This is a genomic window from Nostoc sp. CMAA1605 (assembly GCF_021596505.1).
Taxonomy (GTDB): Bacteria; Cyanobacteriota; Cyanobacteriia; order Cyanobacteriales; family Nostocaceae; genus Trichormus.
In genome coordinates, this window is record NZ_PJIZ01000042.1 from 1 (window position 1) to 50,898 (window position 50,898).

The window sequence follows — 50,898 nt, forward strand, 5'->3', positions numbered from 1 at the left end:
TTTCGCCTAACCAAGAACTCTTCCCGCTAACTGCCAAAGTTAATAGTGCAGGTTGCTTGGCTATCGGTGGGTGTGATGTCACAACCCTAGTACAGCAGTTTGGCTCACCTTTGTATATTTTAGATGAAGAAACTCTCAGAACCGCCTGCCAACAATATCGAGATAGCTTTAAAAAATATTATCAAGGCGAATCTCAGGTACTCTATGCTTCTAAAGCCTGGAATTGTCTGGCTGTAGATGCAATTATCGCCTCTGAAGGTTTAGGAATTGACGTAGTTTCTGGCGGTGAATTGTATACTGCCCTAACTGCTGGGATTAGTCCTGAGAAAATTTACCTCCACGGTAATAATAAATCTCGCGAAGAACTCAACTTAGCCATTGAATCTGGGGTAACAATCGTTGTCGATAACTGGTACGAGTTACATACCCTCGTGGATATCTTGTCCAGCACTTCTCTACCACCAGTGCGGATTATGCTGCGCTTGACACCAGGGATTGAATGTCATACCCATGAGTACATTCGTACCGGACACCTAGATAGCAAGTTTGGTTTTGATCCCAACGATTTAGACGAGGTGTTTAAATTTGTCAGTCAGCAATCAAATTTAAACTGTGTGGTGTACACGCTCATATTGGTTCGCAAATCTTGAACGGCAACCCCATCAAGACTTAGCGGCTGTCATGGTGCAATGGTTGAGGGATGCAGCTAAATACGGTTTGAATGTCACCGAATTAAACGTGGGTGGCGGTTTAGGTATTAAATATGTAGAATCGGATGATCCACCAAGCATTGAAGAATGGGTGAAGGCGATTTGTGATGTCGTACAAGCAGCCTGTGCGGTGGAAAATCTACCTTTACCAAAATTATTATCTGAACCAGGGCGATCGCTAATTGCTAGTGCCTGTGTGACAGCTTACACCATCGGTTCATCTAAAACCATACCGGAAATTCGTACTTATCTTGCCATAGATGGCGGTATGTCCGACAATCCGCGTCCCATTACCTACCAGTCAGTTTATCGTACAGTCGTTGCCAACAAAATGTCTGCGCCTCTCACAGAAACAGTTACCATTGCTGGTAAACACTGTGAATCAGGAGATATCTTAATTAAAAATGCCCAACTGCCCAAAACCGAACCAGGGGATACACTGGTAGTTATGGCAACTGGTGCTTACAATTACAGTATGGCATCCAACTATAACCGCTTACCCAGACCGGCAGCAGTTCTAGTGGCAAATGGCGAAGCAAACTTAATTTTGCAACGCGAAACTTATCAAGATTTAATTCGACAAGATCGTTTACCGGAAAGATTGAAGAATTAGTCACTAGTCCAAAGTCAATAGTCCAAAGTCCAAAGTTGACTATTGACTATTGACTATTGACTATTGACTAAGAACTAAACGTATAAGAGTTCCAGATGTCATGAAAGATTGGTGGAAGCAATGGCTGGCAAACCTGGGATGGTCTCAGTCCTTGCTGTTGGGGACTCTGGATATTGTATTGGTGCTGGCACTGACTTACATGATCCTCGTAATCATTAGTGAGCGTCGGACACTTTGGATGGTGCGGGGTTTTATCGTTTTAATGCTAGCCTCAGCACTAAGCGGCAGATTTGGTCTACCACTGTTAAATTTTGTGCTAGAAAAATTGGTGATTGGCTGTGCTGTAGCAATGGCAGTTGCTCTCCAGTCAGAATTTCGCCGCTTTCTAGAACAATTAGGACGCGGTGAATTTCGGCAATTGTTCCAACCATCCAATCTGACCATTCCTAAGTCTGATAGTGTAATAGATGAAATTGTGGAAGCGGTCAAAGAACTCTCGAAAAACCGAATCGGAGCTTTACTAATTTTGGAAACAACTGGCCCCATTGATGAAAGGGATTTTTCTGTCCCTGGAGTTAAATTGAACGCCGATGTTTCCAAGGAACTGATACAGACAATTTTTCAACCCAAAACTCTACTGCACGATGGCGCAACATTAATCCGTGGTTCACGGATTGTATCATCGGGTATAATCTTACCGCTTTCGGGACGCACAGCATCGCGCCAGTTGGGTACACGCCACCGGGCAGCAATGGGAATTACTGAGCGAGTCGAAAATTGTATCTGTGTCGTTGTCTCAGAAGAAACGGGTTCTATTTCCCTTGCAGAACGGGGAATTCTAAATAGGCCGCTAACAATTAGGAAGCTCAAAGAGTCTTTAGAGGCTCGATTGTCTCCAACTGTAGATCGGGAAGCAGTCGCTCCTGGTTTGTTCAGCTTGGGTCGTCAGATTGGGAGTAAAGCATTGAAACTGGGTTCACGCTTACTTGGATTACCTTCGACCGCTTCTCAAGATAAAAAATGACAATACAACAACAAACTGAACTATACGAATTACCCCTAGATTTAAAACCAGAACTATTGCCTAAACACGTTGCGGTGATTATGGATGGCAATGGTCGTTGGGCTAAACGTCAAGGTTTACCACGGATTATGGGTCATAAGCGTGGAGTCGATGCCCTGAAGGATTTACTACGCTGTTGTAAAGATTGGGGAATTCAGGCTTTAACAGCCTATGCTTTTTCCACAGAAAACTGGAAAAGACCCCAAGAAGAAGTAGATTTTTTGATGACGCTATTCCAAGGAGTTTTGCGTCAAGAGTTGCGGGAAATGGTCGAGGAAAATGTGCAGATTCAGTTTGTCGGCAACTTAGAGGCTTTACCGCGATCGCTACAAGCAGAAATTTCCCGTTCAATGGAAGAAACCAAAAATAATCGCGGTATCCGCTTTTCTGTAGCGACTAACTACGGTGGACGACAGGAGATTTTACAAGCTTGTCGCGCGATCGCCCAAAAAGTCCAGCAAGGTATCCTCAAGCCTGACGAAATCTCAGAAGAAGTATTTGAGGGTCATTTATATACAGCCGGAATTGCTGACCCCGATTTATTGATTCGCACCAGTGGCGAAATGCGTCTTTCTAATTTCCTCCTTTGGCAAATGGCCTATGGAGAAATTTATATTACTGACACACTCTGGCCAGATTTCGACCGAGCCGAATTTCATCGCGCCCTATGTGCCTATCAACAAAGGGAACGGCGATTTGGGAAAATTTAATTGCAACTTTTAACCCCTGAATCTAGGTGTTGATTCTGTACCTTTTCAGGTGTAAAAAATTTATGCACAATCCTTTCCTGTCCGAGTAAAATTTGCCTCAAAGTCTCTCTCCTCGTAGGAGAGAGATTTAGAGAGAGGTTTTCTATACCGTTTATTCTGTACTGTAGAGAAGCGGGACGAAGTCCATTGCGTTAGCAAAGCGGGGCGGGAGCATCGTTGCGAATTGCAAATTGCGAATTGCGAATTGCGAATTGCGAATTGGTAAAACTATTTTCTTTTAGCAATAACATTCCGTATCCCACTTTTTACCCCAACACTGTCACCTTGATAGCGAGGAATAATATGTATGCTGGCGTGCATAATGTTTTGCCCGGCAGCGCGATTGATATTCATACCCACATTAAAACCATCAGGGGAAAATTCCGCTTTGAGCATTTCTTGTACCTTATTCACCATTAACCAACAAGCAGATTGTTCTGAAAAAGGTAGCTCAAAATAATTACTAACATGACGTTTGGGAATCACTAAAACGTGACCTTTACTGATGGGATAGCCATCAAAAATTGCATAGGCTGTGGCTGATTCAGTTAAGAGAGTGAGATGTCTGCCAGGATTACAAAATATGCAGTAATTAGGAGAATTTCTTTGATAATTATAATGAATGTATTCATATATTTCTCGCATTTCATCTAAATGAATAGAATTAAATGGGAGTTTAACAATACATTGATATGTCGGTTTTTTATGAACATAATGTTCTCGAAAACCTTCTTTTTTGATATCTCTCCTCACTGCATAATAAGCTTTACCCCCTGGTTTTAATAAATGGGATATTTCCATGAGTACCTGAGTTTGTTCTTCAGGAGATAAAACATTTAAGACATAGAAGCAAATTATAGTGTTGAATTTATCGTGAGGATATTGGGGGTAATAATAAGGGTCGTAGCCAGTGATATCGCAGCCTTTTTGTTGTAATAACTTCACATCATTACCCAAGCCACAACCAAAGTCTAAGATTTTGCCATTGAGTAGATTTTGATTGTATAAAAACTGTGCCGGAAATGAGAGATAATTCCTATCAATGGCTGTGAGATGACTGTATTGATTCTTTTGCTGCTTCATGCAATTTGCGATCGCACAGTGATTCCATAACTTAATTATTCACTGATGACATTAGGCGATCGCATCAGGGTCAACACCTAGCTCACGCAACTTAGCAGCCAATTTCTCTGCACGTTGTTTTTCCTGTTCAGCACGTTGGCGTTCTTGTTCAGCTTTTTCACTGCTCCACAACAAGAGATTTCCTTCCCCATCCCACCACCGTAGCCAATTCATAGTTTGGCAAAGTCTCTCACCATACCAAATTCCCAGAAATAACTCCAACTCAGGAATCCAAAAACGTCCGTTAGTATCCGGTGGTTGTAAAACATATTTGCCATCCTGCAAACACCGGACTTCTAAAATTGGTTCGTAGGGGTCGTATGTGACGTAGGTAGGAACTTGCAGAATTCTTTCGTAAAAATAGAGCTTACCGTAAGGCGGAGTCGAACGAATTGATAACTCTCCATTTTCCGTATCTGAGAGAAATTCCATCACCACAGATACAGCTGCACCTTCTAAATTTTGTGTGTAACTTCGACGAATCATATCCGTAGCGACAGGTTGGACTTGTGGGACATAAAACCAATCAGGTGCTTTCACCACAATTTTTTTATTCACTGTCGCAACCAGCCCAAAATTCGAGCCAATGAGCATTTCGGGTTGAATACGTCCGCTAGCTCCTAAAGCGTCAGTGAGTGCGGCTGCAAGTGGTGGTTGCTGAATATTTTCCACAGGGTCATCAGGTAAAATGAAATCCCCAGGAAGTGCTTCCCAGGTGATATCTACTTCTTTTTGGGTAGGACTGATTTGTAAAACCATACATATATTCTCAATAAATGAGACAGGGGAGCAGCAGAAAATAGTAATTACTCACGACTATGGCGAATGGGGAAAGTAAGAGACAAAGAAAAGAGTAACTTATTGCCCAATGCCCAATGCCCAATGCCCCATTCCCCATTCCCATTTAATTATTATGGAAACTTTCTCTCACGCACTTCTGTAGCGTAATCTTTTACCGCTTGGGTGATTGTCTCCCGCAAATTTGTATAGACTTTGGCAAATGGCGGTTGTTTTTCTGATAATCCCAGTACATCTGAGGTAACTAAAACTTGACCATCACAGTGCGAACCTGCACCAATACCAATAGTGGGAATGCTCAATTTTTGTGTAATCTGCATTGCCAAATCGGCAGGTATATGCTCCAAAACGATCGCAAATACACCTGCTTGTTCGAGAGCGATCGCTTCGTTTAAAATTTTCTCGGCTGTCTCTTCAGTTTTCCCCTGTTGTCGCAAACCCAACTGATGCACAGACTGCGGTGTCAAACCCACATGACCCATCACCGGAATTCCCGCCTGTATTAACCTCGCTACAGTTTCCACCATTGCAGGATAACCACCTTCTAATTTAACGGCTTGCGCTCCTGTTTCCTTTAATACCCGTCCAGCAGAATGGATAGCTTGCTGAATACTTTCTTGATAAGTCAAAAACGGTAAATCTACCACCACCAAAGCCCGTTTGACACCGCGACGCACAGCTTTAGCATGGTGCAGCGTTTCCTCTAGAGTAATAGGCAGCGTATTTTTATACCCCAAAATCGCTGCCATCGAGTCCCCCACCAGGATTAAGTCTACACCAGCCGCATCAAGAATATGAGCGATCGCGCAATCCCATGCAGTCAACGCGACAATTGCGCGTCCCTGTTGTTTAAATTGAATTAATTGCTGGGTAGTAATTGCCATTTTCGTCAATCGGAAATTGGGAATTGGGAATCGGAAATTGGGAATCGGGAATCGGGAATCGGGAATCGGGAATCGGGAATTGAGATATAGGAGAATCATTTTACCCCAATGCCCAATGCCCAATGCCCCATGCCCCATGCCCAATTCCCAATTCCCATTTTTTCATTTCACAGCACGGCTGAAAGCTAGATGAGGTTTGGCACTTTCCATTTTGGGCATTAACCAAGCTAAACCTTCACTTGTACCAATCCATAATTTACTTGCAACGTCAGGGACAACTGTCAGAACTCGACTTGAAGGTAGTCCCGCAACTTCATCCAACACTGCGCCTGTATTTGGATTCAATCGTAACAAACCATCGTTAGTCCCTACCCACACACTACCATCTTTTGCAAAACGAACTGCGGTGACATTCTTGCCCCGCAAGCGCGCCACCGAACGCAATACTATTCCAGTTTTGGGATTAATCACTAATAAATTATTAGGCATTCCCGCCCAAATCAAACCTTCTGGACTAATAGCTAAAGTTTGTACTGTCGTCCCAGGTAAATCGTTGATGCGCTTCATAATCAACCCACTGGCGGTATTGACTCGCACGACACCATCCAGAGTCCCCACCCACAGTTGACCTTCAGCATCTAAAGTCAAAGCATTCGCACTCACACCAGGTAAATTTTTCACTGTGGTCATAATTAAGCCTTGGTCGGGACTAATTAACGCTAAACCATTGTCAGTTCCCGTCCACAGATAACCACGCTTATCAACCAGCAGTGATAACACCCGCTTAGAAGGCAACAATAAATTTTGGGTGCTAATTTCATTAGTGCGCGGTTCTACCCGTAAAAGTCCTTCATAAGTTCCTACCCATAACCTTCCGACTTTATCCTGTGCTAAAGCACCAATGGCAGTATTTGGGAGACTAACACGCCCCAAAATTTTACCGGTTTTGGGGTCAATGCGTGATAATCCTCGCCAAGAACCCACCCAAAGATTACCTGAAAAATCTGCGAGTAAATTATTCACACGATAATCAGTTTCCACTGCCCGTTCTTGCAAGTCTCGTTCATCAGGTAGAGGTGCTACTCGTGGCGGCGGTGCTGAAGGGGGATAAGTCGGGGCTAACTCCGAAGCATCAACTGGAGGAGTAGTTTGCGCCTTAGCTGAAATATTCGGCACAACCATCAACCCCAGCAATATAGAAGTCATCAGTAAACTAGTACGTTTGTGAAGTAATACCACGGTGAAATTTCCTTTGGAGACAATACCTGTAGCCATTACCTAGACTGGCTAACAATTGATCTCAGTTTCCCGCAGTTAGTAGTTTTTAAACATTAGGGGTGGGATTGGGGACTGGGGACTGGGGACTGGGGATTGGGGATTGGGGACTAGGGATTGGGAAACTAGGGAAGCAGGGGGAGAAAAGCGATAACTAATGACTATTCACTCATCACCAGCTAAACGCCGCACTACCGCTAACAGCACTCATTACTCAGCACTACCGCTAACAGCACTCATTACTCAGCACTCAATCACTTCGCCAAAGTGCTTATAACTAAAGAGTTATTTTGTAAAGGCTTTGAAACAAAATGTTTAAATATTTATTTAATAACAAATTTAAATATATAAGTTAAAAACTTTCAAAGATTAACTTATGCCATTTCTTGATATATTGTGAGACAAGTTACAAATTCGTGGTGTGCAACTTTTTGTCTCGCGCTCATCACTCCACTAGGTACTCCGTCAAGTCAGACTCTCTCCTGTTGATTATTTCTGGTAAATCAGGAAGACATCAGGAAAGTATGGGCGGAAACTTGTGAACAACAACCCGATTACCTAAATACACAGGGATTTTGGGAAATAACTCATACTTTCACCCTAGCGCGAAGGTAGCAATGAGATAAAGCACTGTAGTGGAGTGAGAAAAACAGATAAAAGAGAATTTTTAAATGTTGGCATGAGGGATAAAGCACAACCGTGAAGTTATGCAATCCCCACGAGGGAAGACGGGTGAAGAGATTTACCCGTTGTCACTAGCAGAAAATCGCTACCCTCAACCAAAGAAAACTCTAAAAAAAGTTATTCCTGTTTTTCTCCTTGCTGATGGAGAGATAGGGCGATCGCGAGAAAAAACTGCCCACAATGTGATTTGATAAGTAAAAAGAGTGACATCTTGGAAGGATAGATATGTCTTACGCTCAAACGAAGACTCAGTCAAAAGCTGGGTATAAAGCCGGGGTTCAAGATTACAGACTAACTTATTACACACCTGATTACACACCTAAAGATACGGATATCTTAGCGGCATTCCGTGTTACACCCCAGCCTGGAGTTCCCTTTGAAGAAGCAGCTGCGGCTGTAGCGGCTGAGTCTTCTACTGGTACTTGGACAACCGTATGGACAGACTTATTAACCGATCTAGATCGCTACAAAGGTCGTTGCTACGATATCGAACCAGTTCCTGGCGAAGACAACCAGTTTATTGCCTACATTGCCTATCCTTTGGATCTCTTTGAAGAAGGCTCCATCACCAACGTTTTAACCTCAATTGTAGGTAACGTATTTGGTTTTAAAGCTTTGCGGGCATTGCGTCTGGAAGACATTCGCTTCCCAGTTGCTTACATCAAGACATTCCAAGGCCCTCCCCACGGTATTCAAGTTGAGCGTGACAAATTAAACAAATATGGTCGTCCTTTGTTGGGTTGTACCATCAAACCAAAATTAGGTCTATCTGCTAAAAACTACGGTCGTGCAGTATACGAATGTTTACGCGGCGGTTTGGACTTCACCAAAGACGACGAAAACATCAACTCTGCACCTTTCCAAAGATGGCGCGATCGCTTCTTGTTCGTAGCTGATGCTATCCACAAGTCTCAAGCAGAAACCGGCGAAATCAAAGGTCACTACCTCAACGTTACCGCGCCTACCTGCGAAGAAATGTTGAAGCGGGCTGAGTACGCTAAAGAACTCAATATGCCCATCATCATGCACGACTACCTCACAGCAGGTTTCACAGCTAACACTACCTTGGCGCGTTGGTGTCGTGACAACGGTTTATTGCTGCACATCCACCGCGCGATGCACGCTGTAATCGACCGTCAAAAGAACCACGGTATTCACTTCCGTGTATTGGCTAAAGCTCTACGTTTATCTGGTGGTGATCACATCCACACCGGTACCGTAGTAGGTAAATTAGAAGGTGAACGTGGTATCACAATGGGCTTCGTTGACCTGTTGCGTGAAAACTACGTTGAGCAAGACAAATCTCGCGGTATCTACTTTACCCAAGATTGGGCTTCTCTACCTGGTGTAATGGCAGTAGCTTCTGGTGGTATCCACGTATGGCATATGCCCGCACTAGTAGAAATCTTCGGTGACGACTCCGTACTGCAATTCGGTGGTGGTACACTCGGACACCCCTGGGGTAATGCTCCTGGTGCAACCGCAAACCGCGTAGCTCTAGAAGCTTGTATCCAAGCTCGTAACGAAGGCCGTAACTTGGCACGCGAAGGTAACGACGTGATTCGTGAAGCTGCTAAGTGGTCTCCTGAATTGGCTGCTGCTTGCGAACTGTGGAAAGAAATCAAGTTCGAGTTTGAGGCAATGGATACCGTCTGATCATCAAGTAAAAGGTAAAAAGTTAAAAGGTAAGCCACTGCTGAGGTGAGAGTTTCCCACATCAGCAAGCGGCTCATACCAAAGGGTAAAAGAAAATTTTCATTCCTTCTTTTTACTTTTTACTTTTGACTTTTTACTTAAACTTGGGCTGGGTCAAGCATGAATCTCAAGCAAATTGCGAAGGACACAGCCAAGACTCTCCAAAGCTACCTGACTTATCAGGCACTAAGGACAGTTCTGGCACAGCTAGGCGAAACGAATCCTCCTTTAGCACATTGGTTACAAAACTTTTCTGCCGGAAAAGTTCAAGATGGAGAAAAATACATCGAAGAACTTTTACAAGCAAAGCCAGATTTGGCACTGCGAATTATGACAGTCAGAGAACATATAGCCGAAGAAGTTGCTGATTTTCTCCCCGAAATGATTCGTACCGGTATTCAGCAAGCCAATATGGAACAACGTCGCCAGCATTTAGAACGCATTACGCAGCTGAGTTTATCCAACCCCAGTCCCGAATCAGAACAGCCAAGATTTTCCGATCCTGACCGGGATAACTTAGCCAGTTAGGAAATCTCTCAGTCGTCACCAAATAGTAAACAGTTATTACTTAGCCATGCAAACCTTACCAAAAGAACGTCGTTACGAGACCCTTTCTTACTTACCTCCCCTCACCGACGCTCAAATTGAAAAGCAAGTTCAGTACATCCTGAACCAAGGTTACATCCCCGCAATTGAATTCAACGAGACTTCCGAACCTACAGAATTCTACTGGACAATGTGGAAGCTCCCCTTGTTCAACGCCCAAACCACCCGCGAAGTATTAGGCGAAGTTCAAGCTTGCCGTTCTCAGTATCCTAGTAACTACATCCGTGTTGTAGGTTTTGACAACATCAAGCAGTGCCAAATCCTCAGCTTCATCGTTCACAAACCCAGCAGATACTAAAAGCTGACTTGGTTTAAATAATTTATTCGAGAGGGGTAAATGACTTTACCTCTCTTTTGTTGTTTTATGAGTTTTTATGAGTGAAGCAAAAGTAATTCTCAATACATCATCACCCCGTAACCGTCAGAGTTTAGCCGCAGATTTATTCCATGCAGGACTTATCCCAGGAATGACGGTAATAGTTCATTCATCCTTAAGTTCACTAGGATGGGTTTGCGGCGGTTCAGTCGCAGTAGTTCAGGCCTTGATGGATGTCATCACACCAAACGGAAACTTAGTAATGCCTACCCATTCCGGTGATTTGTCTGACCCGGCTGCATGGCAAGAACCGCCAGTTCCTCCAGAGTGGTGGTCTATCATTCGTGACACTATGCCAGCTTTTGATCCTCAAATTACCCCAACACGAGGTATGGGTCAAATAGTGGAAACCTTCCGTACTTGTCAAAATGTGCTGCGAAGTTCTCACCCACAGGTTTCCTTTGCTGCCTGGGGAAAAGACGCTGAAAAGATCATTGCAAATCACTCTCTTGACTACTCCCTGGGAGAAAATTCACCCTTAGCTCATCTATATAATTTGAACGCTTGGGTACTTTTATTGGGAGTAGGATACGATAATTGCACAAGTTTTCATTTAGCTGAGTACCGAATTGGTCAATTAGAAAAAGTGACAAAAGGCGCGCCTATCATCGCCGCAGGAGAGCGAATTTGGCAATGGTTCACAGATATTGATATTGATAATAGTTGTTTTGCTGAAATAGGTGCAGCTTTTGAAAACACAGGTCAAGTGAAAAGCTCCACTGTTGGTTCGGCCACAACAAAATTTTTTAATGTGCGAAATGCAGTTGATTTTGCTGTTAATTGGTTTCAAGATCATCCTAGAGATTAATATTAATAATTAGAGGTTAGGTGAACGATAAATATAAATCACAAATCAGAATTTGCTTTCTAGGAGAATCTTTTGTCAACGGCACAGGCGACCCAGAATACCTGGGCTGGACAGGAAGAATCTGCGTAAATGCTCATAAAAAAGGTTATGACATCACTTACTATAATTTAGGTGTCAGGCGAGAAACGAGTACAGAATTAAGACAGAGATGGTTAAAAGAAGCCTCCTATCGTTTACCACAAGAATATGACGGTAGAGTTGTATTTTCTTTTGGTGTTAATGATACAAGCATGGAGAATGGTAAAACTCGTGTCGATATTACACAATCATTGGCAAATATCCATAGTATTTTAAGTGAAGCGAAAAATTTATATCCTGTTTTAATGGTTAGCCCTCCGCCGTGTGGAGATGATGAACAAAATCAGAGAATTGCTGATTTAGCTCAGGAATTTGCTTTAGTTTGCCATGAATTAAATGTTCCTTATCTCGATGTTTTTTCAAGATTAAAACAGTCGAAAGTTTGGCTAGAAGAAGCCAGAAATTATGATGGCGCACATCCGAGAAGCGCAGGTTATACAGAATTTGCCCAACTTGTTGATAATTGGGATGCTTGGCAAAATTGGCTGAGATAAAAATTGCCTATACTAGATGCAGCAACACTCCTGTGAGGAATCTGCTAATGACATCATCTGTAGAAAAAGGCTGTGAGCAAAGTGTAAAAATTCCTCTCCTAGAAAGCGGGGACAGACTCACACGTCATGAATTTGAGCATCGATACACGGCTAGTTTAAATTCTCCAGCACATCAAAATTTGATACAACAGCTATCACAATTGTCTTAATTGATTAAATTAGAAAATATTCATCCCAATTTCACTATAGGCAGAAATTATGACACAAATTACTTTAGCTGAAGCATCTCAGAATTTATCAGAGTTAATTGATGCAGCACTCGGTGGTGAAGAAATTATCATCGTTAAAGATAATCAACCTGTTGTAAAATTAACTCCTGTATTGCTGATAAAACGCCGTCTTGGATTCGGTAGTGCTAAGGGAATAGTCACAATATCTGATGATTTCGATGAACCATTAGAAGATTTTCGGGAGTATATGGAATGAGGCAGCTATTGGACACCCATACTTTGATTTGGTTTATTACGGGTGATCCGAGAATACGTGAGACTGTGCGATCGCAAATTGAAAACAATCAGAATTGTTTGAGTATTGTCAGTATTTGGGAAATAGCAATCAAACACAGCATCGGTAAACTTAACTTGAATTTAGTTAAATAAACATTAGATACCAAAAAAACTTAGCATTATTGTTATAAATATTAACCAGGGATGAACTTATGGCTTATTATATTGCTCCACGCTTTTTAGACAAATTGGCGGTTCACATCACCAAGAACTTCTTGAATATTCCTGGTATTAGAGTCCCTTTGATTTTAGGAATTCATGGACGCAAGGGTGAAGGTAAAACATTTCAATGTGAGTTATCGTTTGAAAAAATGGGCGTGGAAGTCACATTGATTTCTGGTGGGGAATTGGAAAGTCCCGACGCAGGAGATCCAGCAAGGTTAATTCGCCTACGCTATCGAGAAACAGCCGAACGCATTAAAGTACGTGGCAAAATGTGCGTACTGATGATTAATGATTTAGATGCAGGTGCAGGACGCTTTGATGAAGGGACGCAATACACTGTAAATACTCAGTTGGTAAACGCCACACTGATGAATATTGCTGATAATCCCACCGATGTGCAGTTACCTGGAAGCTATGACGCAAATCCAATTCGGCGTGTACCCATTATTGTGACAGGTAATGATTTTTCTACTCTCTACGCGCCATTAATTCGTGATGGACGGATGGAAAAGTTTTATTGGGAGCCTAACCGCGATGATAAGGTGGGAATTGTTGGTGGAATTTTTGCTGAAGATGGACTTTCACAGCGTGAAGTTGAACAGTTAGTTGATACTTTCCCTCATCAATCGATTGACTTTTTTAGTGCATTGCGATCGCGCATTTACGATGAACAAATCCGCGACTTTATCCATCAAATTGGATTTGAACATATCTCTTTACGAGTCGTCAATAGCGTCGAAGGCCCACCAGTCTTTAAAAAACCAGATTTTAGCCTCTCTCACTTAATTGAGTCTGGGAAATTTATGGTGACTGAACAAAAACGCGTAGAAACTTCCCAGTTGGTAGATGAATACAATCGTTTGAATCGAGGTAAAAGCTATCAACCCACACCCTCATCTGAGGTAACATCAAGCAATCCACCAAAACAGCAAAATTCTAGTACACATTTAAACCTAGAAACACAAGAACAAATCCGGCAAATCTTATCTCAAGGTCATCAAATTAATTTTGAACACGTAGACGAACGTCGCTTTCGCACCGGTTCTTGGCAAAGTTGCGGTAGTATTCATATTGATGCTGAATCTGACGCTATTTCTACTTTAGAATCTTGTTTAGCTGAGTATAGCGGTGAATACGTGCGCCTAGTCGGCATTGACCCCAAAGCTAAACGGCGGGTTGTGGAAACTATTATTCAGCGACCGAATGGGAAGAATTAGGAGTTAAATAATTGATAGCTAATACTGAGATTGGCTATCAATAGAATACTTTCCTTCTCTTTCTAACCACTTGGCCATTGCCCAAGCTTCCTCAAATCTGATATTTGCCATAGTCATGCCATACAACCTACACAAAATAGCAAATTCCTGATAAGTAGTAGGTTGTTTAGTAAATAGCAACCACATCAAAGCAGTTTCCGCCGTTAAGTCTGTTAAACCTCCTTTTTTATGAGAAGGCCGTCGAACTACATTACAGCGTCTACAACGCAAAGTCATATTCTCCAGCTTGTCAGCATCATCTCCTAGTTCTTGTTTTGGGATGATGTGATCAGCTTGGAGTTCTAACCTGGTTCCACAATCTACACATCTACCTATTTGCTCAAAATGCCATTGTCTAACCGCTTTCCAACATTGCCGAGAAGGAAAATGCTTTTGAAATGTTGGCTTACTAGCAATAGAAGTACCCACTTGTGATGGGTTTAGATGTCCTAAAACAAGAGAAGTGACTTCTTTATAAGAAACGATACCGTTCGCAATCAAATCATTAAGAAGTCCACACCAGTCTGCATCACTCCAGTCCTGGCTATTAACGGGATATTGACCAACATTCATGCTAAATTCCTAGTTCTTGCAAAATATCGTGAATGCTAATTTCTAAGACACGACAAATGTCAATAGTTTCAAAAATATCTAGTCTACGAACACCATTCTCATATTTGGAGACAAAAGTCTGGTCTTGACCAATTAACATTCCCAGTTCAGCTTGAGAAAGTCCCCTTTGCTCACGCAGACTCTTAAGTAAATGTAGTAACTGTGTATATTCATTACGGAAAATTGTTTTTTGATGTGATCTTTTTGCTCCAGAGGTTGTCTTGCGTTCCCCTGAATTATTCATGCGATTTTAGCATTGTAGTTAGGCTATACAAAAAGCTTGACATGAGCTAATATTTATGCGAAATTCGCATAAAATAAGTTATGTAATTCTTGAATTTGCCGTGAACACAGAAATAGTTGCCAAAGAATTAATCTCTAATTTTCAAATCTTGACTCATACTCACTGGAAACCGTCTGAGCATCTGGAGGGAGAACTCAACAAATATTTACAGCAGTTTTCTGATGAACATCTTCAGTCAGAAAACTTGATCAGAAATAAGTTGATATTCATTATTAATGACAGACTCGGTTTGAATAAGTCTATATATCGGCTATTTATCGACAAACTAGCAATTCATGGTATAACTTTTAATTATCATGAAAAAATTATAATTGAAGAAAAAATTAACTGTCCTGAGATTAATTTTATTGAATGGTATTTTAGTTATTTCAACCATATAGAGACTCAGATAACTTTATTAAGTTTAGTTGAGAAAGAAAGAAATAAAAAATTAATCAGATTAGATGATTTTTTAAATGAAGATAATAAATCAGATTTAGTAATTGAATCAATATTTTGTTCCTATATTTACTATTGCTTAGAAGAATCACAAATCCATAAAACGCTTAATAATCATTGCCGTGAACAATATATTTTTAACTACTGGGAACATTTACAAAATTTTCATAAAATTCAGCTTTCTAGAAATGAAGGTCTTGTAGTGCTTGACTTGGATAGTCTGATTAACCATAAGAATGTCAAATATGAAGAGCTACTGACTCAAGTAATTAATTTAATTAAGGAAGCATATTACAGACTAGCCAATCATTGTTATATGGCAATGATTATCGGGCATGAATTTCAGCATAAGTGGCAATTGATTGCTGACATCACTATATTCAGTGAGAAATTTTTAGAAAATAAGATTGACCGTAATTATTTTAGATGGAAAGATGTTGCCCAACAAACAATAAAATATATCAATCATATAGATGTATCTGCTTGCAGATTTGAATATGGTAATGAGGGTTTTACATATAAAGATTGTTATCTTGTGTACAAAAATAATCATGAAAAATGTCTGCTTCTGCTAGAAAAAAACGAGCGTGATGAAAATCCGATTCCCTGCCCTAAATGTAGGACATTTCAAGTAAACGGTAATTCCTACCCTGTTCTTGGTGTTAGGAGTTGGGAATGCAAAAACATATTTTGTGGAGAAAAGAGTAAGTATAATCGAGGCAAACGCTATTCTCTTTCATCAATAATTAGACAACAGGCTATTTTAGATGATAGAAATATTATCGAAAAAGACTTTCTGAAGAAATGGAGAAGAGATATAGCCATAGTTTCATCATGGGATGAAATTTATGAATTTCTAATCAAATGCTATTCTCTGTATGGTGATACAGTTGTTATTTATAGTCGAAACTTAACTATCAAGCAGAATGTATTCGGTAGAAATATTAAAGCATATAACGAAGTCAATGAGTTTATTACAAATCATATTAATGCCAATGATTATTTTAATATGTCATTCTTCAAGAGATTTTTAATAGATAAAGAGAGATGTTTATTAGAAGAGATACAAAACTTATCTCCTGTTCAAAATATACATATATATCATGGAGACGCATTTCAAATACTTTGTAGTTTAGATAGTAACTCTTTGGGAGGAGGAATCACTTCTCCTCCCTACTATAATGCTAGAAATTATTCCTATTGGCATAACATATATTGCTATCTATACGATATGTACAATATAGCACAAGAACTTTACAGATGTTTAAAGCCAGGTGCTCCTTTTTTATTGAACATTTTTGACTATTTTGATAACGAAAATACTATAGTTTTTTCAGATATGGGCAAAAAAAGATTAATATTAAGTAGTTATATGAGTTTTATTTTTAGATATGTAGGATTCAATCATTTAGGAAATGTGGTATGGGATAAAGGTGAAATTGAAGGCAATAGGAATTTTAACCAGGGTAATTACTCACCTTATTATCAAGCTCCTTTAAACTGCTGGGAACATATTTTGATTCTTGCCAAGGGCAAACCATCATTTAATGTTTTACAAATTCCTCAATTAATCAAGGAAACAGCCGTCATTAAAATGATTAGAGGTAAAAATGTTTATGGGCATACAGCCCCATTCCCTGAAGCTATACCAAATTTACTTTTGTCCTTAGTTGCGAATACGGAAACCATCATAGATCCCTTTTCTGGTAGCCTTACTACAGGGATAGCTGCCATAAAAAAAGGTCACAAGTCAGTAAATATCGAAATACATCAAGAATATTGTGACTTGGCGTTAGAATTACTCAGAAAATATTTTGATGACTCAGTCAAAGCTTGTTGAGCGAAAGTTATCCTTTTTTGATCATCAGCTTTCCCTTGTCAAAGTATCAGCACATTAAATCACGGGATCGCTTGCCGTATCGTTCACATTTTGTTACAAAAGTACAAAGAACTTCTAGAGACCCAAACCAAATGTTCGGCGGACTAACTGGTTTCCAAGATCCAAAAGGCACTGATTGGGGCGAAAAAATGCTCAACACAGTCGCCAGCCAAACGATTCGCCATTTGTTTACTCAAAGCGAGTCAGTAGAAGTCCTTGTGCGCTGCTATCCCTCCAGCAAACTGTTGCAAGGCAGCATTGATAGTTTTAAAATGAGCGGTCGCGGTTTGGTTATCCGTAGAGATTTTGCGGTAGAGGAAATGTCCTTTGAAACCGATGCTGTGGCTATTGACTTTAGTGCAGTTTTAGCGGGTAAACTAAATCTTAAGCAACCAACCCAGGCGATCGCTCAAGTAGTATTATCAGAAGATGGTATAAATCAAGCTTTTAATGCTGAACTAGTCAAAAAACGTCTAGTTAATCTCTCAGCACCTGCTTTAACAGAATTATCTGGTGGTCAGCCAGTGTCTTTCACGGATGTTCAAGTAAAACTATTACCGCAAAATTGCCTACAGCTTTCCGCCAAAGCAGATTTAAATAATGGTGAACTCATACCACTGCACATGATTTTAAGCATAGCTGTGGAAAAGCGTCGCCGGATTGCTTTTAAAGACCCCAAAATTGAGCTTGATTCAGTCCCAGAATCACAAAAAGCTATTTCCCAAAATCTTGGTCTAGCACTAGCAGAGATTTTAGATAATATGGTTGATTTGGATAAATTTGACCTAGATGGGGTAAAAATGCGGTTAAATCGTTTAGACACTGAAGGTCAAAGGTTAATTTTTAGTGGCTACGCTGAAATTGAACGAATTCCTCGTAATTCGTAATGGGCTGCGCCCCCGCTACGCTAACGTACTTAAAAACCGTCTAGAAACTTCTAGACGGTTTTTCGTTGTGTTATGAAACTAATTAGTAGTTAATTATCTTCTACCAACACCTACATATTGGAATCCAGCACGGATCATGGTTTCGGGGTCGAGAAAGTTACGACCGTCGATAATTACAGGATTATTCATCAATTTTGCCATCTTGCTGTAGTCAAGAGAGCTAAATTGCTGCCATTCAGTGACGAGTACCAACGCATCACAACCATCAGCTAAACGTTCAGCATCAGTTTCTACCAACACACCGGAAAGGCCATGACGCATTCCGGTTTGGGAAATGATGGGGTCATAGGCCTTAACCTTAGCACCCAAGCGGTTTAGCTGTTCGATTAAATTGAGTGCTGGCGCATCGCGTAAATCGTCAGTATCAGGTTTGAAGGTCAAACCCAATAAACCAACTGTTTTACCTTTGAGGATTTTTAAAGCTTGCTGGAGTTTTTCTAATGCAATCAGACGTTGACGTTCGTTAACACTAACGGCAGATTTTAATAACTGAGCCTCATAACCGTAATCATCAGCAGTGTGAATCAACGCTGAAACGTCTTTGGGGAAACAAGAACCACCCCAACCAATACCAGCTTGTAAGAATTTGCCACCAATACGGGAGTCTAAACCAATACCTTTGGCTACTTGAGTTACATCAGCACCAACGCGATCGCAAATGTTAGCTACTTCGTTAATAAAACTAATCTTAGTTGCTAAGAAAGCATTAGCAGCATATTTAATCATTTCTGCTGAACTCAAGTCTGTTACCAACACAGGTACAGAGGGTGCAGATTTATCCTCAGCAAATTTGCGCTCTACAATTGGTGCATAGAGTTCTTGCATCATGGAAACGGCTTTTGTACTGTTACCACCCAAGACGATGCGGTCAGGGTTAAATGTATCGTATACAGCCGAACCTTCCCGTAAAAACTCTGGGTTACTCACGACATCAAACTGGGGTGTAGAGTCAGGTAGTTTTTCTTCACTACCGCCACCAGCTGTCACCAGAGTTTTTTGACGTTCAGCAATCCCATCCATCACAATCATTCGTACCCAGTCGCCTGAACCGATGGGAACTGTGGATTTGTTAACAATTACCTTATAACCCCCGTTGAGGTTAGCACCAATACCACGCGCTACCGCCTCGACATAACGAGTATCACTTTCGCCAGTGGGTAAAGGTGGTGTACCTACAGCAATAAATAAAATTTCTCCGTGAGCAACCCCAGCAGCTAAATCCGTTGAGAATTCTATTTTGCCGGTTTGAATTGCAGACTGCATGATTTCTGATAATCCAGGCTCAAAAATCGGCGACTGCCCAGATTTCATCAATTTAACTTTTTCTTCGTTATTATCTACACAAATAACATCGTGTCCGATGTGAGCTAAACAAGCACCTGTAACCAAGCCAACGTAACCAGTACCTATTACACAAACACGCATTGTTAACTCCTCATTTTATCTAGGGGGTTTATCTTAAACAACGTAGTCCTCAATACCAAAGTTCCAATCTCTGAGGAAGCACCGCCAGTTTAGTAGCGGTTACAAGTCGGTTTAGCCAGCATTGAGTATGAGCATCTAGACACTGTTGTTCAGGCGATCGCGGAAATCTGCTATCGTTAGCTTTAGCCCTTCTTGTAGAGGGATGGTAGGTTCCCAATTTAACAAGGTTTTGGCTTTGGTAATATCCGGCTGACGACGACGAGGATCATCAGCAGGTAAAGCTTCAAATTTAATCTCTGCATTGGGATTAATTAAATTTTGCACAGCTTCAGCTAATTCTAGAATCGTGTATTCACCAGGATTTCCCAAATTGACCGGCCCGACATAATCACTATTCATCAGGCGGATAAATCCTTCCACTAAGTCAGAAACATAGCAAAAACTGCGAGTTTGCGAGCCATCACCATAAACCGTTAAAGGTATACCTTTCAGGGCTTGCACAATAAAGTTACTAACAACTCGTCCATCATTTTCTAACATTCTTGGCCCGTAAGTGTTAAATATACGGACAACTCGAATATCAACTTTATTTTGTCTGTAGTAGTCAAAAGCTAAAGTTTCAGCAATTCTTTTGCCTTCGTCGTAACAGGAGCGTATCCCAATCGGGTTAACACTACCTCGATACTCTTCGGGTTGGGGGTGAACCTCTGGATCTCCATAAACCTCGCTAGTGGAAGCCAAGAAAAATCTCGCTTTCACACGCTTGGCTAACCCCAACATATTCAGTGTTCCCATAACATTGGTTTTTACAGTTTTTACGGGATTGTACTGATAATGTACAGGAGAAGCTGGACAAGCTAGATGGTAGATTTGATCTACTTCCAACCGGATTGGTTCGGTGATATCGTGGCGAATGAGTTCAAAATTGGGATGATTTACCCACTTAGAAATGTTACGCTTGTGACCTGTATAGAAGTTGTCTAAACAAATGACTTCATGTCCTTCGGGTATGAGTCGGTCAATCAGATGTGAACCAATAAACCCAGCACCGCCCGTCACCAAAATTCTCATATTGTCTCAGTTAATTACAGATATTGCTAGCTGTTCTTGATATCGTTTAATTTAGAATACCCAGTCCAAGTATAAAAATACAGAAAAAATAGGGCGAATTCAAAATCTAACAGTGTTAATTGTGTAATTCTACTGTGTATGTATTTTTGTTACTTTTTTTGGTTAATTCATCTAGCAAAATAACAAACATCGTCTAATGTTTGTCGGCGAGTAACTTATAATTCATCAAATCTTCAATAAGATAAAGTTTTGTTAGGACAAAATTGTAAAGTTTTGGTTAGGGCATAGGGCATGGGGTGTAAGGGTGTAAGGGTGTAGGGGAAGAAAATCCAATGCCCAGTACCCAGTCCCCAGTCCCCAATCCCCAATGCCCAATCCCCAATTCCTAATCCCTCTTACCTTGACTACGATGATTTGCGGCTTGTAGTAATAACGATTCAGCAAAAGCGATCGCATCACTGGCGGATTTACCACCGGCTAGTTGTGCTAGTTCATCTCGACGGGTAGTCAAATCATCTAGGTTAGTCACTCTCACCACGGTACGCTGTTCAGTGTTACCGTTGTTTGATTTCCTACCTTTACCTTGGGTGATAGTTTGCTTATTCACCCTGAAATGGCGGTCTGCCATTGCTGCTACTAAGGGTTGGTGAGTTACACATAATACTTGATGATGCTGGCTGAGTTGGTGTAATTTTTCGGCGATCGCTTGGGCTACTCTTCCTGAAACTCCTACATCAATTTCATCAAATACTAATGTTCCGGCTGCGTCGGCTTGGGTAAAACAGGCTTTGAGGGCGAGTAAAAACCGGCTCATTTCCCCACCGGAAGCAATTTCTGTTAATGGTTGCAATGGTTCGCCGGGGTTGGGGCTAAACATGAAGGTGATTTTGTCTGCACCCGCCGCCGTTGGTGGTGTGGGGGTAATTTCGACTTGAAACTGTACTTTTTCCATCGCCAAGGGTTTGAGTTCAGCTATCAGTCGAGATTCCAGAGTAGCGGCGGTTTTTTGGCGTAATTGGGTTAATTTTTGACAGGCTTGAGTGAGTTTTTCTAAACAGGCTGATGTTTGCTGTTCTAGACTTTCAATACTTTGTTCACCGTCGTTAAGTTCTGCTAATTCTGCTTGAATTTTTTGATAATAGGCGATCGCTTCTTGTAAACTAGGGCCATACTTCCGGCAAATTTGTTTTAGCTCTCGGATGCGTTCTTCTACTTCTTCTAACCTTTGGGGATCAGCTTCTAAACTTTCACCATAGGTGTTAATTTGTCGTGCGACTTCCGTTAAAGCTGTTTGTGCATCTCGAATTAAATCTAGGAGTGGTTGCAGTTGGCTATCATACTCCACCATGTCATTTAAGGTGGCTTCACTATCACCCAACAAATCAGATGCGGCTGGGGTTTCGTCTTCGTTTTGATACAAAGCTTGGTAGATTTTGTAACTCATTTGTTGCAAATCTACGACATGATTGAGACGTTCCCGTTCTTGTTGGAGTTGTTCTAATTCTTGGGGATCGCTGAGATTAGCCGTTGATAGTTCTTGGACTTGATAGGTGAGTAAATCTAGTTGTTGTAAACGTTCCCGTTCGGAGGTGCGGCGTTTTTCGAGGTTGGCGTGGGTTTGTTGGTAAGCACTAAAGGCTGTGGTGATGATTTGACGCTGTTTAACTAAGGAATCACCACCATATATATCTAACCAATCACGGACTTGGGCGGATTGTCCCACCTGTACAGTTTGACCTTGGGCGGTAATTTCCACCAAGCGATCGCGCAATTCTGTCATAATTTGGCGGTTAACTAACACACCATTGACGCGCGATCGGCTACGAATATTACTAGAAGTAGCCGTGATTTCTCGACTGATGACTATAGAACTATCATCAATTAAATCAATTTCTTGTTCCGTCAACCAAGCCGCTAACGGTGGCGTTGAAGAGAAAGTCCCTTCCACCATTGCCCTAGCTGTTCCTGTGCGAATGGCGCGACTAGAGACTTTCCCCCCTAAAATCGCATCAATCGCATCTAAAATAATTGATTTTCCTGCGCCGGTTTCACCTGTCAATACATTTAATCCCGCGCCAAATTCCAGTTCTAGTTGATCAATTAAAGCAAAGTTCTCAATTCGCAGGCAGAGCAACATCAGAACAACTCTCTGTGAAAAAGCAGGGGAGAAGAGATAGCAGGGGACTTCCAACTTAAAAAATACACTATCACTGTGTAGGCAGGGGGGCAGGGAGCAGGGGGGCAGGGAGCAGGGGGGAAAAGAACGATGTCTGATCTCGGAAATTGGATAATTTATTTTCTGGAAGTCCCCAGGAGAGAAACACCAAGGTATCTATCGCTTAACGTAAAAGCGAGGCTTGAAACCTTAATATTTTGTTAAAAGTAGATGCCAAATATTGTCAAATTACAGGAAGTTAAGCTGGATTTTTGAGATTCGGCAAATACCTACTAATATTGAACTAGCAAGCACATTCAAGTGTAGCAAAAGTAATTAGTTATTAGTCATTATCATTAGTCATTGGTCATTGGTCATTCGTCTTTCCCCTACACCCCCACACCCTTACACCCCCATACCCCTACACCCTACAAAATTAAGATTTACGAATTACTTTAAACATATTGTTACAATGCTTAACATATTCAATCCAACCGGCGGCTTTTTCTATGACTGTTAAGACACCTCCCACTAACTCCCGACCGATTGAGGGCGAAATCCAAACTATAGAACAGGCGATGTTGACAACTAATACTGAGCCTGAGACATTGAGTTACAATCCTGCGGAGATTGCTGTTTATTATCAAGCAAGACCTTTACAGGTGTTGCGGAGGATTTTTGCCGTTTTGAGTCCTACCTTGTCCTTTGTATTGGGCTTATGGTGGGATAGAAAACGGGGAATTGTGGTGAAAAGCGATCGCCGTCGTGCAATTCAATTAAGAGAATTGCTGACGCGTTTGGGGCCTGCTTATATTAAAATTGGACAAGCTTTATCTACAAGACCGGATTTAGTCCCTCCCATTTATCTGGAAGAACTCACCAGATTACAAGACCAGTTACCAGCTTTTCCCAATGAAATCGCCTATCAGTTCATTGAAGAAGAATTAGGAAACGCACCAGAAGAGATTTACACCGAACTTTCCGCCACACCAATTGCGGCTGCTTCCTTGGGGCAAGTTTACAAAGGTAAACTCAAAACCGGTGAAGAAGTAGCTGTCAAAGTCCAGCGTCCTGATTTAAGAGAACGCATCACCATAGACTTATATATTTTAAGAGGTCTGGCGGCTTGGGTACAGAAACAAGTCAAGCGAGTCCGCAGCGATTTAGTCGGGATTTTAGATGAATTAGGCGATCGCATTTTTGAAGAAATGGATTATATCCACGAAGGTGAAAATGCCGAACGCTTTTTTGAATTATATGGTCATATTAAAGACATTTACGTACCGAAAATTTACTGGGAATATACTAACCGTCGTGTGTTAACGATGGAGTGGATTAACGGTACAAAATTAACCCAAACAGCAGAAATTAACGCTCAAGGAATAGATGCACGCTATTTAATAGAAGTGGGTGTGCAGTGTTCTTTAAGACAATTACTAGAACATGGATTTTTCCATGCTGACCCCCACCCAGGTAACTTATTAGCCACACCGGATGGTAAATTAGCCTATCTTGACTTTGGGATGATGAGCGAGATTCAACCGCCCCAAAGATATGGTTTAATTGAGGCGATCGTTCACGTTGTTAACCGTGATTTTGAAGGACTAGCACAAGATTACGTCAAGCTAGATTTCCTCTCTCCAGAAACCGATTTAACCCCCATTATTCCCGCATTCTCCAAAGTCTTTGCTAACGCTCAAGGTGCTAGTGTAGCGGAATTCAACATTAAAAGCATCACTGATGACCTTTCAGAATTAATGTATGAATATCCCTTCCGCGTTCCCCCCTACTACGCTTTAATTATTCGTTCTTTGGTGACACTAGAAGGTATAGCCATCTTTATAGATCCCGAATTTAAAGTGTTGAGTGAAGCTTATCCTTACGTAGCTAAACGACTATTAACCGACCCTGCACCACAATTAAGAACCTCACTCAAAGATTTACTCTTTAAAGAGGGTAGATTCCGGTGGAATCGCCTAGAAAACTTATTACGCAACGCACGTAAAAACCAAGAATACGACTTTAATTTAGTAGTCAATCAGGGTTTAGATTTTCTCTCTTCTGAACGTGGTGCTTTCATTCGCGATAAGCTAGTAGATGAACTATTAAATGGACTGAATGCTGTTGGTCTAAATGTGCTGCATAACTTTACTTATCTATTGCGAGAAAGAGTAGGGATTACAGCCATTAACGAAACACCAGCTGCCACAGTTGAACAACAGCAAACCCTAGAACACATCAAAAATATCTCTAGTATTTTGAGAGAAACTCGCGGCTTTGACCCAGCCAAACTTGCACCACAGATTGCTCAATTATTATTTAATCCAGACGTGCAACGGCTAGGTCAACAAATCACCAATCAATTGTTGCAAAAAGCTATAGTCCGACTAATTCGTGAATTACTAGCAGCAGCAGAGGAAGCTAATAGCAACAACAATAGTGATTTAGCACAACCACTTAATTTATCACTGACTCTCAAAAGAGGATAAAACAGATAAACCCCAACTCTTGCAAGTAGTTGGGGTTTTTAAAATGATAAATCCCTATTCTACACAGTTGGGATTACCGCTAGGTGTTGCATCTGGATAGAAAGTACGAACACCGCCACTTCTTCTAACAAATACAGCCTTAAATGTTTGACCGGCATCAGTTACAGTCAAATGACAAACTAGATTAGTGGAACTGGTGTTAGGGTTATTTTTATAACCTAATGTTGCAATTGACAGAATTTCTTCAGCGTTAAGCGTGTAACCATAACCTTTAATATTAGATTGAGCAGTACCGCTACCTACCTTTACAATTGCACCAATAGTATAAATAGCATTTGCTAAAACCTCTTCTCTGGATGTGTTATTGGCTAACCGTCCAGCTAAACCTTTGTCTTGCAGTTCTAAATAACGACCAACAAAATGTAAGCCACCAATTGAACCACCAGCTACAGGTTCACCACAAAATACGTGTTCAAATCCTTCGACGTTAAACCAAACATTCGTTAAATCTTCTAAGAACTGTGCATTTGATGTTCTTCCTGGTACAAGAAATCCACCTACATAGCTTTTAATATTGGCTAATACAGTAGGATTATTATTCATCATAGTTTGAAAATTACTAGGAGTAACCACTGTACCAGGTGCGCCACACAGGTTGTTTACTTCTATGTCAAAACTATTGAGAGTTGGAGACGGTGGAGTAACATCGGCGGGGCTACCAAAAGCTAAACCAGAAACAGAATTATTGATATTATCAAAAAATGGTAGAGAACCAGTCGGGAGAGGAGGACTCGAAGAAGAACCATAATCTGTAATGACAATATCATCTATGTTGGTTCTATTAGAACTTCCATCTGTTTTTCGGACTTCGCAACGAACTGTTCCAGCGATATTAGGAGTAAAAGTTACAGTTTGCAGAGTCGTAGAATTAGTTGTGACTGTAGAACCAATTTGTGTCCAGGAAGAACCACTATTAGTTGAACACCATAACCCCCAGTTGGTATTAGCATCACTACCAAACTTGGCGTGTTTAATGGTAATTGTGCCTGCGCCTGTAGTGCGGTTAAATTTCATCGTGATTCTACCACTATTGCGAATCCGAGCAGATTGTATACCAGTTTTGGCATCAGTTGATAAATTACCAATCAAAGCATCACTTAAATTCCAAACACCCGTACTCAGGGTAACATCACTAGCAGCATAACCACCTTTAGTACCACTTTCAAAGCCTTCTGAAATTGTTGTGCTGTTGGCTGGAGAGATATTCAAAGATAGTAGAAATACAGTTCCGCCTACCATCTTAAAAAGCGAAATTATCTTGGACATAAAACAACAAGATTTAATTACTCAACTAAAATCTGAGTCTAAACTTCATTGTTTATACAGGGATTAACTGAATTTTAAAATTAGAAAACATCGATTTTATAGTCAATCATTATTAGATTTAATAGACAGCTTACATAAACCATTAAAAAACCAAACTAGATAACTTCAAGATTAACCTTTTGCGTCCGTCTTTGCGCCTTTGCTCCTACCGCAAGCGGAACGCCTGACGGCGAATGCGTGAGCTTTCTCACAGACCTATAAGCAACACCAAATAATATTGCAAAATCAAAATAAAAACCCCAATTCCTCCAAGGAATCAGGGTTAAATTAATCTAATATCAAAAAATCTTATCGACAACCCAAAGACTCACGAGTATCGACACCAGTTTTAGAATTCACACCATCAGCCTTAGCACAAAGTTTCTTCACCTGTAACCCATCTAAAACCGCATTAGTAAAATCTGTTCCAGTGACATCAACATTATCAAAAGTAGAACGCAACATCATCGCATTGGTGAATACTGCATCACTTAAATCAGCGTTTTTAAACTTAGCTAGATAAGCAATACCATCAGTGAAATCTACACCATGTAGATTCACACCCTCCAGAACAGTACCGTTAAACACGCCACCCCGTAAGTCAGCATTGGTAAAGTTAGCATTCTCTAAATCCACATTGGTAAACTCACTACCAATTAAACTTTGACCACTAAAATCCTTACCCTTAACTTCATCACCAGCCGAACGAGTGATACTAGAAGAACTAGCAGCCTCCGCCGACACAGGAAACAATAATAAAACCATCGCTAAGACAAAACTAGCTAGCACTCGCCAATATTTCATAATTGATTCTTAACAAAACTCAACACTCCCTTTCAATATTAAACATCAGGAAGAAGGCAAACGGTAAAAAGCAAAAGGTCAAAGAAAGAATCTTTTGCCTTTTACCTTTTTACTTTTGCCTTTTTGATGCCCATAGAATATATATTGAAGTGCGATCGCATAAGTAAAACTACCTGTGGCTAATCAACAAAACACTACCGAAACCTTAGCGCGAACCCCTTTATATCAACAGGGTGTAGAACTCCAAGCCCGCTTTACCAGCTTTGGCGGTTGGGAAATGCCGGTACAATATAGCGGTATTACTCGCGAACATGAAGCTGTACGCCAAGCGGCCGGAATGTTTGATATTTCCCATATGGGCAAATTTACCCTCCAAGGTAAAAATCTGATTTCACAACTCCAGAGTTTAGTACCTTCCGATTTAAGTCGTTTACAACCAGGACAAGCCCAATACACCGTATTATTAAATCCCCAAGCCGGAATTATTGACGACATCATTGTCTATTACCAAGGGGAAGATTCCACCGGTACACAACAAGCGTTTATCATCGTCAATGCAGCCACTACCAGCAAAGACAAAGCATGGTTATTACAGCACCTTGACCAAGATATAGTCAGCTTCCAAGACTTATCACCAGAAAAAGTCTTAATTGCTGTGCAAGGGCCAAAAGCCATTAGTCATTTACAACCCTTCGTCACAGCAGACTTACAACCCATTAAAGCTTTCGGTCATATCCAAACCACCATACTAGGTCAACCCGCCTTTATTGCCCGTACTGGTTATACTGGGGAAGATGGTTTTGAAGTATTATTAGACCCAGAAATCGGCGTAGAACTATGGCGAAATCTGCATGAGGCTGGTGTCATTCCCTGTGGACTAGGGGCGCGAGATACCCTACGCTTAGAAGCAGCGATGGCACTTTATGGTCAAGATATCGACGACACCACCACACCCTTAGAAGCTGGCTTAAATTGGTTAGTTCATCTTGATACCAAAGGTGATTTTATCGGTCGGGAAGTTTTACAACAACAAAAAACTGCTGGTGTGCAACGCCGACTCGTCGGTTTACAAACCCAAGGAAGAAACATCGCCCGTCATGGCTACCCAGTCATTGCAGATGGTAAAGTCATCGGGGAAGTGACAAGCGGAACTCTTTCCCCCACACTAAGTTATCCCGTGGCTTTAGCTTACGTTCCTACGCAGTTTTCCAAAGTGGGACAGCAACTAGCCGTAGAAATTCGCGGTAAAACATACCCAGCCACCGTAGTAAAACGTCCCTTTTACAAGTCGAAAAACAAACCCTAAATTTTAGAAGTCAAAAGTTAACGACTATTGACTGTTGACTATTAACTTTTGACTTTTGACTATGTGTTGTAAGATACTCAAGCTTACAGTTACGTTACTGTGAGAGTGATTTTTTGATATTGCAGAGGAATAGAAATGTCTTCGTTTAATTATCCTGAAGATTTAAGATATTTGGATACTCATGAATACGTGCGGCTAGATGGTGAAATAGCTACTGTGGGTATTACTGAATTTGCCGTCGACCAATTAGGTGATGTGGTATTCTTGGACTTGCCAGAAATTGGTGATTTGCTGACCAAGGGAGAAAAGTTTGGTTCGATTGAATCCGTTAAGGCTGTGGAAGAGTTAAATGCACCAGTTACCGGTACAGTTATCGAACGCAATGAGCCTTTAATTGATTCTCCCGAAGCAGTGGCGGATGACCCCTATGGAGAAGGATGGCTATTAAAACTGCGGGTGAATGACCCTGATGAATTTAATGATGCGATGACAGCAGACGAGTATCGCGCGGAAGTGGAGGGGGCTTAGGAAGGCAAAAGGCAAAAGGTAAAAGTAAAAAGAAGGATTTTTTGTCTTTTACCTTAGTCTTAGGTTAAATATGCTTGATCTAGGAAGCTTATCGAGACGTGGCGTTGCTGCGTCTTTATTGTTTTTCTCACGCAAATTAGCAAATCCTTGCACAATCTGTTAAAGAATTTACAAACTCAGGCAGCTTGTCAAGAGTATTTGTTGCAAAATATGAATAAGTTACGTCTGGAGTATTAAGTTTGTGGTATCTTTTGCATCTATTTCTCAGTCTAGCGATGGGCTACGCCCCACCGAAGGCGATCGCCAACATCAATCATTAGATAAAACAGATAATTTTATACAAAGGCATATAGGCGTAAATTCTCAAGATATCCAGCAAATGCTTGATGTTTTGGGATTATCCACCCTAGACGACCTCATTGATAAAACCGTACCCGCATCTATTAGGCTAAATCACCCGCTACAATTACCAGCCGCACAAACTGAGTACGCCGCCTTGGCCAAATTAAAACAAATTGCTGAGAAAAATCAGGTGTTTCGCTCATACATCGGTATGGGATATTACGATGCTATTACTCCCCCAGTAATTCAACGTAATATTCTAGAAAATCCTGGTTGGTATACCGCCTACACTCCCTATCAACCAGAAATTGCCCAAGGAAGACTCGAAGCCCTGTTAAATTTCCAAACTATGATTATTGACTTAACAGGTTTGGAAATTGCCAACGCCTCACTATTAGATGAAGGTACAGCCGCCGCCGAAGCTATGACGATGAGTTACGGCGTGTGCAAAAATAAAGCCACTGCTTATTTTGTTTCCCGTGAATGTCATCCCCAAACCATTGATGTCTTGCAAACACGGGCGCAACCCTTGGGCATTGAAATTATTATCGGTGATCATCAGACCTTTGATTTTGCTCAACCGATTTTCGGGGCTGTTTTGCAATATCCCGCCAGTGATGGCACTATCTATGACTACCGCGCTTTTATCGCAAAAGCCCATGCTGAGGGTGCATTGGTAACGGTAGCAGCTGATCCCCTAAGTTTAACTTTACTCACCTCTCCCGGTGAACTAGGGGCAGACATCGCTGTCGGTAGCACACAACGCTTTGGTATTCCCCTGGGTTTTGGCGGCCCCCACGCTGCATACTTCGCCACCAAGGAAGAATACAAACGACAAGTCCCAGGGCGCATTGTAGGTGTATCGAAAGATGTCTACGGTAAAACTGCTTTGCGTCTAGCTTTGCAAACCCGTGAACAACACATCCGCCGAGAAAAAGCCACCAGTAATATTTGTACAGCCCAGGTGTTACTAGCTGTGATGGCAGGTATGTATGCCGTTTATCATGGCCCCGATGGACTAAAAAATATTGCGGCGAATATTCACCAGTTAACTGCTATTTTGGCAGCAGGTTTACAACGTCTGGGTTACAAGATTAGTTCTCAAAACTTCTTTGATACTCTGCGGGTAGAATTAGGCACACAAAATCTAGATGCTATTCTCGCAGGTTGCCAAGGCAGAAATATGAATTTGCGGGTTTTTGATGACACGGCTGTGGGGATATCTTTAGATGAAACCACAACTTTAGAAGATGTCATTGAACTCTGGCAAATTTTTGCTTTGACAGATGAGTTACCCTTCACCGCCGCCGAATTAACAGTTGCTGCTCATATCTCCTTACCCCGTACCAGTGCATATCTCACGCACCCCGTTTTCAACCGTTATCACTCGGAAACTGAATTACTGCGTTACCTACACCAACTAGAAACCAAGGATTTATCCCTCAATACATCAATGATTCCCTTGGGTTCTTGCACGATGAAGTTAAACGCCACAGCCGAAATGATTCCGGTGACATGGGCAGAATTCGGGAAAATTCACCCCTTTGCACCATTATCACAAACCCAAGGTTATCAAATTCTCTTCCAACAGCTAGAGGCGTGGTTAGCAGAAATCACTGGTTTTGCGGGAATTTCTCTGCAACCAAACGCAGGTTCACAAGGGGAATACGCCGGACTGTTGGTAATTCGTCAATACCACGACAGCCGACAAGAAGCACACCGCAACATCTGTTTAATTCCCACCTCAGCCCACGGCACAAACCCCGCCAGTGCGGTAATGTGTGGCATGAAAGTAGTAGCAGTTGCCTGTGATGCTGACGGTAATATTGATGTAGCTGACTTAAAAGCCAAAGCAGCCAAACACAGTCATGAACTAGCGGCGTTGATGGTGACATATCCCTCAACACATGGTGTATTTGAAGAAGCCATACAAGAAATCTGCGCCATTGTGCATAGTCACGGCGGCCAAGTTTACATGGACGGCGCAAATATGAACGCCCAAGTCGGTATTTGTCGCCCTGGTGATATTGGTGCAGATGTCTGTCACCTGAACCTACACAAAACCTTCTGTATTCCCCACGGCGGCGGCGGCCCCGGTATGGGGCCAATTGGCGTTGCATCCCATCTCGTCCCCTTTTTACCAGGACATCCGGTATTGGGGACTGGGGACTGGGGACTGGGGACTGGGAAAGAAGCCATACCCCATACCCAATTCGGTGCTGTAGCAGCTGCACCTTGGGGAAGTGCTAGTATTTTGGTGATTTCTTGGATGTATATTGTGATGATGGGGGCTGCTGGGTTAACCCAAGCTACCAAAGTGGCAATTCTCAACGCCAATTACATCGCCAGGAGATTAGAAAACCACTATCCAGTGTTGTACAAAGGGCAGAATGGCTTAGTTGCCCATGAATGTATTTTAGACTTGCGATCGCTCAAAAAATCCGCCAACATCGAAATCGATGATGTAGCAAAACGCCTCATGGACTACGGTTTCCACGCCCCGACAGTCTCCTGGCCTGTGGCGGGTACAATCATGGTTGAACCCACAGAAAGCGAATCAAAAGCAGAATTAGACCGTTTCTGTGATGCACTCATAGCAATTAGGCAAGAAATCGCTGAAATTGAGTCAGGTAAGATGAATGCTGAAGATAACCTCTTGAAAAACGCACCCCACACTCCTGAAAGCCTCATCGTTGGTGAATGGACTCACCCCTATTCCCGTGAACAAGCCGCCTATCCTGCACCATGGACAAGAGAACATAAATTCTGGCCGAGTGTAGGTAGAATTGACGCAGCCTTTGGAGACAGAAACTTCGTTTGTTCTTGTCTCCCAATGGACGCTTATCAATAAAGCAACTTGAATTAGACCCTTTCAAGTTCCTGATTTTAAGTCAATTTAGCCCATCATCCCTAAATTTACTCCCATTCAGCAAAGGCGTAAAGTTTCGCTTTGCGCCTTTGCGTGAAATTATCTCGCAACTTCAACCTGCTGTGCTTCTGGCAATAAACGCTTCATTCCTTGCTTGACAAAACCTTGCAGAAAAGCTAACTGCTGATTTTGTTGGAAGACATTTTGTAAGGTTTGACGCAATTTATCTAAATTCAAATTATTACCAGAATCTAAAGCAATTTCTTGTTGTTCAAAATATGCAATGAGACTCAAGCCAGCAACTCTAGTCAGATAAGCAGCACTCACACCTTGCACCAAACCACCAGCGACAAAGGTAACAGCATTACTTTTAAGAACTGTGCTAATAGCTTTAGTAGAAAGTTCCACTAAACCTAATTTCAGCATTAAACTTCCCATTGTTCCCGCTACAGTTTGCGCTTGTTCTAGGGAAAATTTCTGCTGATAGATATTACCCAAATCCATTACCATTTGAGCATTAATCGCCGCCGTGGCTAAAATATCTAGTGCTGGAACTGGGTTAGCAAAAGCAGCAGCCGCAGCTATCCACTGATATTGTTCAATAATTGGGGTAGCGCGATCGCATCTTACCCCATTCAAATAATTTTTCGCCTCAGCTTTTAACAGCAGAGCCTGTCTAGTGGTAGTTGTCCACACCAATTGTTGACTTTGCTGTACTAAAATCTCGTTTAACTGCTGCGTCAATTGCTGAATATCTGCTGCTGGCTGTTCCATCCACTCTTGTACAGTTCCATCAGCTTGATGTTTCCGCACTTTCACAGCTACAGGGGAAGCTGAAACAGCAACTACATGATCTTGCTGACGTTGTTTTAATGACTGCAAAATACTAGCACGTTCATCTGGCAAATATTGGTCTTGTTTGTTGAAAACTAAGACTTGTGGCTGATTCGTTGCTGTTAATTGTTTTAAGGCTTGAAATTCCGAATCAGTCAAATCACCATTAGTTAAGAACAAAACTAAGTCTGATTTTGCTGTTTCTGTGAGAATAGCAGCATCAGAGGATTCTATCTCTCTAAATAAAGATGCTGTTTCCTGTAAACTGACTTTTTGCTGTGTTTCTCGCCAATTACTAGACTCTAGCACCTGAATTAAGGTACTTTTACCAACGGATTTACCGCCAGTCACAGCTAATCTCAAATCTTGTCTGTCTAACTCTACAGGTAATGCAGCTAGCTGTGTTTTTAGTGTCTCTAAAGCAGGATGATTTATCGCTTCTTGCGCTAACTGATTGATGACTACTTCAGTTTTAGCGATCGCATTCACTGCTGTTTCCCGATCAGTAATGATACCACTCGGTTGTTCTGCATGGTCATGGGGGAAGTTACGCTTCCACAGCCACAAACCACCACCTACAGCTAAGAGACTGACTAAACTTAGCTCACCTACCTGCATAATTGAATGATGCCAACTCTGCACCATCCACAAGGAAAAGGATAATCCTAATCCTCCTATTAAAATTGGTCGCTGTAACTTCACAACCATGACTCTCCGAACTTTGTGGAATATTCCAATTCAACAATAAATCAAAACCCTGCTGCACCGAATTGTAAAGGTAAGATTAACTCCCAAGCCTCACGATATTTTGCCTAACGGGGTTTACGCTGGCGTTTGTCGGTTTCGACAAGGTGTATTTCGCTACCATAGCCGATAAACACATCTACCGGAAAGACATAGAAAATATCAAGTGGTTCTATGTACGCTAGGGCAAAATCAAAGTCTGATGGTTGATATGTTGCTCTGAGCATGAGTCGGCGATTTGTTTTAGTGCGGCGATTGTCTACAACATAATTCCCAGATGGCTCATGCAACCAAGCATACTTGACTTGGATTTTAACTAAAGTTCCCTCTATATCAAATACTAAATCGTATGGCAGGCGATCGCCAATTGGTTTTAAAACACCCCAGCCACGCTTTAAAGCATGAAGCACAGCAGCTTGTTCTGCTATGTCTCCCCTCAGCTTTGTGTCCATTGGTCAGCCGAAATAACTTATATCAGCATAAAACAAAACCCTGCAATCTTTGAAGACTACAGGGTTTTATTTTTAATTTGGTGGCGGGAAGTGGATTTGAACCACTGACCTTCGGGTTATGCTTACCATCTACAACTTTCGTTGCCCAGATCAACTGGTTTGTGGTCTGGACTGTCCCTTCACCCTCGGCGTTACCGTTAGGGTGCCTGCCTTCCAGTCTCTACACCTTCTCTGTTTCCAGAGCTTGGTTCGGGATTACCGCGCTAGTGGCTTCCCCGAATTTGACAGGTAATCGCACATGAGTTTCTTCATGTACCGCCCACTGCAAAACAAACTAATAAGCGCGTAATTAGTTTTGCTAGTTGAGCCCGACGAGCTACCAGGCTGCTCTATCCCGCGTCGCTCTCGTTCTTGACTTTTCAAGTATAACCCGAAATTTCAAGTTTGGCAACTATAAAAACGATAATTCTCCGACAACCTCTAAACGCGTGTATTTACCTGGGTTCATGAACTTTTCTGCCAAGCTTTCGGCGACACTAGGAGTAATCCAGCCCATTTGTTGCAGTAGGTGAATGGCGACGGCATATTTAGCGCGTTTAGAACCATCCATGACTTTAATCGCCAAACCCATGCCTTCACCCAGCCTCCCAATACACTGGACTCCTTCCGCGCCAGATTTGCTGACTAGTTCCCCTGGAGTGAGGCGCATTAATTCCGTGTCAAATTCCCCATCACCAGCTACCATTGCGGGGTGATGAGTCATGGCGCGGACAATACGCTCCATATCTAAGTTATTACTAGCGGCTAATAGCGCATATAAAGAGGCGATTTGACCCAATTGCATGAGATATGTAGGTGCGCCGCAGTCATCATGCGCGCTGATGAATTCTTCAGCAGGCATTCGCAGTAATTCTGCTATCTTACCGACAATTAATTGCTGTACAGGGTGTTTACGGTCTAAATAATTATTCAACGGCCAGTGACGCTGCTGACACACAGCTAACATCCCCGCGTGCTTACCAGAGCAGTTGTATTCCAGAGGACTGCGCTTGCTCTGGGGAATGGGACACTGGAGGACTGAGGGGTCTAAGTCAGCTCGCCACAGGATATTAAACACCTGTCGGACTTGTTCAATACGTCCTTTATGAGAACTGGTGATAATTGCTAAGTCGCGATCGCTTAGATCATAACGTTCCAGTGTGCCTGTTGTGGTGACAGCCAATGCTTGGAATGGCTTGAGTGCTGAACGGACAAATGTAGCGGTTTCCGCGTTACCTGCAACAGTTAGCACCCGCCCCCGTTCGTCGCATACAACCGCCTGGACTATATGCCTCGATTCAATAATACCTTCTCGCAACAACCGGACTTCCAGTGCTGCCGCTTGAGTTCGTTTTCCCATTGTCATGGGTTACATCTATCACTTTTTATTTATGAGTCATTGGTCAAAAGTCCATAGTCAATAGCCATTGACTTTTGACTATGGACTTTTGACTTGTTTAAAACAAATGCCAAACTATAGTACCAGTAACAAACATTCCCGCCAAGGCAGCAAGGGTAAATTTTAACCGTTGGAGGATGGGTTTAATTTCGTAGGTGACAATCAAGCGATCGCGATTTAACACTTCTTCTGGTTTGAGCCAAGTTTGGCCATCATACCAGCCTGATTCTTCATAAAACACATTTGTACTGTAGAGGCGATCGCGTACATATAACCAGCCTAGATACAAATGCACTAATCCTAAAACTACCCCGATACTGGCCCCAGCTGCACCACAGAGGAGGAAATGCGCTAGTTGTTTGTTTGGTGGAAAACTAGCTGCGGCGACTGGCCCTGTAACTAGCCACGATAAAGCCCAAATCCACGCTAATTTTTGGATATACTGCGGCCAATGTAAGGTGCAGTCACGAAATAGCCAAGCAGTTTTTAGCTCTTCATACTCATTAAGCGGCTGTTGTTCTGTGGGTACTGGGCAATTTACCAGTGAGGAATTCATCATATTGGACTACCACCACCTTCTTGAGAGTTGGGAAGGGAAATGCGTTCTGCATGAATCCAGAATGCTTCTAAATTATAAAATTCCCTTTCCTTTGGCATCATAATATGTACAATTACGTCGCCGTAGTCTTGTAATACCCAGCTACCTTCCGCTTTGCCTTCTGTCCGTAAAGGACGGCGTTGCAACTCAGTTTCTACTTGATCTTCAATTGATTGTGCGATCGCCCTGACTTGTACTCTAGAATAGCCAGTTGTCATGACAAAATAATCTGCTAGGTACGAGACATCTGCTACCTTCAAAACTATGATGTCCCCAGCTTTGCGATCCGATGCGGCTTCGGCAATTATGAGAGCCAAATTGCGACTTGCATCATTTTCACCCTCTGAAGTTCTGAGCGCGCTTTTGGTGACAGAGACGGATTGTAATGGTAAATTTCCTTGGAAATAATCAGACATTCAACCTCAGGTGTTTTATCCCTTTTGTGATGTTTTTGAGAATTACTGACAAGCTCCAACTAAGCGATAAGTGCGTGTTGGTTTTTTTGAATACTAACAAAAAAACCGATGTTTATGGGACTGCCTAATATATTGCAATACTCATGAGAGCCAATCACAGTGTTAGTGACTGTAGCGTTTACATCACTAATCGCTGGCATAGTTGGTAAATAATATCTGGAGTCAGGTGTTTTTTGGTGCGGTTAACAGACTCATCAACTTAATATTGCATGGCGATCGCTGCTGCTGGACTCTACTAAACAGTATATAGCATAACTAGTTTGAGAGTGGTGAGTTGTGAGTGCTGAGTGCTGAGTTGTGTTAGCGGAAGCGGGGCGTTGAGCAGCGTGCTGTTAGCGGTAGGGCGGTGTTTAGCCTGTGCTGAGTAGAAATTCTAGTACCTAGTCAAGATTTTCACAAATGACAAAACAGGACTTGGGGAATCTAGAATTTATAACCCAATGTCCTGAATTTGTGTTTTATGTTGTTTGACTAACTGAGTGGAGGTTTAAGCATGGAAAGAAACTAGACTTCTTGCTTGGAGACTACTTCTGAGCCAACTTTTTCAGCATCCGCAGTCACAGCATAAAATAGATTTTCATACTGGTTTAAAGCTTGCTCAAAAGCGTACTGCTCTACAGCATATTTCCGGCTGTTGTAGCCTAAAGTTTTAGCTTTTTCTGGATGTTGATATAGCTCTAAAGTTGCCTTAGCTAAAGCTTCAGGATCTTCAGGAGAAACAACTACACCGCCTCCACTTTGTCTGATGGCTTTAGCCGCCGTGCCGCTTTGAGGTACGGAAGCAATGATGGCTCGACCACTAGCCAGTAAAACTTGAATTTTTGATGGCATATTGAAGGAAATCACATTCTTCTTCTGCACGACTAAACCAATATCTGCTGCTGCTAACATTTGTGGCAGATGCTCACGGGGTTGAAACGGTAGTAACAAAACGTTATCTGCACCACAGTCTAAGCAATATTGTTGTAGTCTCTGCAAGCCTTTAGCTTCCCCAACAATCACAAAGGCAATTTCTGGAATATGACGTAACATCGCCGCCGCTTTAATAACAGTTTCTAAGCCTTGTGTCAAAGCAATGTTACCAGAATATAAGACTACAAATTTGTCATTGAGGTTATGTGCAGTCCGAAAAGGGTTGTTTTCCTTTGGTAAGGGACGAATAAAATTGACATCTACCCAATTGGGGATTTGATCAATTTTTTGTTCTGGCACACCCTTAGAGAGTAAATTGTCTACAAACCCATCGGCAATAACGCTAACTTTAGTAGCACTTTTATAAGCGAACTTCTCCAATAGGGAAAAGACTTTAATTAACCATTTATTTTTGAGTAAACCAACATGAATGGCTGCTTCCGGTAAAATATCCTGTAAATTCAAAACTACAGGACAAGCACGCAACCATCCTAACAAGGACGCAGGTACACAAACTGGTAATGAGGGTGATGTGGATAAAATCACATCCGGCCGCCAGCCGAAAAGGGCAGGCCAAAAACTGGTAGCAACGAAACTCGCATCAAGTAAAACTCGATCTATCAGTTTGGGTTGTGGACGAATCCAAACAAAACTACGTTGAATCTGGACACCATTTTTGTATTCATTAACATACCATTTACCCCGATATCCTTCGTAAATTTGCCTTTCAGGGTAGTTTGGCATGGCTGTGACTACCCGCACTTGGTGTCCTCTTTTTACCAGTCCCTCTGCTAATTCCGTCATCAGTGGGGCAATCCCAATCGGTTCTGGATAGTAATTGTAAGAGTAGATTAAAATCCGCATAACAAATTAGTCAGAATTCCCTGGCGATTTTGGAACATTAAAAATTTTGTCTTAATTGAATATTGCTCTTTTGTAAAAGCATCTTTTAAGACTTGAACATAATCTAATTTTGACTTTAGACAGCCGATTTGTCAGTGTTTTCTAATTAAAGATTAAGTAAATATTATAGTGACTTTCTTAGGTATGTTATGGACTAATGTAGTTTCATTGCTGGGAAAATCACTGATATTTGCTATATCTAAATCTAAGCATAAATTCTGTGAGGATTAATTAAACTTTCTACTAACAATCAGTACATATTTGTAAAGTGTAAGTAAAAGCTAGTGTTTAAGCAAGTGTAATCGTTTTTATTTAATTAGAAATACAGTGCTTATCAACTAAAGAAAGTCTATATCCCATGAGGATGAATTTCAGTAATAATAGGGATGTCAATAATTACCTAATTTAGATCGGCTTAATTTTTTAATTTTTACTCAATTCATTAGTCCAGTATCCTAACACAGAAAGCAACATTTAACTTAAATATCCCTCATATTGGCTATCTTACGCCCAAAATTTTCAGGACATAAATCTAGTTCTCCACATATTAATGATGACGCGATGCCTTGATAATCAAGAACTTTGACGACTTGCAACCAGCTTTAAAACTTCAATGCGATAAGGTTGAGCTATTAATTTGTAGATATTTTGATGATGATTATTTTCTGGTTTTAAGAAAATAATTATCATCAAAACCTGAAATATTTAAACAGAGACAATGATTTGAGTTGATTTCTGACATTTGGTGAGAATACTACGATACGCTTGAGTGTTTGCATAGTGACTTGAGTCATATTAGGGACAAAATTCTGATAGTGATCAAGGGGGAGCATCTCATCAGAGATTTCTGGGAATCATATAGTGCTAGGTGTGAAAATAGCAACACTATGTAGACGAAAAAGTTACAGATAATGTTTCGGAGTGAATCCACTCCTGAGACAGATTGACAGAAAATACATAAAGTTGAAAATTTCAGTGATTACTGGTAATGGTATTTAACTAACTTCATTGAAAATCACTAAACTTTCGGAAATTTTCGGCACAAAGAGATACTTCCAACGCAAAAAAAATATCCCATCGCTTAGATAGGTAAGCAAGGGAGTTAGAGCTTTAGTGTGTATAAATGCGGATTTTTAGAGGATTTGTGAGAGAAATTTGCGAGTTCGTTCTTCTTGGGGTTGGGTGAAAAATTGATCTGGTGTGGCTGATTCGACTAAATTTCCACCATCCATTAAAACTACACGGTCAGCCACTTCACGGGCAAATCCCACTTCATGGGTAACTACTACCATTGTCATACCTTCAGAGGCAAGCTGCCGCATGACATCTAACACTTCTCTAACCATTTCTGGGTCTAGTGCAGATGTAGGTTCGTCGAATAGCATAATTTTAGGCTGCATAGCTAAAGCACGGGCGATCGCCACCCGTTGTTGTTGTCCTCCAGATAGCTGTCCTGGATATTTATTAGCTTGAGCTAAAATTCCTACTCGTTCTAATAGTTGCATAGCCAATTCTTCCGCCTTGGCTTTCTGCCAACGACGTACCCAAATAGGAGCTAGAGTGATATTTTGCAGCACTGTCAAATGGGGAAATAAATTAAACTGTTGAAACACCATCCCCACTTCTCGCCGAATTGCGTCTATGTTTCGCAAGTCATGACTGAGAGTTATACCATCAATGTTAATTTTGCCTTTTTGGTATTCTTCTAAGGCATTAAATGTGCGAATAAAAGTTGATTTTCCTGAACCAGAAGGCCCCATTAAAACTACTACTTCTCCACGGTAGACTGTTAAACTCACACCTTGGAGGACATGAAATTTGCCATACCATTTATGAACATCTTCAGCAATAATGATGGGTATTTGTTCGCTCATGAGTGTTTACCGGAAAAATAGGGGATTGGGGATTGGGGACTGGGGATTGGGGACTGGGGAAACAAGGTAGGAGATGAGAAAAACTGTTCCCTATTCCCTAATGACTAATGACTAATGACTCAACTTTTTCTCTAATCTTCGGGAAGCTAGAGACATAGAGTAACAGAATAGCCAGTAAATTAAACCGATAAATAAATATACTTCTGCGTAACGACCGATAAATTGAGGCTGTGCCAATATAGAACGGGCCATTCCTGTAAGTTCTACTAAGCCCACAAGGGATACTAGGGAAGTATCTTTAAATAAGCCGATAAATTGCCCGACAATGGCGGGAATTACTGCTCTTAAAGCTTGCGGTAAAACGATAAATATTACTGTTAGAGGTGTGTTTAATCCTAATGCTTTGGCTGCTTCTATTTGTCCGCGAGAAATAGCCTGTAGTCCACCACGGATATTTTCTGCCATATAAGCAGCACTGAACAATACTAAACCTGCGATCGCTCTTACTACTTTGTCTAAACGTACATCGGCAGCAAAAAACAGGGGTAACATGAATTGGGCGAGAAATAAAATCCCAATTAGGGGAACTCCGCGCACAATTTCAATATAAAGAATACAAAACCAACGCACTACAGGCAAATTGCTAGTTCTTCCTAAAGCTAGTAAAACCCCTACAGGAAAGGACAACACAATACTAACTGCGGCCATTAGTAAGGTCAGTAACAAACCATTCCACAAATTGCTGGATACGGACGATAAACCCAATCCACCACCAATTAACCATAAAATCACAGGGAAAGATAACAACCATATTAAGGAAAGCCAAGGTGCGATAAGTTTAGCAATGGTGAACTTTTGCTTACCCAAGAATGTCCCGGCTGTGATTGTGCTTAAAGTCGTAATGATGGCTAATACAAACCAAATTCGCCAGTATTGACTTTGAGGATATCTACCAACTAAAAATAAATGGAAGTTGACTTGAATTACTGCCCATTGTGCTTGAGTTGTAGCCCAAATGATAATTCCTCGTGCTACCCAAAGCAAGAACAACGAGCAAATCACAGTTAATAAACTGTTGTACCAGTTGCTAAAAAGGTTTTTACGTAGCCAAGTTAGTTGTTTAGTCATTAGTTATTAGTCAATAGTCAACAGTCATTAGTCATTAGTCATTAGTCAATGGTTCTTAATTACCTTTCTCTAATTTGGACTCTGCGATTAAATAGATTCATGATTAGAGAGATGGTTAAGCTGAGGGTGAGGTAGGTGAGGGTGAGGATTAACATGACTTCTACGACTTTACCTGTTTGATTAAAGGTAGTGGAAGCCACAAAATAGATGTCAGGATAGCCGATCGCGATCGCTAAACTGGAATTTTTGGTGAGATTGAGATATTGACTAGTCAGTGGGGGAATAATGACGCGCAACGCTTGGGGCAGAATAATTAAACGCATAATAATACTAGGATTAAACCCTAGCGATCGCGCTGCTTCCCATTGTCCTTTAGAAACTGAACTAATCCCACCGCGAACGATTTCTGCAATGAATGCACCTGTATAGAATGTCAATCCTAAAAGTAAAGCCGCAAACTCTGGAGAGAGGTTAAACCAAGGTGTTGCTATGCCATTTTGACTGAGACTTAAAAATCCCCACAGGCTGATTTGATTGTCTATCTTGGGAAAACTTAAGAAAACAGCAAAGTACCAAAACAACAATTGCAACAGTAGGGGTGTATTGCGGAAAACTTCGACATAAACCAGCGTGATGTTCTTGACTAGCCAATTGTCGGACAGTCTACCAATTCCAGCCATGACACCGATAATCGTGGTGAAAACAATACCTAACACTGCTATTCGCAATGAGTTAATCAGTCCCACCCATAAGGCGCGACTATAGGAATCAGTTGGTTGATAAGCAATTGGTGTTTCGCCAATATCAAAGGATGCTTGTTGGTTTAAAAAGCCGAAACCAAATTGAATGCCTAATTGCTGTAAGTTGCGATTGAGATTTATCCACAGTATCGCCACAATAGCGAGTGCTAAAACTACAGCAATCACTTGTCCAGCAATTCGCCAAAAGCGATCATCTCGCCAAAAAGGGGGTTTAGTGTTGGTCATTAGTCATTAGTCATTAGGGAACAGGGAACAGGGAACAGGGAACAGGGAACAGGGAACAGAAGCTTTCATTTTGAATTGATTACTCATTACTCATTACTCATTACTCATTACTCATTACTCATTACTTCTCCCCAGTCCCCAATCCCCAATCCCCAGTCCCCAATCCCCAATCCCTCTACCGAAACGGTGGCGAATACAAAATTCCGCCTTTTGTCCACTGCTGATTTTGTCCGCGAGGGAGGTTGAGTTTGGTTTTGGGGCCGAGGTTGCGATCGTAAATTTCGCCATAGTTCCCGACGTGTTTGATGGCTTTCGCCGCAAAGTCGTTAGTTAAACCTAGTCCTTCGCCTAAATTGCCTTCAGTTCCCAATAAACGCTTGACATCTGGATCGTTACTGGTGGCTAATTGTCCGACATTCTGGGAGTTAATGCCCAATTCTTCTGCTTTGATCAGGGCATAAACTACCCAAGTTAGGGTATCACGCCATTTTGTATTGCCTTTGGCTACTGCTGGTGCTAGAGGTTCGGAGGAGATGACTTCATCTAAAATGACGTTATCTTCAGGTTTGGGGAGGGTTGTACGTCGAGAAACTAAAGCAGAGCGATCGGCGGTGACGGCTTCACAACGTCCTTGGGAATAGGTAGCAAAGGTGACGTTAACATCTTCAAAAACTACGGGTTTGTAGGTAATACCGCGTTTTCGCATCTGGTCGGCTAAATTCTGCTCGGTAGTTGTACCTGTTTGTACGCAAATAGCCTTATCTTTCAAGTCTGCTAGAGACTTAATGTTGCTATTTTTACGCACCATAATGGCTTGTCCATCATAAAAAACCACGGGTGCAAACTCTAAACCTACTGAGGTAGCGCGGCTTAATGTCCAGGTTGTGTTCCGGCTGAGAATGTCTACTTCCCCTGTTTGTAAAGCCGTAAATCTTTCTTTGGCACTGAGGTTACGGTATTCTACGGCATCTGGATTATCAAACAAAGCCGCCGCTACAGCACGACAAATATCTACATCTATCCCGCTATATTTGCCGTCTGTGCCAACAAAACTAAATCCTGGTACTTCACCACTGACACCACAAATTACCTGTCCACGGTTTTTGACAGTATCCCAGCGATCTGCTGATGTGTTACTGGGATTTGTGGTTTGTGCTGTGTTACCACCACAGGCTGTAGTCGCAAATATTAAGGATGTCCCTAGAATTAAAGTTAATTTCCTCATACTTCAAAGCTGATTGTTGCTAAAGATGTGTTTGTAAATACAATATTTGTATGAAATCAGATTTACTCCTGTAATATAAAGCTTTTTTAGCCCCTATTGTTGCACTTTTCTGCACAGCCGAAATATTGATGATTTTCTTGATTTGTTGATTTTCTATTTATAGAAAATCAATTCTCATATTTACAGCTTTGATAAACTATAGAAAATACTTGCTGTTGTTAATTATGGTGGTTAAATAATCTTCTTATGAAAATCTGTGAGTTTTTGATTTTTGACTGTAATGTTTATCTAAAAAGCAAAAGGTAAATATTTGATAATTCGTAATTAAATAAAAGATAAACCTAGTCATGGTTGGGAAATTTCTTGATGCGGCATTTTGAGTGAAGAGATTGTTGCTAGAGTCTTGTAGAAAAGCGATTGGAATTTTGAGTTGTGATGATGTCACTGCTCAAGGAGAAAGATTTGATTAACATATCTGATTTATGGGATTAATAGTAGGATTCCATATTTTTGGGTGGCAAAGTCAGAGAATCTAGACTTTGTAATGAAAATAGGGATGTTTTTTTCAACTAATTCAATCTAAGCGATCGCCACTAAGGGGTTAAACTAGTCTTCGTGACAGCTGCTCCACCGTTACTTAAAGAGGGTTTTATGGGAGCTAACCTCAAGCAAATTGCCAATTACTTAGACAAACTAGGCTGGGACTACCGTCTTGATGAGGAAGAGGACAGGATTATCACAGGTGTAGAAGCTGATAATTTAGAAGATTTTTTAATAGTTGTCCAACTAGATGAAGAGGGCAAATTTTTTCGCCTATTCGCGCCTCATGTTCTTCCAGGAGTGGAGAACCATCCCTACAAGGCAACTATCTTACAGACGATGTTGGCTATTTCTTGGGAAACAAAAATGCTCCAGTGGGAATATGACCCCTCAGATGGTGAAATTCGTGCCATTATTGAATTCCCCCTAGAAGACGCACTGCTAACGGAAAGACAATTTCATCGATGTTTGAGTGGATTAATTCAAATTGTTGACAATATAGCTATCCCCCGTTTGCATGAGGTGATGGCCACAGGTAACGATCCGGGAAATATAGAACTTGGGGAACGAATTTTGCTGAGTATCCAAGAAGAAGCACCAGGATTGCTGGATTTACTGGCAAAGGCAATTGAAGCTAGAAAACGAAGAGGAAGTTTTCCTACAGAGTGAGACGAAACACCACTTAAATAGCTATACTCCAAAGTGATACCCTCACTATATACTAAAATTTTCTAGGGCTGGATTTTATGACATCCTATGCAACCTCCTCTGCCAAAGCGGAAATGAGTGAACTCCGGCGGTTAAAAGGCTTACTACCGCCAGAATTGCAGAGTTGGGTCACGGTTGAAGGCACAACTGAGGTCAATCCACCCCTGATCCGCAGCGAAGAAATAGGTAAAGACCAAGTAGAGATTCAAATTGACTTGGTGAAATGGGATACTCTGGCAATGGATCAGCGCAATCTGCTGTTCTGGCATGAAGTAGCCCGTATTCAAAATGACACAATTCCCAAAGATGGTTGGGAAATGGCAGCTTTAGCCATCGGTTTAGGTGGTGCTGTCGGCGAGTTGTGGGTACAGGATGGATTATTGCTAGTGTTAGCTTTGGCACTATGTGGTGTGTCAGGCTGGCGGCTATATCAAAAGAATAATGGCGAGAAGCAAATGCGAGAATTGCTTGATGCAGACGAAAAAGCGATCGCACTAGCAACTCGTTTCGGTTATAGTCTCCCTAATGCTTACAAGAGTCTAGGTAGTGCCTTAAAAACCCTGATCGATAATACTCCAAGTAAACGCCAACGTTCCCGCTATGAAGCTAGGCTATCTGCTCTCAAGCGCAGTGCTAATAAAGCGAAGTCTAAATCTAGAAGCACAGAAGACGGCGGAATTTAATCTGCAAAAATTAATTAGGGTGGGAAATACCCACCCCATGATTTAATTATTGATTTTTCAAAAGCTTAAGATTGCCGCTTTAGCCAAAAGGCACTCCAGCCAAATAACAAGAGTCCCAAACCCATCGTTGGTTCGGGAACTTTCGTAGGTGGTACAAACCCTGCTAACTCTTCACTACTAGCTTTAAAGGCGTAAAGATAAGTAGGAATTAAACTTGTTCCTGGAGGACAAGTGCCGTCAATAGGAATTTGTGTACCATCTGTACAAACATCAAACTGTGTTCCACTACCAGTCTGAGTGACGCTATAGTCGTTATCTGTGCCTAAAATGACAGCATAAGATCCATCATTGAGTTTAGGCCCGATTGTTACACCTTCAAATTTTTCTGGGACGACTAATCCCGCAACTTTTAAAAGCTCCGCCACATCAATAAACGGTGAGTTAGACTTACTGACAGGCACTACACCAGCAGGTAAATCATTGCTTCCTGCTAGGCTAATACCGCTTACATCTGTAGCTCCTGACAAGCTGATTTTGTACACTCGTTTACTGGCAACAGGATTTACTCCCGCAGGATCTTCTACACCCACTCCGCGATTATCTCGCTCTAAGATGAGAAATTCATCATCATTCAACGCAATTATCGCGCTCACACCTATATTCCGTCCTTGGGAATTTGCCCCGAAATCATTAGCTGTACCAGGAATACGGTCATTAATTTCGGCGAGGCTTTCTAGCTGATAGATATATTGTGCTGTACTGTTGCCAGTTGCTGTATCAAATTCTACTATTCGCACATTATTACTGCGCCGCCCATCAGGTGAACCTTCATTGACTAAAGGATCTTGGAGGATAGCATAGAGTTTCTTTCCATCTGGGGAAAGTGTTAAACCTTCAAAACCTCTGTTATCTTGGCGACCAGTGGTAATAGTTGGACGACCATCTACATAGTTCAGTGTGTTATCACTCTGTCTAGCAATAATGTTACTTGGACTATTGAAAGCCCGAATAAAAGTTCCATTGGGGCTAAATTCATAAACGGAGGGGCCATATTCATCAGAGACGTAGAAATTCCCATTAGGAGCAACAGCAAATCCCTCTGGATCAAAACTTAAACCCAGAACCGAAGCATTACCATTAAGTAAACGAGGATTTAAGCCATTGAAGTTTTCACCGTTTTTGGTGAACAAAATCGTGTCTAATAGCTGAAAATTACTGATTGCTCCATTGTTGGGATCAACATCTAGAGAAAACTTTTGGACTCTTGTGTTGTAAGAGATGACACCGCCACCAGGCCCCCGATCTGGCAGACCATAGTAAACATTGTTGTAGCGGTCATAGTAGAGATCAGAGATAAACCCAGCCAAACGGTTAACGTTGGCACTGTTAGCACCGGGTGACACCAAATCTACGCTATCACCCGGTATTGTGAGGCTATTGACCAAAGAAACAGCACTAGCAGGGGTTGGATCTCCTGTAATACTAACTAAGGCTGTCATCAGTGAAATGCTTAAACCAGAAATCCAATGCCTTGCGGAAATCATCTGAATTTTCCTAAATGTCCAATTTCCCTAGCTTTGGACTTCCTGATTAACAAAAGATTAACAAGGAATTAAGGTAGTTATTGAGACATAGACTTTTCATAGAATGCCGAAGGATAGGAATACATCTTCATCAAAACTTTAATAATGAGGTATGGTGCATTGACACTCCCCGAAATAGAATTTCGGGGATTCTTGGTTCACCGAGCCAACTTATCTGAACCTGTTACCAGATCCTTTCCAGAGGTCGTTCTCTTCCCAAGCGTTAGTTCCGACGTGTCCCGTCGTACTTAATCCTTTAGCCAAAATATTCAGTGCTGCATTTTCATCTCGGTCTAAAACAGTTCCGCAGTGAGGGCATTCATGGGTTCTGGTTGACAAGGTTTTGACAACAGTTTCTCCACAATTAGAACAGTTTTGGCTTGTCCAGTGAGGTGGTACAGCAATGGTTATTTTGCCGTATACCTTGCCAAAATATTCAAGCCAACACCGGAACTGATACCAGGACGCATCACTAATACTTTTGGCTAGTTTGTGGTTTTTAACCCTTACAGGTTCGCCAGTCGCTTCAAGTCGGGAAACCCGCCCAACGCGCTGGCTCACCATGTTCCGCACCTGCAAGTCTTCATAGACAACCACGTCGTTAGACTGGATTACGCACCTTGCTAACTTCACAGCAAAGTCTTTACGCTGTCTACTAACTTTCAAGTGCTTTCTTGCTAGTTTATTTCTAGCTTTTTTGTAGTTATTGGATTGGGGTTTACCTTTCTTAAACTTTTTAGAAACCCGTTTTTGTAGGCGTTTTAATGCTTTCTCGGATTTCCTCAAAAATCTAGGGTTTTCTACTTTATCTCCATTGGAATCAGTGTAGAAGTAGTTTAAACCAACATCTAGACCAATAACTTTTTTGCTTGGCTCTACCTTGATTGTTCGGTCAACTGCAATGCAAAATTGAGCGTAGTAACCATCTGCACGTTTTACCAATCGGACACGTTTAATATCCTTTATCTGATAAAAATGCAGGTCATAAGTTCCTACTAATTTTAGTCTTCCTATCTCAAATCCGTCAGTCAGAGTGAGATGTTTTCTATCATCTGACAACTTCCATCCTGTGGTTTTGTACTCCACAGAATGACCACGTTTTTTGAAATTTGGGAAGCCTTTACTTCGACTGCGCCCTTCTCCTATCGGAGACGCTGCGCGAACGGCTACGCTCAGGACAGGCTCAGTACAAGTCTTGCCTGGAACTTTTTTCTTGCAATTACTATAAAACCGAGAAATTGCAGCCCAAGCCCTATCTGCTGATGCCTGCCTTGCCATTGAGTTAAGCTTGTTTGCCCACTCAAAGTTAGCAGCTAGTTCTTTACAGTATGCGCTTAAATCGTACTTGCCGACTTTTGGGTTATCCATCCAGTATCGAATGCAAGAATTACGGACAAACAAAGCAGTTCTGATTGCTTCATCAATCAGAGTGAACTGCTGCTGTTTGCCCTTTAACTTGAACTCGTATACTAGCAATCGATAACCTCTTACGCTACAATATCAGCATAACATATTTTGGGGAATTAAATATGGGTTGGTTTTTTAGCAAGCCTAGTGATAACGAATTGGGCGAGTATTTACCAGATGATGAGGCTACACTGCAAGAGGGTAGCGAGATTATTGAATCTGAAAACTTAGAATCAGCACGAAAAGAATGCAAAGACGTAGCGTCTCAATATGATGCCGTTTCTTCGGATGTAGAAGAAACATCCCAGGACAATACCTGGAACTGCAAATTCAAGTTTTGGGGATAAGCGATGATGAATCCTATTGTCAGGGACTCATGGAAAGGAGATCCACCAAGGCTTTATATAATAGCTGAACCGTTGCCAGATGCTCCTCATGTCCGCCTTTCTGGTGGTGGCGTAGCCGATATGTCACTGGACGAATATTTAAACACTCTGCAAAAAAACTTTGACAACCAGTCGGGTAAATACTTCGCCTACGTCAAAGGTGGGTGTAGAGAAGAGGCGGACACATTCACCTTGCAAACCTGGGATGTGTACACCTCTCCTACTTCATGTTATGAAGCACTAATCCATCTTTACTATGCGCCAGTCAATGAATATCTCTGCCTCAAAAAACATTTGGGCGAGAAATGGGCGCAGAAATATTTAGATGAAGTCGAGAAGCGGGAAGCGGCTATCAACGCCATTTCTGCTGCACTTCCCGAAGAACACGCCACGACCGAATAAATTCAGTGAGGTAGTGCGTTCCTGAGCCACCCCCGTGGGCGGGTTTCCCGACTTGAGGGGAGTGGCGTGTCGCCTTGCGTCGGAAAGCAACTGCCGAACCCAAAGGGTCATTCGCGGCAGTTGAGCGTAGTCGAAACTTATATCCCCCACTTAAAAGACGTACAAAGCACAAAACCAAAAAAGTTTTGTGCTTTGTACTTGGGGGCTTTACGCATCACGACTCGTAAAGTGCGTCTTTTTCTGCCATTGGTTTGAGAAGGAGTGTAGGGGTCTAGGGGGTAGAGGTTGAGCTTTGATTCCTCAATAGTCTTCCTCCCTTACCTCCTACCTCCTTCAAAGTTGATTTAACATTTTGTGAGTCTGAGGAATAACACGCACCTGTTTTAAAATCTTTTTCATCAAAGTTTGCCAAGCTAAAACCTGTGCTGGTGTGGGAGCAAGGATAGGGGTTTGATTGGATGAATCAGATGCAATTAAAGGCGTAACAGGTTGTAAAAATACAGGAATTTCAGGGCTAACATCTGCTACTAGCAAAGCAGCCTGCTCTAATTCATGAGTATCTGTGTGTTGGGAAATAATTATTTTAATGAAGGTTTCTAAATTTGGATAACAAATTTGTAGAAACTTCATATGTTCTGACCAGTAGGATTCACCACTGACACTGGGAAGTTTTAAATCCATACCTACAGAATCTAGATATGGTAATATCATGGCCAACTGTTCTGGGCGATGTCCGCCGGTTTCCAAGTATATAGGCAAACTCATGAGCGATCGCACTTGGGGCAGAAATTCCTTTAAGAAAGCTGCATGAAGAAGTGGTTCTCCTCCTGTTAAGCTAATGCTATCGTGTAAACAAGGTAAATTCTGCCGTGCAATCCATTCTAATAAGACTGCGATTGCGACAGGGTTGGAGTGAATTTCAAAATCTCGGAATCCGGGCGTTCGCTCGATCCTACAGTCAGCAGGAGCATTCCAAGTATGGACACTATCGCAAAAGTGGCAACGTAAGTCACAAAAAGCAAAACGAATAAAAATTTGACGTGTCCCGACATTCAGTCCTTCTCCTTGAATAGCAGAAAAGAC

General features: G+C 41.6%; 46 protein-coding genes and 1 pseudogene. 23 read left to right on the plus strand and 24 right to left on the minus strand.

The window, feature by feature from the left end; genetic code table 11:
* The 3 genes and pseudogenes from lysA to CV014_RS15485 all read left to right on the plus strand — a co-directional run.
* Positions 1-1,323 (plus strand): annotated as a pseudogene (gene lysA, locus CV014_RS15475) (diaminopimelate decarboxylase); the annotation flags it as partial.
* Between the two features lie 100 nt (positions 1,324-1,423).
* Positions 1,424-2,347, plus strand: coding sequence for a diadenylate cyclase CdaA (cdaA, locus tag CV014_RS15480; protein WP_103139352.1), 924 nt, complete (start codon positions 1,424-1,426; stop codon positions 2,345-2,347).
* On the plus strand, positions 2,344-3,096 hold the full coding sequence (locus tag CV014_RS15485; RefSeq protein WP_236142847.1) for an isoprenyl transferase: 753 nt from the start codon (positions 2,344-2,346) through the stop codon (positions 3,094-3,096). The genes cdaA and CV014_RS15485 overlap by 4 nt, the downstream gene beginning before the upstream one ends.
* A 267-nt stretch (positions 3,097-3,363) precedes the next feature.
* Here the strand turns inward: CV014_RS15485 and CV014_RS15490 are convergent, their stop codons facing one another.
* The 4 genes from CV014_RS15490 to CV014_RS15505 all read right to left on the minus strand — a co-directional run bounded on the left by CV014_RS15490 (position 3,364) and on the right by CV014_RS15505 (position 7,214).
* Positions 3,364-4,218, minus strand: a complete 855-nt coding sequence (locus tag CV014_RS15490; RefSeq protein WP_236142848.1) for an HIT family protein — start codon at positions 4,216-4,218, stop codon at positions 3,364-3,366.
* 51 nt (positions 4,219-4,269) lie between these two features.
* Positions 4,270-5,016, minus strand: coding sequence for a Uma2 family endonuclease (locus tag CV014_RS15495; RefSeq protein ID WP_236142849.1), 747 nt, complete (start codon positions 5,014-5,016; stop codon positions 4,270-4,272).
* Positions 5,017-5,168: 152 nt separating this feature from the next.
* Positions 5,169-5,939, minus strand: a complete 771-nt coding sequence (gene panB, locus CV014_RS15500) for a 3-methyl-2-oxobutanoate hydroxymethyltransferase (protein WP_236142887.1) — start codon at positions 5,937-5,939, stop codon at positions 5,169-5,171.
* Positions 5,940-6,101: 162 nt separating this feature from the next.
* On the minus strand, positions 6,102-7,214 hold the full coding sequence (locus CV014_RS15505; protein WP_236142850.1) for a ligand-binding sensor domain-containing protein: 1,113 nt from the start codon (positions 7,212-7,214) through the stop codon (positions 6,102-6,104).
* Between the two features lie 707 nt (positions 7,215-7,921).
* Here CV014_RS15505 and CV014_RS15510 point away from each other — a divergent pair.
* The 10 genes from CV014_RS15510 (at position 7,922) to CV014_RS15555 (ending at position 13,963) form a co-directional block, all read left to right on the plus strand.
* Positions 7,922-8,089 (plus strand): hypothetical protein, encoded by a 168-nt coding sequence (locus CV014_RS15510; protein WP_236142851.1) that lies wholly within the window; start codon positions 7,922-7,924, stop codon positions 8,087-8,089.
* Positions 8,090-8,123: 34 nt separating this feature from the next.
* Entirely contained in the window at positions 8,124-9,554 is a 1,431-nt protein-coding gene (locus tag CV014_RS15515) for a form I ribulose bisphosphate carboxylase large subunit (protein ID WP_236142852.1), read from the plus strand.
* Positions 9,555-9,713: 159 nt separating this feature from the next.
* Positions 9,714-10,121 (plus strand): RuBisCO chaperone RbcX, encoded by a 408-nt coding sequence (gene rcbX / locus CV014_RS15520; RefSeq protein WP_236142853.1) that lies wholly within the window; start codon positions 9,714-9,716, stop codon positions 10,119-10,121.
* 46 nt (positions 10,122-10,167) lie between these two features.
* Complete coding sequence (locus tag CV014_RS15525) at positions 10,168-10,497, plus strand: ribulose bisphosphate carboxylase small subunit (protein WP_236142854.1); 330 nt, start codon at positions 10,168-10,170, stop codon at positions 10,495-10,497.
* 76 nt (positions 10,498-10,573) lie between these two features.
* Positions 10,574-11,383 carry an aminoglycoside N(3)-acetyltransferase gene (locus tag CV014_RS15530; RefSeq protein WP_236142855.1) on the plus strand — a complete coding sequence of 270 codons (810 nt, stop codon included), beginning with the start codon at positions 10,574-10,576 and terminating at the stop codon, positions 11,381-11,383.
* Positions 11,384-11,403: 20 nt separating this feature from the next.
* Positions 11,404-12,015 (plus strand): GDSL-type esterase/lipase family protein, encoded by a 612-nt coding sequence (locus CV014_RS15535; RefSeq protein WP_236142856.1) that lies wholly within the window; start codon positions 11,404-11,406, stop codon positions 12,013-12,015.
* A 47-nt stretch (positions 12,016-12,062) separates the two neighbouring features.
* Entirely contained in the window at positions 12,063-12,224 is a 162-nt protein-coding gene (locus CV014_RS15540; RefSeq protein ID WP_236142857.1) for a hypothetical protein, read from the plus strand.
* A gap of 49 nt (positions 12,225-12,273) precedes the next feature.
* Positions 12,274-12,501, plus strand: a complete 228-nt coding sequence (locus tag CV014_RS15545; protein WP_236142858.1) for a type II toxin-antitoxin system Phd/YefM family antitoxin — start codon at positions 12,274-12,276, stop codon at positions 12,499-12,501.
* Positions 12,498-12,674 (plus strand): type II toxin-antitoxin system VapC family toxin, encoded by a 177-nt coding sequence (locus tag CV014_RS15550; protein WP_236142859.1) that lies wholly within the window; start codon positions 12,498-12,500, stop codon positions 12,672-12,674. Before CV014_RS15545 ends, CV014_RS15550 begins: the two co-directional genes overlap by 4 nt.
* A gap of 59 nt (positions 12,675-12,733) precedes the next feature.
* Positions 12,734-13,963, plus strand: a complete 1,230-nt coding sequence (locus tag CV014_RS15555; protein ID WP_236142860.1) for a ribulose bisphosphate carboxylase small subunit — start codon at positions 12,734-12,736, stop codon at positions 13,961-13,963.
* An 18-nt stretch (positions 13,964-13,981) separates the two neighbouring features.
* On the opposite strand, the gene CV014_RS15560 is transcribed toward CV014_RS15555, so the two are convergent.
* Positions 13,982-14,575, minus strand: coding sequence for an HNH endonuclease (locus tag CV014_RS15560; protein WP_236142861.1), 594 nt, complete (start codon positions 14,573-14,575; stop codon positions 13,982-13,984).
* Between the two features lies 1 nt (position 14,576).
* Positions 14,577-14,858 carry a helix-turn-helix domain-containing protein gene (locus CV014_RS15565; RefSeq protein WP_236142862.1) on the minus strand — a complete coding sequence of 94 codons (282 nt, stop codon included), beginning with the start codon at positions 14,856-14,858 and terminating at the stop codon, positions 14,577-14,579.
* Between the two features lie 55 nt (positions 14,859-14,913).
* Between CV014_RS15565 and CV014_RS15570 the strand changes: the two genes are divergently transcribed.
* The gene (locus CV014_RS15570; protein ID WP_236142863.1) at positions 14,914-17,196 is read left to right on the plus strand and encodes a DNA-methyltransferase; all 2,283 of its coding nucleotides are present in this window, start codon (positions 14,914-14,916) and stop codon (positions 17,194-17,196) included.
* A gap of 131 nt (positions 17,197-17,327) precedes the next feature.
* On the plus strand, positions 17,328-18,122 hold the full coding sequence (locus CV014_RS15575) for an LmeA family phospholipid-binding protein (RefSeq protein ID WP_236142864.1): 795 nt from the start codon (positions 17,328-17,330) through the stop codon (positions 18,120-18,122).
* Positions 18,123-18,215: 93 nt separating this feature from the next.
* On the opposite strand, the gene CV014_RS15580 is transcribed toward CV014_RS15575, so the two are convergent.
* The 3 genes from CV014_RS15580 to recN form a co-directional block, all read right to left on the minus strand.
* Positions 18,216-19,607 (minus strand): UDP-glucose dehydrogenase family protein, encoded by a 1,392-nt coding sequence (locus tag CV014_RS15580; protein ID WP_236142865.1) that lies wholly within the window; start codon positions 19,605-19,607, stop codon positions 18,216-18,218.
* A gap of 135 nt (positions 19,608-19,742) precedes the next feature.
* Complete coding sequence (locus tag CV014_RS15585) at positions 19,743-20,678, minus strand: UDP-glucuronic acid decarboxylase family protein (RefSeq protein WP_103139337.1); 936 nt, start codon at positions 20,676-20,678, stop codon at positions 19,743-19,745.
* Positions 20,679-21,063: 385 nt separating this feature from the next.
* Entirely contained in the window at positions 21,064-22,815 is a 1,752-nt protein-coding gene (recN, locus tag CV014_RS15590; protein WP_236142866.1) for a DNA repair protein RecN, read from the minus strand.
* Positions 22,816-23,342: 527 nt separating this feature from the next.
* On the opposite strand from recN, the gene CV014_RS15595 reads away from it, so the two are divergent.
* Positions 23,343-25,322, plus strand: a complete 1,980-nt coding sequence (locus CV014_RS15595; protein WP_236142867.1) for an ABC1 kinase family protein — start codon at positions 23,343-23,345, stop codon at positions 25,320-25,322.
* 54 nt (positions 25,323-25,376) lie between these two features.
* Here the strand turns inward: CV014_RS15595 and CV014_RS15600 are convergent, their stop codons facing one another.
* Positions 25,377-26,648 (minus strand): EndoU domain-containing protein, encoded by a 1,272-nt coding sequence (locus CV014_RS15600; RefSeq protein WP_236142868.1) that lies wholly within the window; start codon positions 26,646-26,648, stop codon positions 25,377-25,379.
* A 348-nt stretch (positions 26,649-26,996) separates the two neighbouring features.
* Entirely contained in the window at positions 26,997-27,491 is a 495-nt protein-coding gene (locus CV014_RS15605) for a pentapeptide repeat-containing protein (protein ID WP_103140158.1), read from the minus strand.
* A 175-nt stretch (positions 27,492-27,666) separates the two neighbouring features.
* Here CV014_RS15605 and gcvT point away from each other — a divergent pair, with 175 nt between their 5' ends.
* From gcvT to gcvP, 3 genes are all read left to right on the plus strand, one after another.
* The gene (gene gcvT, locus CV014_RS15610) at positions 27,667-28,797 is read left to right on the plus strand and encodes a glycine cleavage system aminomethyltransferase GcvT (RefSeq protein WP_236142869.1); all 1,131 of its coding nucleotides are present in this window, start codon (positions 27,667-27,669) and stop codon (positions 28,795-28,797) included.
* Positions 28,798-28,932: 135 nt separating this feature from the next.
* Positions 28,933-29,325: a glycine cleavage system protein GcvH gene (gcvH, locus tag CV014_RS15615; RefSeq protein WP_236142870.1), complete on the plus strand. Its 393-nt coding sequence runs from the start codon at positions 28,933-28,935 to the stop codon at positions 29,323-29,325.
* A 241-nt stretch (positions 29,326-29,566) separates the two neighbouring features.
* Entirely contained in the window at positions 29,567-32,518 is a 2,952-nt protein-coding gene (gene gcvP, locus CV014_RS15620) for an aminomethyl-transferring glycine dehydrogenase (RefSeq protein ID WP_236142871.1), read from the plus strand.
* 117 nt (positions 32,519-32,635) lie between these two features.
* On the opposite strand, the gene CV014_RS15625 is transcribed toward gcvP, so the two are convergent.
* The 10 genes from CV014_RS15625 to CV014_RS15670 form a co-directional block, all read right to left on the minus strand.
* Positions 32,636-34,078 carry a YcjF family protein gene (locus CV014_RS15625; protein WP_236142872.1) on the minus strand — a complete coding sequence of 481 codons (1,443 nt, stop codon included), beginning with the start codon at positions 34,076-34,078 and terminating at the stop codon, positions 32,636-32,638.
* 104 nt (positions 34,079-34,182) lie between these two features.
* Positions 34,183-34,566: a group I intron-associated PD-(D/E)XK endonuclease gene (locus CV014_RS15630; protein ID WP_236142873.1), complete on the minus strand. Its 384-nt coding sequence runs from the start codon at positions 34,564-34,566 to the stop codon at positions 34,183-34,185.
* Between the two features lie 451 nt (positions 34,567-35,017).
* The gene (locus tag CV014_RS15635) at positions 35,018-35,971 is read right to left on the minus strand and encodes an asparaginase (RefSeq protein ID WP_236142874.1); all 954 of its coding nucleotides are present in this window, start codon (positions 35,969-35,971) and stop codon (positions 35,018-35,020) included.
* Positions 35,972-36,062: 91 nt separating this feature from the next.
* A complete protein-coding gene (locus CV014_RS15640; protein WP_236142875.1) occupies positions 36,063-36,563 on the minus strand; it encodes a CGLD27 family protein in 501 nt (166 codons plus the stop codon).
* Positions 36,560-37,018, minus strand: coding sequence for a ribosome silencing factor (rsfS, locus tag CV014_RS15645; RefSeq protein WP_236142876.1), 459 nt, complete (start codon positions 37,016-37,018; stop codon positions 36,560-36,562). Before rsfS ends, CV014_RS15640 begins: the two co-directional genes overlap by 4 nt.
* A gap of 564 nt (positions 37,019-37,582) precedes the next feature.
* Complete coding sequence (locus tag CV014_RS15650; RefSeq protein ID WP_236142877.1) at positions 37,583-38,854, minus strand: glycosyltransferase family 4 protein; 1,272 nt, start codon at positions 38,852-38,854, stop codon at positions 37,583-37,585.
* Positions 38,855-40,026: 1,172 nt separating this feature from the next.
* Positions 40,027-40,767, minus strand: coding sequence for an amino acid ABC transporter ATP-binding protein (locus CV014_RS15655; RefSeq protein ID WP_103140431.1), 741 nt, complete (start codon positions 40,765-40,767; stop codon positions 40,027-40,029).
* A gap of 111 nt (positions 40,768-40,878) precedes the next feature.
* The gene (locus tag CV014_RS15660; RefSeq protein WP_236142878.1) at positions 40,879-41,895 is read right to left on the minus strand and encodes an amino acid ABC transporter permease; all 1,017 of its coding nucleotides are present in this window, start codon (positions 41,893-41,895) and stop codon (positions 40,879-40,881) included.
* A gap of 59 nt (positions 41,896-41,954) precedes the next feature.
* Positions 41,955-42,881, minus strand: a complete 927-nt coding sequence (locus CV014_RS15665; protein ID WP_236142879.1) for an amino acid ABC transporter permease — start codon at positions 42,879-42,881, stop codon at positions 41,955-41,957.
* Between the two features lie 175 nt (positions 42,882-43,056).
* Positions 43,057-44,106: an amino acid ABC transporter substrate-binding protein gene (locus CV014_RS15670; protein WP_236142880.1), complete on the minus strand. Its 1,050-nt coding sequence runs from the start codon at positions 44,104-44,106 to the stop codon at positions 43,057-43,059.
* A 651-nt stretch (positions 44,107-44,757) separates the two neighbouring features.
* Between CV014_RS15670 and CV014_RS15675 the strand changes: the two genes are divergently transcribed.
* A complete protein-coding gene (locus CV014_RS15675) occupies positions 44,758-45,315 on the plus strand; it encodes a YbjN domain-containing protein (RefSeq protein WP_236142888.1) in 558 nt (185 codons plus the stop codon).
* A 77-nt stretch (positions 45,316-45,392) separates the two neighbouring features.
* Positions 45,393-46,037, plus strand: a complete 645-nt coding sequence (locus tag CV014_RS15680; RefSeq protein ID WP_236142881.1) for a DUF3318 domain-containing protein — start codon at positions 45,393-45,395, stop codon at positions 46,035-46,037.
* Positions 46,038-46,102: 65 nt separating this feature from the next.
* On the opposite strand, the gene CV014_RS15685 is transcribed toward CV014_RS15680, so the two are convergent.
* Entirely contained in the window at positions 46,103-47,581 is a 1,479-nt protein-coding gene (locus CV014_RS15685) for an esterase-like activity of phytase family protein (protein ID WP_236142882.1), read from the minus strand.
* A gap of 210 nt (positions 47,582-47,791) precedes the next feature.
* Positions 47,792-49,096, minus strand: a complete 1,305-nt coding sequence (locus tag CV014_RS15690) for an RNA-guided endonuclease InsQ/TnpB family protein (protein ID WP_236142883.1) — start codon at positions 49,094-49,096, stop codon at positions 47,792-47,794.
* A gap of 53 nt (positions 49,097-49,149) precedes the next feature.
* On the opposite strand from CV014_RS15690, the gene CV014_RS15695 reads away from it, so the two are divergent.
* Both CV014_RS15695 and CV014_RS15700 read left to right on the plus strand, forming a co-directional pair.
* Positions 49,150-49,374 (plus strand): hypothetical protein, encoded by a 225-nt coding sequence (locus CV014_RS15695; RefSeq protein WP_236142884.1) that lies wholly within the window; start codon positions 49,150-49,152, stop codon positions 49,372-49,374.
* 120 nt (positions 49,375-49,494) lie between these two features.
* Entirely contained in the window at positions 49,495-49,815 is a 321-nt protein-coding gene (locus tag CV014_RS15700) for a hypothetical protein (RefSeq protein WP_236142885.1), read from the plus strand.
* 333 nt (positions 49,816-50,148) lie between these two features.
* On the opposite strand, the gene CV014_RS15705 is transcribed toward CV014_RS15700, so the two are convergent.
* Positions 50,149-50,898: 7-carboxy-7-deazaguanine synthase QueE (locus CV014_RS15705; protein WP_236142886.1), on the minus strand; the 750-nt coding region annotated here is incomplete at its 5' end.

What these genes read in the sequence shown, in the direction of transcription:
- CV014_RS15525 (WP_236142854.1), top strand. Translation starts at nt 10,168, where the DNA reads ATGCAAACCTTACCAAAAGAACGTCGTTACGAGACCCTTTCTTACTTA.
- CV014_RS15640 (WP_236142875.1), bottom strand. Translation starts at nt 36,563, where the DNA reads ATGATGAATTCCTCACTGGTAAATTGCCCAGTACCCACAGAACAACAG.
- CV014_RS15490 (WP_236142848.1), bottom strand. Translation starts at nt 4,218, where the DNA reads ATGAAGCAGCAAAAGAATCAATACAGTCATCTCACAGCCATTGATAGG.
- CV014_RS15695 (WP_236142884.1), top strand. Translation starts at nt 49,150, where the DNA reads ATGGGTTGGTTTTTTAGCAAGCCTAGTGATAACGAATTGGGCGAGTAT.
- CV014_RS15485 (WP_236142847.1), top strand. Translation starts at nt 2,344, where the DNA reads ATGACAATACAACAACAAACTGAACTATACGAATTACCCCTAGATTTA.
- CV014_RS15595 (WP_236142867.1), top strand. Translation starts at nt 23,343, where the DNA reads ATGACTGTTAAGACACCTCCCACTAACTCCCGACCGATTGAGGGCGAA.
- CV014_RS15505 (WP_236142850.1), bottom strand. Translation starts at nt 7,214, where the DNA reads ATGGCTACAGGTATTGTCTCCAAAGGAAATTTCACCGTGGTATTACTT.
- CV014_RS15655 (WP_103140431.1), bottom strand. Translation starts at nt 40,767, where the DNA reads ATGAGCGAACAAATACCCATCATTATTGCTGAAGATGTTCATAAATGG.
- CV014_RS15605 (WP_103140158.1), bottom strand. Translation starts at nt 27,491, where the DNA reads ATGAAATATTGGCGAGTGCTAGCTAGTTTTGTCTTAGCGATGGTTTTA.
- CV014_RS15635 (WP_236142874.1), bottom strand. Translation starts at nt 35,971, where the DNA reads ATGACAATGGGAAAACGAACTCAAGCGGCAGCACTGGAAGTCCGGTTG.
- CV014_RS15495 (WP_236142849.1), bottom strand. Translation starts at nt 5,016, where the DNA reads ATGGTTTTACAAATCAGTCCTACCCAAAAAGAAGTAGATATCACCTGG.
- CV014_RS15565 (WP_236142862.1), bottom strand. Translation starts at nt 14,858, where the DNA reads ATGAATAATTCAGGGGAACGCAAGACAACCTCTGGAGCAAAAAGATCA.
- CV014_RS15675 (WP_236142888.1), top strand. Translation starts at nt 44,758, where the DNA reads ATGGGAGCTAACCTCAAGCAAATTGCCAATTACTTAGACAAACTAGGC.
- CV014_RS15530 (WP_236142855.1), top strand. Translation starts at nt 10,574, where the DNA reads ATGAGTGAAGCAAAAGTAATTCTCAATACATCATCACCCCGTAACCGT.
- CV014_RS15685 (WP_236142882.1), bottom strand. Translation starts at nt 47,581, where the DNA reads ATGATTTCCGCAAGGCATTGGATTTCTGGTTTAAGCATTTCACTGATG.
- CV014_RS15680 (WP_236142881.1), top strand. Translation starts at nt 45,393, where the DNA reads ATGACATCCTATGCAACCTCCTCTGCCAAAGCGGAAATGAGTGAACTC.
- CV014_RS15630 (WP_236142873.1), bottom strand. Translation starts at nt 34,566, where the DNA reads ATGGACACAAAGCTGAGGGGAGACATAGCAGAACAAGCTGCTGTGCTT.
- CV014_RS15550 (WP_236142859.1), top strand. Translation starts at nt 12,498, where the DNA reads ATGAGGCAGCTATTGGACACCCATACTTTGATTTGGTTTATTACGGGT.
- CV014_RS15660 (WP_236142878.1), bottom strand. Translation starts at nt 41,895, where the DNA reads ATGACTAAACAACTAACTTGGCTACGTAAAAACCTTTTTAGCAACTGG.
- CV014_RS15575 (WP_236142864.1), top strand. Translation starts at nt 17,328, where the DNA reads ATGTTCGGCGGACTAACTGGTTTCCAAGATCCAAAAGGCACTGATTGG.
- rsfS (WP_236142876.1), bottom strand. Translation starts at nt 37,018, where the DNA reads ATGTCTGATTATTTCCAAGGAAATTTACCATTACAATCCGTCTCTGTC.
- recN (WP_236142866.1), bottom strand. Translation starts at nt 22,815, where the DNA reads ATGTTGCTCTGCCTGCGAATTGAGAACTTTGCTTTAATTGATCAACTA.
- rcbX (WP_236142853.1), top strand. Translation starts at nt 9,714, where the DNA reads ATGAATCTCAAGCAAATTGCGAAGGACACAGCCAAGACTCTCCAAAGC.
- CV014_RS15545 (WP_236142858.1), top strand. Translation starts at nt 12,274, where the DNA reads ATGACACAAATTACTTTAGCTGAAGCATCTCAGAATTTATCAGAGTTA.
- CV014_RS15580 (WP_236142865.1), bottom strand. Translation starts at nt 19,607, where the DNA reads ATGCGTGTTTGTGTAATAGGTACTGGTTACGTTGGCTTGGTTACAGGT.
- CV014_RS15570 (WP_236142863.1), top strand. Translation starts at nt 14,914, where the DNA reads ATGCGAAATTCGCATAAAATAAGTTATGTAATTCTTGAATTTGCCGTG.
- CV014_RS15700 (WP_236142885.1), top strand. Translation starts at nt 49,495, where the DNA reads ATGTCACTGGACGAATATTTAAACACTCTGCAAAAAAACTTTGACAAC.
- CV014_RS15540 (WP_236142857.1), top strand. Translation starts at nt 12,063, where the DNA reads ATGACATCATCTGTAGAAAAAGGCTGTGAGCAAAGTGTAAAAATTCCT.
- gcvH (WP_236142870.1), top strand. Translation starts at nt 28,933, where the DNA reads ATGTCTTCGTTTAATTATCCTGAAGATTTAAGATATTTGGATACTCAT.
- CV014_RS15600 (WP_236142868.1), bottom strand. Translation starts at nt 26,648, where the DNA reads ATGTCCAAGATAATTTCGCTTTTTAAGATGGTAGGCGGAACTGTATTT.
- CV014_RS15515 (WP_236142852.1), top strand. Translation starts at nt 8,124, where the DNA reads ATGTCTTACGCTCAAACGAAGACTCAGTCAAAAGCTGGGTATAAAGCC.
- CV014_RS15510 (WP_236142851.1), top strand. Translation starts at nt 7,922, where the DNA reads ATGCAATCCCCACGAGGGAAGACGGGTGAAGAGATTTACCCGTTGTCA.
- CV014_RS15555 (WP_236142860.1), top strand. Translation starts at nt 12,734, where the DNA reads ATGGCTTATTATATTGCTCCACGCTTTTTAGACAAATTGGCGGTTCAC.
- CV014_RS15665 (WP_236142879.1), bottom strand. Translation starts at nt 42,881, where the DNA reads ATGACCAACACTAAACCCCCTTTTTGGCGAGATGATCGCTTTTGGCGA.
- CV014_RS15670 (WP_236142880.1), bottom strand. Translation starts at nt 44,106, where the DNA reads ATGAGGAAATTAACTTTAATTCTAGGGACATCCTTAATATTTGCGACT.
- CV014_RS15560 (WP_236142861.1), bottom strand. Translation starts at nt 14,575, where the DNA reads ATGAATGTTGGTCAATATCCCGTTAATAGCCAGGACTGGAGTGATGCA.
- CV014_RS15625 (WP_236142872.1), bottom strand. Translation starts at nt 34,078, where the DNA reads ATGGTTGTGAAGTTACAGCGACCAATTTTAATAGGAGGATTAGGATTA.
- CV014_RS15585 (WP_103139337.1), bottom strand. Translation starts at nt 20,678, where the DNA reads ATGAGAATTTTGGTGACGGGCGGTGCTGGGTTTATTGGTTCACATCTG.
- panB (WP_236142887.1), bottom strand. Translation starts at nt 5,939, where the DNA reads ATGGCAATTACTACCCAGCAATTAATTCAATTTAAACAACAGGGACGC.
- cdaA (WP_103139352.1), top strand. Translation starts at nt 1,424, where the DNA reads ATGAAAGATTGGTGGAAGCAATGGCTGGCAAACCTGGGATGGTCTCAG.
- CV014_RS15650 (WP_236142877.1), bottom strand. Translation starts at nt 38,854, where the DNA reads ATGCGGATTTTAATCTACTCTTACAATTACTATCCAGAACCGATTGGG.